The 57671-nt window shown below is 45.5% G+C and carries 41 protein-coding genes and 1 CRISPR repeat array (1 of these 42 only partly in view); of the genes, 4 read left to right on the top strand and 37 right to left on the bottom strand.

Annotated elements, in window-relative coordinates; all coding sequences use genetic code 11:
• Window positions 1-143: 143 nt before the first annotated feature.
• Together A4V09_RS03360 and A4V09_RS03355 are read right to left on the bottom strand one after the other, a co-directional pair.
• Window positions 144-1076, bottom strand: a complete 933-nt coding sequence (locus A4V09_RS03360; protein ID WP_065541100.1) for a helix-turn-helix transcriptional regulator — start codon at window positions 1074-1076, stop codon at window positions 144-146.
• Window positions 1077-1099: 23 nt separating this feature from the next.
• Complete coding sequence (locus A4V09_RS03355; protein ID WP_065541099.1) at window positions 1100-1891, bottom strand: nitroreductase family protein; 792 nt, start codon at window positions 1889-1891, stop codon at window positions 1100-1102.
• Window positions 1892-2092: 201 nt separating this feature from the next.
• Between A4V09_RS03355 and A4V09_RS03350 the strand changes: the two genes are divergently transcribed.
• Window positions 2093-2761 carry an MgtC/SapB family protein gene (locus A4V09_RS03350; RefSeq protein WP_065544612.1) on the top strand — a complete coding sequence of 223 codons (669 nt, stop codon included), beginning with the start codon at window positions 2093-2095 and terminating at the stop codon, window positions 2759-2761.
• A 12-nt stretch (window positions 2762-2773) separates the two neighbouring features.
• Here the strand turns inward: A4V09_RS03350 and A4V09_RS03345 are convergent, their stop codons facing one another.
• The 17 genes from A4V09_RS03345 to A4V09_RS03270 all read right to left on the bottom strand — a co-directional run bounded on the left by A4V09_RS03345 (window position 2774) and on the right by A4V09_RS03270 (window position 29625).
• The gene (locus A4V09_RS03345) at window positions 2774-3586 is read right to left on the bottom strand and encodes a DNA-3-methyladenine glycosylase family protein (protein ID WP_065541098.1); all 813 of its coding nucleotides are present in this window, start codon (window positions 3584-3586) and stop codon (window positions 2774-2776) included.
• Entirely contained in the window at window positions 3583-4455 is an 873-nt protein-coding gene (locus A4V09_RS03340; protein WP_065541097.1) for a phosphatidylserine decarboxylase, read from the bottom strand. The genes A4V09_RS03345 and A4V09_RS03340 overlap by 4 nt, the downstream gene beginning before the upstream one ends.
• A 19-nt stretch (window positions 4456-4474) precedes the next feature.
• Window positions 4475-5152, bottom strand: a complete 678-nt coding sequence (locus A4V09_RS03335) for a CDP-alcohol phosphatidyltransferase family protein (protein WP_065541096.1) — start codon at window positions 5150-5152, stop codon at window positions 4475-4477.
• Window positions 5153-5382: 230 nt separating this feature from the next.
• Window positions 5383-6420, bottom strand: coding sequence for a lysylphosphatidylglycerol synthase transmembrane domain-containing protein (locus A4V09_RS03330; RefSeq protein ID WP_065541095.1), 1038 nt, complete (start codon window positions 6418-6420; stop codon window positions 5383-5385).
• On the bottom strand, window positions 6417-7130 hold the full coding sequence (locus A4V09_RS03325; protein ID WP_065541094.1) for a phosphatase PAP2 family protein: 714 nt from the start codon (window positions 7128-7130) through the stop codon (window positions 6417-6419). Before A4V09_RS03325 ends, A4V09_RS03330 begins: the two co-directional genes overlap by 4 nt.
• Window positions 7131-7343: 213 nt before the next feature.
• Window positions 7344-8249: a CRISPR direct-repeat array (repeat unit 33 nt; unit sequence ATTTCAATCCACACTCTCCTCGCAGAGAGTGAC).
• A gap of 334 nt (window positions 8250-8583) precedes the next feature.
• Window positions 8584-16155 carry an Ig-like domain-containing protein gene (locus tag A4V09_RS03320; protein WP_065541093.1) on the bottom strand — a complete coding sequence of 2524 codons (7572 nt, stop codon included), beginning with the start codon at window positions 16153-16155 and terminating at the stop codon, window positions 8584-8586.
• Window positions 16156-16301: 146 nt separating this feature from the next.
• Entirely contained in the window at window positions 16302-17543 is a 1242-nt protein-coding gene (locus tag A4V09_RS03315; protein ID WP_065541092.1) for a helix-turn-helix domain-containing protein, read from the bottom strand.
• Between the two features lie 87 nt (window positions 17544-17630).
• Window positions 17631-20255 (bottom strand): pyruvate, phosphate dikinase, encoded by a 2625-nt coding sequence (gene ppdK, locus A4V09_RS03310; protein ID WP_065541091.1) that lies wholly within the window; start codon window positions 20253-20255, stop codon window positions 17631-17633.
• Window positions 20256-20496: 241 nt separating this feature from the next.
• On the bottom strand, window positions 20497-21414 hold the full coding sequence (locus tag A4V09_RS03305) for an aldo/keto reductase (RefSeq protein ID WP_065541090.1): 918 nt from the start codon (window positions 21412-21414) through the stop codon (window positions 20497-20499).
• An 87-nt stretch (window positions 21415-21501) separates the two neighbouring features.
• A complete protein-coding gene (locus A4V09_RS26665) occupies window positions 21502-22251 on the bottom strand; it encodes a M20/M25/M40 family metallo-hydrolase (protein WP_065541089.1) in 750 nt (249 codons plus the stop codon).
• A 7-nt stretch (window positions 22252-22258) separates the two neighbouring features.
• Window positions 22259-22687, bottom strand: coding sequence for a hypothetical protein (locus tag A4V09_RS25120; RefSeq protein WP_065541088.1), 429 nt, complete (start codon window positions 22685-22687; stop codon window positions 22259-22261).
• Between the two features lie 10 nt (window positions 22688-22697).
• Entirely contained in the window at window positions 22698-23993 is a 1296-nt protein-coding gene (locus tag A4V09_RS03295; protein ID WP_065541087.1) for an L-cysteine desulfidase family protein, read from the bottom strand.
• A gap of 13 nt (window positions 23994-24006) precedes the next feature.
• A complete protein-coding gene (locus A4V09_RS03290) occupies window positions 24007-25506 on the bottom strand; it encodes a response regulator (RefSeq protein ID WP_065541086.1) in 1500 nt (499 codons plus the stop codon).
• A gap of 28 nt (window positions 25507-25534) precedes the next feature.
• Window positions 25535-26374: a carbohydrate ABC transporter permease gene (locus A4V09_RS03285; RefSeq protein WP_065541085.1), complete on the bottom strand. Its 840-nt coding sequence runs from the start codon at window positions 26372-26374 to the stop codon at window positions 25535-25537.
• Window positions 26371-27258 carry a carbohydrate ABC transporter permease gene (locus A4V09_RS03280; protein ID WP_065541084.1) on the bottom strand — a complete coding sequence of 296 codons (888 nt, stop codon included), beginning with the start codon at window positions 27256-27258 and terminating at the stop codon, window positions 26371-26373. The genes A4V09_RS03285 and A4V09_RS03280 overlap by 4 nt, the downstream gene beginning before the upstream one ends.
• Window positions 27259-27346: 88 nt before the next feature.
• Window positions 27347-28666, bottom strand: coding sequence for an ABC transporter substrate-binding protein (locus A4V09_RS03275; RefSeq protein ID WP_065541083.1), 1320 nt, complete (start codon window positions 28664-28666; stop codon window positions 27347-27349).
• Between the two features lie 2 nt (window positions 28667-28668).
• Window positions 28669-29625 carry a uroporphyrinogen decarboxylase family protein gene (locus A4V09_RS03270; RefSeq protein ID WP_065541082.1) on the bottom strand — a complete coding sequence of 319 codons (957 nt, stop codon included), beginning with the start codon at window positions 29623-29625 and terminating at the stop codon, window positions 28669-28671.
• A 194-nt stretch (window positions 29626-29819) separates the two neighbouring features.
• On the opposite strand from A4V09_RS03270, the gene A4V09_RS03265 reads away from it, so the two are divergent.
• The gene (locus tag A4V09_RS03265; RefSeq protein ID WP_065541081.1) at window positions 29820-31658 is read left to right on the top strand and encodes a sensor histidine kinase; all 1839 of its coding nucleotides are present in this window, start codon (window positions 29820-29822) and stop codon (window positions 31656-31658) included.
• 128 nt (window positions 31659-31786) lie between these two features.
• Here the strand turns inward: A4V09_RS03265 and A4V09_RS03260 are convergent, their stop codons facing one another.
• From A4V09_RS03260 to A4V09_RS03180, 17 genes are all read right to left on the bottom strand, one after another.
• A complete protein-coding gene (locus A4V09_RS03260) occupies window positions 31787-33034 on the bottom strand; it encodes a 6-phosphofructokinase (RefSeq protein ID WP_065541080.1) in 1248 nt (415 codons plus the stop codon).
• Window positions 33035-33301: 267 nt separating this feature from the next.
• On the bottom strand, window positions 33302-33760 hold the full coding sequence (locus tag A4V09_RS03255; protein WP_065541079.1) for a CapA family protein: 459 nt from the start codon (window positions 33758-33760) through the stop codon (window positions 33302-33304).
• Between the two features lie 235 nt (window positions 33761-33995).
• Window positions 33996-34838, bottom strand: coding sequence for a carbohydrate ABC transporter permease (locus tag A4V09_RS03250; RefSeq protein ID WP_065541078.1), 843 nt, complete (start codon window positions 34836-34838; stop codon window positions 33996-33998).
• A 16-nt stretch (window positions 34839-34854) separates the two neighbouring features.
• Window positions 34855-35739, bottom strand: a complete 885-nt coding sequence (locus tag A4V09_RS03245) for a carbohydrate ABC transporter permease (protein WP_065541077.1) — start codon at window positions 35737-35739, stop codon at window positions 34855-34857.
• A 20-nt stretch (window positions 35740-35759) separates the two neighbouring features.
• Window positions 35760-37055: an extracellular solute-binding protein gene (locus A4V09_RS03240; protein ID WP_065541076.1), complete on the bottom strand. Its 1296-nt coding sequence runs from the start codon at window positions 37053-37055 to the stop codon at window positions 35760-35762.
• 25 nt (window positions 37056-37080) lie between these two features.
• Window positions 37081-38745 (bottom strand): glycoside hydrolase family 32 protein, encoded by a 1665-nt coding sequence (locus A4V09_RS03235; protein ID WP_065541075.1) that lies wholly within the window; start codon window positions 38743-38745, stop codon window positions 37081-37083.
• A 312-nt stretch (window positions 38746-39057) separates the two neighbouring features.
• Window positions 39058-40035 carry a LacI family DNA-binding transcriptional regulator gene (locus A4V09_RS03230; protein ID WP_065541074.1) on the bottom strand — a complete coding sequence of 326 codons (978 nt, stop codon included), beginning with the start codon at window positions 40033-40035 and terminating at the stop codon, window positions 39058-39060.
• A 97-nt stretch (window positions 40036-40132) separates the two neighbouring features.
• Window positions 40133-41527 carry a glycine--tRNA ligase gene (locus tag A4V09_RS03225; protein WP_065541073.1) on the bottom strand — a complete coding sequence of 465 codons (1395 nt, stop codon included), beginning with the start codon at window positions 41525-41527 and terminating at the stop codon, window positions 40133-40135.
• 347 nt (window positions 41528-41874) lie between these two features.
• Window positions 41875-42630, bottom strand: a complete 756-nt coding sequence (recO, locus tag A4V09_RS03220; protein WP_065541072.1) for a DNA repair protein RecO — start codon at window positions 42628-42630, stop codon at window positions 41875-41877.
• On the bottom strand, window positions 42627-43532 hold the full coding sequence (gene era / locus A4V09_RS03215; RefSeq protein WP_065541071.1) for a GTPase Era: 906 nt from the start codon (window positions 43530-43532) through the stop codon (window positions 42627-42629). Before era ends, recO begins: the two co-directional genes overlap by 4 nt.
• Window positions 43533-43545: 13 nt before the next feature.
• Window positions 43546-46464 carry an insulinase family protein gene (locus A4V09_RS03210; RefSeq protein ID WP_065541070.1) on the bottom strand — a complete coding sequence of 973 codons (2919 nt, stop codon included), beginning with the start codon at window positions 46462-46464 and terminating at the stop codon, window positions 43546-43548.
• 186 nt (window positions 46465-46650) lie between these two features.
• The gene (locus A4V09_RS03205) at window positions 46651-47538 is read right to left on the bottom strand and encodes a hypothetical protein (protein WP_065541069.1); all 888 of its coding nucleotides are present in this window, start codon (window positions 47536-47538) and stop codon (window positions 46651-46653) included.
• Window positions 47539-47550: 12 nt separating this feature from the next.
• Window positions 47551-48192 (bottom strand): phosphoribosyltransferase, encoded by a 642-nt coding sequence (locus A4V09_RS03200; protein ID WP_065544611.1) that lies wholly within the window; start codon window positions 48190-48192, stop codon window positions 47551-47553.
• Between the two features lie 428 nt (window positions 48193-48620).
• Window positions 48621-49337: a glycerophosphodiester phosphodiesterase gene (locus tag A4V09_RS03195; RefSeq protein WP_065541068.1), complete on the bottom strand. Its 717-nt coding sequence runs from the start codon at window positions 49335-49337 to the stop codon at window positions 48621-48623.
• A gap of 22 nt (window positions 49338-49359) precedes the next feature.
• Window positions 49360-49752 (bottom strand): PH domain-containing protein, encoded by a 393-nt coding sequence (locus tag A4V09_RS03190; protein ID WP_065541067.1) that lies wholly within the window; start codon window positions 49750-49752, stop codon window positions 49360-49362.
• A 327-nt stretch (window positions 49753-50079) separates the two neighbouring features.
• The gene (gene nifJ / locus A4V09_RS03185) at window positions 50080-53610 is read right to left on the bottom strand and encodes a pyruvate:ferredoxin (flavodoxin) oxidoreductase (RefSeq protein ID WP_065541066.1); all 3531 of its coding nucleotides are present in this window, start codon (window positions 53608-53610) and stop codon (window positions 50080-50082) included.
• A 144-nt stretch (window positions 53611-53754) separates the two neighbouring features.
• Window positions 53755-54159, bottom strand: a complete 405-nt coding sequence (locus A4V09_RS03180; RefSeq protein WP_065541065.1) for an RrF2 family transcriptional regulator — start codon at window positions 54157-54159, stop codon at window positions 53755-53757.
• A gap of 196 nt (window positions 54160-54355) precedes the next feature.
• Here A4V09_RS03180 and A4V09_RS03175 point away from each other — a divergent pair, with 196 nt between their 5' ends.
• Window positions 54356-55987, top strand: a complete 1632-nt coding sequence (locus A4V09_RS03175; RefSeq protein ID WP_065541064.1) for an ABC-F family ATP-binding cassette domain-containing protein — start codon at window positions 54356-54358, stop codon at window positions 55985-55987.
• A 71-nt stretch (window positions 55988-56058) separates the two neighbouring features.
• Here A4V09_RS03175 and lysA read toward each other — a convergent pair whose 3' ends face one another.
• A complete protein-coding gene (gene lysA, locus A4V09_RS03170; RefSeq protein ID WP_084043415.1) occupies window positions 56059-57309 on the bottom strand; it encodes a diaminopimelate decarboxylase in 1251 nt (416 codons plus the stop codon).
• A 125-nt stretch (window positions 57310-57434) separates the two neighbouring features.
• Between lysA and A4V09_RS03165 the strand changes: the two genes are divergently transcribed.
• Window positions 57435-57671: the 5' end (the start) of a LysR family transcriptional regulator gene (locus A4V09_RS03165; RefSeq protein WP_065541062.1), read on the top strand. Its footprint extends 603 nt past the window's final position; 237 of the gene's 840 nt are visible here — the first part of the coding sequence; it begins with the start codon at window positions 57435-57437; its stop codon lies off the right edge, out of view.

The raw sequence follows: 57671 nt of genomic DNA, 5'->3' as shown, positions 1-57671 counted from the left end.
TCAAAACCATTTACATCCCGGAGCCGTTTCAGGATTTTGCCGCGTACCTGGCAGCCGCCGCCATAAAAAACATTCCGGGGCAATGGCTGTGAATCCGTCACGGGTTAAGGCTACTATAACAAAGGAATCATGACAACTGCCTGTCATGATTCCTCCGGCATATGAATCTCTTTTTTATAACGTCTCTGCATTCTGTCCAGCATCCCGGCCAATTCCTCCCGTATCTGTTGGGGTTCCAGAAGCTCTATCTGTTCTCCAAAACTCAGAAGCCACCCAAATAAACTGTTCCTGTCTGCAAAATCCCATTCAAACAGCAGATATCCGTCCTTCTGCTCTCTTAGGCATGCAATCCCGTATTCCTCGATCAAACGCCATTTCGACTGCGGAGCACAGCGGACCTTCACATGGATGGAAGCGGTATACATGCGCCTTGGGGAACAGTCACAGTCCGGAATCTGCCTTTTTTCAAACTTCACACCCGTATCACAAAGTTTGTCCATACGGTTTAATTTGAACAATCGATAGTCCCCTCTCTGCCCGCAGTATCCCCATACATACCAGGAGGACCACTGGAATATCAGCAGATAGGGTTCTATCTCCCGCTCCCCCTCCCCTTTGGGAGAATAATAGCGGAAGGTTATCAGACGGCAGGCCTCAATGGCATTTTGAATCAGTTCTATCTTGGGCGCCAGGGAAGATTTATACCAGGAGGACAGATCAATTCTGATATGGTCATTGCTGGTCAACACCTCCCGGCTTCCCACAGACAGCTTTTCCATGAGAAGCTGGTACCGGTTAGTCCCCGCCACACTGTCCAGGCTTCTGAGCCCCGCCAGAATAGACTGCATGTCCCTGGAGGTGAGCAGCGTTTTATCCAGACGGTATCCCTCCATAATGGAAATCCCGCCGTTTTGTCCCTGTGTGGTGACAAGAGGGATTCCTGCTTTGCAGATATCCTCCACATCACGGTTGATGGTCCGTCTAGAGACCTCAAATTTTTCTGCCAGATAAGGCGCTGTCACTTTATCCTGCTGCAGCAGAATGGAGAGTATGCCGATCAGCCTGTCTATTTTCATCCCTTTACCTCAGTTCCAACTTTTTATTTCCACAAAATATCTGCCTTTTTCCTGGGGGCAGTGCGTCTGTACTTCACGTCCGGGTATCCCAGCAGCATACAGCAGGAGACTGTCTTTTCTCCTATCCCCAGCCATTCCTGTAAAACAGGGTTTTCCCTGATGACACGCATCATATAACCACTGTAGAGGGCTCCCAGGCCTTTTGCTGCTGCCATGTTCTCTATATTGGCTGCCGCAAGCCCTCCGTCCAGGGGATTTTCGGAGGCAATGACTAAGAATACAGGGGTGTTGAAAAAGAATGTATCCTTCTCCTTATCTCTTTGCCATAATTTATAGAAATAGGAAAATGCCCTGGCATAGTCGGGTCCCGTCTCTCTCAGCGACTGGATGATCCCCGGCATTTCCTGCCAGACAAGATCCTTGAATTCCGAAAGCTGCTTCCTGACCACCACGAAGGTACAGTCCTGCATGTTTTTGGCTGTGGCTGTGTACCGTCCTGCTTCCAAAATTTTTCCTATCACGTCCCTGTCCGGAATCTCCTTCTTAAAGTTACGGACACTTCTGCGAAACTTTACAGCCCTCAAAAAATGCTCCGGACAGACAGAAAACTCTCCTTCCCGGTACGCCTCCACATCCTCCATGTCAAATTCTGGTATAGATACTGCATCTACCGGACAGACTGCAACACAGTGCCCGCACTGGATACAGGAACGGAAAACCTCTGCCTTTCCCTCCTCCAAACGGATGGCACTGCCTGGACAGTCCTTTACACATGCCCCACATCCCACACAAATCTCCTGATCAATAATTACCATAGCGCAATCCTCCTTATCTTTTTGCTTTTTTATACATACCTTCATTTGCGGTCTATCCGGCCAGAAACCCACTGTTAATGCTGTTTTTTTGAAAACCTGCAAGGTAAGAAAGAAGATGGGGTGTTTTCTGGCCGGATGGAGCACTAGCTATTGAAATGATATTCTGTTATAATGGGTGAAAACAGAAACGGAGGGATTTTTATGGAATTCGTTCTACTTTACTTAAAATACCCACTCCGCATGATGGGTGCCATTCTCTGCGGTGCCCTCATCGGATATGAACGGGAAAATCAGATGAAAATGGCCGGTATCCGCACACACTCCATTGTGTCCCTTGCCTCTGCACTCATGATGATCGTATCAAAATACGGTTTTTTCGATGTCCTGTCCTCCCATATCAACCTGGACCCTTCCCGAATCGCCGCCGGTGTGGTCACTGCTATCGGCTTTCTGGGTGCAGGGGTCATCTTCACCCACAAAATGAACATCAGCGGCCTCACCACCTCTGCGGGTTTGTGGGCAACCGTAGGCGTAGGTATGGCTCTCGGTGCAGGCATGTATGTTCCCGGCATCACTGCTACGGTCATGATACTGCTTCTGCAGTTTTTCTTTCACCGGAATTTCCGATGGCTGAAATCCTCCAGCATTGAACAGGTAACTCTTGTCATGGAACAGGAGGATGACCTGCGCAGTATTCTGACCGATACCTTTCAGATGGATGAAGTAAAGATCACCAGTATGAAAGTAAAACGCCTGAAAGAAAACCAGGTGGAAGTGAAGCTCTTCGTTAAATTTCCGGACAGCTATGATATCTTCCATACCCTGGAGCTGCTCCGGAAAAATCCCAAAATCACTTCCATTGATCTATAGACAGATTTCCTTTTACGCGGCAGCTTTTAAATCATAATAAAACATGTACTGCTGCAGTATTCCTCCGCACCCTTTATATCGGTCATGGGGGAACCCTTTTGGATAGTGCGTTTCCAGAATTTTCTTCATGTGGGTATCCACAGGAAAGGCCTCTATATGATAAAGCCCGAAGAGACAGATACAGTCTGCCACTTTTCTGCCGATCCCATACTGCTTTACCAGTTCTCTGTGGGCAGTCTCATAATCTGCTGCCCGCAGCATTTCCAGGTCAAGGCTGCCATCTAAAACGGCCTGTGCTGTACGGAAAATGTATTTGTCCCTGTATCCAAGCCCCAGGGTGGAGAGCGCCTCCATACCGGCACGCACAACTGCTTCCGGTTTGGGAAAAGCATAATATTTCACGCCCTCCCCAGTGTACAGTTCTTCCCCCATGGTATGACACAACAATTCAATACTTTTTCTGATTCGTGATATATTGTTGTTCTGGGACACCAGAAAGGTCACAATCATTTCCCACAGATCCTGCCGCAGGATCCGTATACCCCATCCTTCCCGTACAGCCTCCTGAAGATAGGCATCCTCTTCATCCACAGATTTTTTGATCGCCCCATAGTCTGTGTGCAGATCCAGATAATCTTCCCAAATCTCCTCAAATTCTTTCTCTGCACAGGAAAAGAAAAACAGATCCCCCTTCTGTTCTATTTCCAGGTATTTTTCAAATGCCGAAACAGTATACACCCCTTCACTTTTTTGGGTCATACGGAAACACTGCCCGGACTCTGCGATCTGTCTTAAATCCAGGTCTGCTATTTTTCTCTTTATCATCTGTTGTCTGCTGCCTCCCCCAGCCTCTCTCCCATTTTTACAATTGTCTCATAACCGTTTTGTGTATTCACAAGCAGCCTCCTGTCAAACGCCACTGCATCCTTCTGAAACAACAGAATCACGGTGGAGCCGCCGAATTCAAAGCGTCCCTTCTCCTCCCCTTTTTTCACCTGGCATTCCTCGTGATAATTGGTGATCCGCCCCACCATGAGTGCCCCCACCTCCATCATAAGTACCACCTGAAAATGCCTGCTCTTAAGCAGAGAAAATTCCCTTGTATTCTCTTTATAGACAGGGCACACAGCATTAGCCGCCGGGTTCACCGTGTGAAAGATACCGGGTATTCTGATATTGATGGATTTTAAGCCGTCATCCACATAGCAATAGCGGTGATAGTCATCCACGGTCAGACGGAAGATGCATGCATATCCCCCCTGATACCTTCTTGCAATACGCCCTGAACGCAGCAGGGAATCCACAGTGTACTCTGTCCCCTTAATAGAAAAGCGTCTTTTCCCGTCAATGGGATAGACGCTCAGCTTTCCGTCACAGGGGCTAATCAGGGTATCTGCCTCTCCCTCTATTGGCCGATATTCTTTTTTAATCTGTCTTGTGAAAAAATCATTGTAGGAAGCATAATCTTTATTCTCATACCGTTCAAGATTGATACCCTGCTGTTTCACAAATGGTCTTATGAAAATTTTAGAACACCTTCTGTCCAGCAGCCAGCCCCCGGCCTTGGAAACCACAGGCTGGACCAGCACCTTTAAAGCCAGACGCCCTGCTCTTTTGGTATACATCCAATTTAAAAGTTTGTCCTGCCCGGAATCCCCTGTTGTAATACTGCCCTCTCTGTCTATGTACTTCATCCTGTCATCCTCCTATATATTACAGCTTCCGCAGCCACGGAAGCCACGGCCATCCATGTCTGAATTCAATGCGGTATCTGGTTCTGAGCAGCATAATACACAGGGCTGACGCCACCACTGCCACCAGCACCGCCAGTGTGGAATTCTTAGGCTTTTTAAACCGGAAATTTACCACAAAAAGGGTGCCTACCACCAACAGTGCCAGATGCAGACATATGACGAACACAAAATCTGACACAAAAAACTGGATCATAAACACCAAAGGCAATACCACAGCCATAGACGTAATGGGAAGGCCTTTGTAATATTTCTCCCCCTCCTCACTGACCAATGCCCCTTTCATTTCCATAACATTAAAGTAGGCAAGACGTATGACCGAGTTCACACAGTACAGGGCAATGATGACAAGTCCCACAGGTCCCCTCACACCCAGAAGATAACAAATCATAGCCGGAAACACGCCAAAACAGACCACGTCACACAGGGAATCAATCTGGATACCAAAAGATTTCTCATCCTCTGTCCTGTTTTTCATGGACCTTGCTATTTTTCCGTCAAACATGTCACAAAGTCCTGACAAAGCCAGGCAGAATACTGCTATTTTAAATCTGCCGTGTATCGCCTGCGTCATTCCGAATACGGAAGAAATCAAGCTTAAATAAGTCAAGATCACTGAATAATTATAAAATCCTATCATCTTTTTCTGTTCCTCTTTTCTTTATCCTTTCCGGTACACCAACCAGTCAGTCACTACACTGCCGATGCCGGATGTTTTTACCATACTGCAAGGCCTTATAAGGCTTATAACAGCGCAGCAGATGGACAAACGGGCCGTTCTGGAAGTGTAAAGTGTAATTCCGGCGGGATGGAGCATTTGTACAAAATGTGTAGGTATTGGCGCACAGAAGACATTCTGTCCACCGGAATTTATACACCGATGTCCAGAGCTTTTCGGCCAATGGTAAAATGCGCAGCCGCAGTCATACATGCGCTGAAAAGTAACTGCACGTAAAAAGCGATCCCCCTGCTCAAAACCATGCCGGGCAGCAGCAGGCTGCCCACAAAAACAGTTTTGAATATGATCAAAAACAGATTTTCACTGATTCCCATGCCTCCCGGCAATGGCAGCATATCCACAGAAACAGACACCACCGCCTGAAGCATGACCACATCGTAAATACTCGCTCCGTGAAGGCCAAAAGCCCTGTAAACGAACCATGTCACAAAAAACAAGGCAAATCTCTGCAGAAATGTGAGCAGCAGCACATGGACTATAACTTTTCCATGTCCTTTCAGGTAATCGGAAGTAACAGTATAATGATTCATGGACTCCTCCAATTTCCTGGTCCTCTCCTCCTTTTTCCTGAAAATCCGCACGCGTTCCAGAATCACCAGACCCTTCATCATAATAAATTTGGCAAGGGAAGGGCACAAAACCAGAACTGACATGGCAATACAGCAGAATACATTCAAGATCACCCCCAGATAAAATACGGGAAGAATTCCTTCCAGGTATTTATGTACAAAACCTCTCTGGAAAAATGCAACGAATAGGCCAATAAACACCAGCACAGATTTATAGGTGATGGTAACAATCATCAAAACAATGGTTGCCACTGGAATGGGGATTTTATTCTTCCTCATATAATAAATCTGCATGGGCTGGCCGCCGCTGGCGGACGGCGTGATGCAGCTGAAAAAGAACCCGATGCAGGAATATTGGAAACAAGTCCTCTTCTTTGTCATGATATTCAATGTGCCCAGCATGTAATGAATAATGATGGATTCGCCCCATATAAAAATGATCACACCCGATACAGCAGGGAGAAGATACCAGGGATTTACCCTTACAATGGCTTTCAGCACAGCATGCAGGTCTTCTCCGTGGAAGACACTGTAAATAGTTAAAATGAAAACAGCTGCCAGAAACAGACCGTTTCCGATTTTTTTCTTCTTACTTGTCAAACTTCACTCTCTTTCCCGCAGGTACTTTTTCTCCTGCTAAAAAACATTTCATATAATCTGTTAAACACCCTTTTAAAGAGTCTGTAAATATTCGTATGGAATGCAATGTAATAGGTGATTTCCGCTATGGCGATCCCTCCGAACACATCCACAATATAGTGCTGTTTGGTCACTTGGGTGGATACGCATACAAGAATGGCAAACAGGCAGGAAAAAAACCTGTACGCTTTGGGAACAGACTTCCTTCCGCGAATACCGATAAAACTAAACCAGCTTACCAGACAGTGGATGGACGGAAAAAGATTCGTCGGTGCATCCATCTTATATACAGCCTGCAATAAGCTCACCCAAATGCCGTCCCCGTTCAGTACAGGCCTCACATTGGTTGTGGGCAGCAATAAAAAAAACACACAGCAGACCAGTCTTGACATAATATCTGCCGCGGCAAAACGGACACAGTGTTCTTCACCCTGTTTCGCGATCAATATGTAATTGATAATCCAAAAAAGATAGCACCCCAGATAAACCGATACGAATCCGGGAATCAGAGGCACTGCCCTGTCAACAGGCAGCGTCAGGTCATAATGCTTCCATTCATCGGCGATCCTGGAAATCCCAAAATATACAATACAATTTACCGTCACACAGGAAAGCAGCGGAAATACTGCGTATGAAGGTATCCATGCATTCTTTTTTTGTTTGTTGTGCATAGTTTTCCTCCTTAATACATCTAAAAGGTATTATAACAGATTTCAGCAAATAGTCTAATAAAATTATCTTAATAACAATATTTTACTGTTTTATGCAAATAAAGATAACAGAGCACCTGCCGTCTTTGTCTTCGGCAGATGCTCTGGTAGAATGTTATTCTGTTCTTGTGAAGAGTGACCAGTTTGGAGGAACACTATCATATAATATGTAAAAATTCATTCAATACTCTCCTTGCAGAGAGTGACGTTTGCCCGAGTACAGATATTTACCTATTTACAAGAATTACAATCTACACTCTCCTTGCAGAGAGTAACGACATTACACTATGTTCCGCCTGCAGCCAGAACGATTTTAATCCACACTCTCCTCGCAGAGAGTGACCCTAGTACATGAAGCTGTACTTGCAATAGCGCAAATTTCAATCCACACTCTCCTCACAGAGAGTGACGAATGGGATTCGCTCTACGGTTACGAATGTATGATTTCAATCCACACTCTCCTCGCAGAGAGTGACGTTGGCTATTTGAACATGGCTTTATACACGAAACATTTCAATCCACACTCTCCTCGCAGAGAGTGACAAATAAAGCAGAGGCGAATGCTACAAAAGCAGGTATTTCAATCCACACTCTCCTCGCAGAGAGTGACTTCCTGATCAGGCTGCACTCTTCCCACTTCACCGATTTCAATCCACACTCTCCTCGCAGAGAGTGACCATGGGTATCTAACACATGGTGGACAGATATACCAATTTCAATCCACACTCTCCTCGCAGAGAGTGACGGTATCTTACACATTACTTGTGCAGGTATGCCTGAATTTCAATCCACACTCTCCTCGCAGAGAGTGACAAAGATTCAACTGGGCTATTGTATAGCATTATCTATTTCAATCCACACTCTCCTCGCAGAGAGTGACTTTACCGCCAGAAATACAGGCGGCAATGATAGAATTTCAATCCACACTCTCCTCGCAGAGAGTGACGCCGCTTTGGCTCGTCGCAGTACACTTCTCTTGATTTCAATCCACACTCTCCTCGCAGAGAGTGACAGGCAGACAAAGACAAGCCTGACAGCATATCTGACATTTCAATCCACACTCTCCTCGCAGAGAGTGACAGCAACATTTCACAAAAACCATAAGCCATTTTTGTGAATTTCACATAAATATTATAAGTTTTGTATATCTATTATTTTATTTTACCACAAATACTCCACTTTTTCCATCAAAATATAGGTGCGAATCCCCCCTGAATTTTATGTTCACTAGGCATTCGCACCTGATATCTACATTGAAAAATCCCCTGTATCTATATACAGAGGATTCTTCCTGTTATACAAAACTTTTTCGTGGAAGATATAAAGGCATTCTCCCTTTTGCCCGGCAGTTGTGAACGTAATCAACTGCCAGAATGTTTTAACATAATAGCGTAGTTTCTATTTTTGTTCCCGATTATGCCCTTTTTCTCTTCTTTAAAATGCTGATCACACACGCTAATATAGCAATCAGTGCAAGTGCTCCAACTCCCGCAAACATGCCAATTGGCGTTTCGTCTCCGGTTTTTGCAGAAGAGGTTCCTTTTGGGCTTCCTCCACGGGTGGATGGTTGTTTTCCATTATTGCCAGTGCCATTGTTTGTGTTACCTGACGGTGCTCTCGGTTTTTCCTTTGGTCCGGCAGTGACTTTTTCCAGCTGGCCCATTGCTGCTTCCAAAGCTGCTGCTGCTGTATCAATCTGCTCCTGTGTAGCTTTGGTGCTCTCATAGATGTTTGATGCATCGTCAAATGCTTTCTGGAATTTCTCCCATGTTATTCCTGTGTAATCATCTTTCTTCAACTGGGAAGCCTTATCTAAAAGTGTTTTTAAAGCAGATTTATCAGTCTTTTCTTCTGTTTCGGCCGGATGTTTTTTCAGCTCTGCCATTGCCTCCGCAAGCGCGGTAACCTCTTTATTTACCTCCTCCTGAGATGCATCTTTGTTGTCGTAAACAGTCTTGGCTTTGTTGAGTGAATCTGTAAATGCAGCCCATGCTTGTTCAGTGTAATCCTCTTTTTCCAGCTGCTCTGCCTGCCCAAGAACCACTTTCAGCGCGTCCTTATCCACTGTGTTCACTTCTTTCCGTGTAAGACCTTCATATGCATCCGATAAAGCCAGCTCTGCTGCGTCTATTTCTTCCTCTGTAAGACCTTCTTTGCCCTGCAGGCCCTTTGCTGCTGCAAGTGCGTTTGCATAGGCTGTCCAGCTTTCTTCTGTATAAGTTTCCTGAGAAGAGATATCTGCTTCATACTTTTCAATCATTTCTGCCAGTTTCGTTTCTAATGTCACCAGTTTTCCCAGCGCAAGTTTCAATGCCGCCAATGCACTGTCAACATCCAGCTGTGACGCCTCATCCTTGTCACGAACACTTATAGCTTCTGCCAATGCTGCTGCGTAAGGCGTCCAGGAATCGAAAGTATACAGCCCGGCTTCTTCTTCTGAAGGTGCATTCTCAATTCCCTCAATAAGTTCTGCCTTGTTAGCAGCATGGTCTGGTTTTTCTGTCAGCCCTGTCCTCGCTGCTACAAGATCAGCAATAACTGCATTCACAGCGTCCTCATCGTTAGAACCGATCAATGCTTTCGCTGCTGATAAAGCTTCCTCATATTCTGCCCAGCTCTCTTCTGTATAACTATCCTTGCTGCTCTCCGGAATCTCATTTTCTGCAATACCGGATTCCAGCACAGACTGGATAGTCACTAATTTTTCTTTTCCGGATGTAAATGCCGATTGCAACGCTTTCAGTACCTTATCAACATCCTCTTTTAATGCCGCTTTATTATCCAGCACTCCCTGTGCCTCTTCTTTAGCCTGCGCTGTTTCTGCCTCGTATTCACTCCAGGATGCAGCCGTATATATGGAATTCTGGAATTCGTTTACTTCGTCAACCAGTTCCTGAAGTTCTTTCTTGTCAACTGTGCTTTCCAGGGCCTCTATTGCAGTCATCAAAGCTTTAACAGCCTTGTCTATGGCTTTCTGGTCTGCTTCTTCCGTTCCCTGCGCATTCTTTGCTTCTTCCAGCGCTATTGAAAGAGCTTCCCAGGTTTCCGCTGAATAGTTCTCTTCCTTCAAAACACTGGCTGCCGCGATCAATGTGTCCAGCTTATCTGTATTTACCGCAGCATCGTCATGTGTCACTGCGATCCAGCTGAGCACAGGATCAGGATTTCCGGTTTTGCTGATGGTAACTGTGATCTTACCTGCATTTTCTTCTGTCACGGTAAATGTCCGGTTAACCTGAAGGTCTGTACTTGAATTATAAACAGTAAAGTCCTTTTCAGCTATTTTCTCGTCTCCTGAGGTGACCGTCATCCTTGACGGCCTGCTTGTATTCCACCATTCCTGGAATCCGGCAGATACCGTGTAGGTACCCGGTTCAAGATTAAACGCATATTCAATATTTTTTCCGGAGCCTGCCCACCAGCCATTTGAGAGATAGTCATCGCCGGAGTGATGTCCCAGATCATAGTTATCCTCATCCTGGGACTGCAAAACACCGGTATATCCGGCACCGTTTTCAACCGTGTAAGCGCTGTCCGGTACACTGTTCTTTAGTCTGCCAAACAGATTTGCGTTTACTGTATCAAAGTATTCGGATGTATCTGCACCGCTGTCAAAGAAGTAGATCAATTTAGGATTCACGATGCTGATATTATGTGTAAATTCCCTGTTTCCGTCAGTCAGGATTCCGGTCACTGTGGCAGCACCCAGTTTATCCTCAGCCAAATTACCCAAATCCCATGTCACATCTTTCTCAGCAGTAGCGCTTCCAAAATCTACTGTGACTGTACTTGGCAGGGATTCTGCAATTTCAGACACAGAGCTTACAACAGTGGGAAGGTCACTGACGATCTCAAAACTAGCCTTATTTTCCAGTTCATCCAATGTCCAGTCCGCATAGTCTTTTAACTGGATCTGATCGCCCGGAAGGAATTCAACCGGCAGCCATACATATCTGGAATCACTTAAATCTCCGCCTGTGTCCGGATTATACCAGCGGTCACCCATGTAAATAAATTTGCCGTTCTCTGCATCGACAGGGAATACGCAAGTGCTCTGGGTGTCAAAAGTCGTTCCCTTTGTATCGCCTACACATGGATCACCCATCACGGTCCATGGTCCCAGAGGATGGTCTGCTACGGCATACTGGGCCTTATTTGGTGCCCATCCCGTACATCCTGAGTTGACAATATAATATTTTCCTTTGTACTTAAACATTGCCGGTGCTTCTCTTGAAGCATTGATAAAGTTTCTCGTATAGTCGGATGCTGTCAGTTCTTCTACATCTTTGCCTGTACCCTCCACAGCCTCTTTAGGGTCTGCGATCAGGCCTGTATAAGACTCATTTAATTTTGCAATATACGTTGTCAGGTTTCCATCTGATGAATAAATAACATATCCCTGTCCTTCGTCATCTTTAAACAGGTTCATATCACGTACTGCACCGCCCGCATTATCCCAACTGTGATCAGCATCTTTACTGTCATGCAGCTTATAGGTTCCCAGCAGTTTAAATGGTCCTGCAGGATCGTCACTGATGGCAATGCCGGCCCTTGCTTTGCCGTAATCAGCATCACTGGCAGGGGTACGTCCATCTGCATGGAACCACATTACATATTTTCCGGTTACATCATTGTATAAAACTTTTGGCCGCTCAATAACAGTTCTGTCTTCAGCCAGATTCCAGTAAACCTCTTCCAGCTTACTGTTGTAGTTGTCTGTATCATCCGGGTCCTGGCCTTCATATTCACCATATAGTTTTTTGAAATATTCATCTGTCTCAAAGATAGAAAGGTCTGCTTTATACCCTTCTGTCTGATCTTTATCATAGTCTTCCTCAGATACAGGAATACTTCTCAGCACAACACCTTCGTCTGTCCAGTTGTACAAATCTGAAGAAGTATACAAATGTACCCCTACAACCGGGCGGTAACCATTTGTTTTATCTTCCCCGTACCAATAGTACTTGGTTTCCCCGTTGATCGTGAACTGCTGAATCTGTCCGCCGTGCGCCTGGATCTTATTGCCGTTGTTGTCAAAAAGCTGTGCTCCGTTTGTACCTGTAATAGAAGAATATGTATGAACTTCCTTCAGAGCATTGAATGCTTCTTCCAATTTGTTCAAAGCATCTTTGACCGCCTTTTGATCGGTTGAATTGTTCTCAACTAACGTCTGGGCTTCCTGCACTGCTTTATCAAAAGCTCCCTGGGTTGATTCGGAATAGTTGTGACCGTCCATAGCTGACTGATAGGATGCGATCACTTCTGTGATTCTGTCCGTTGTATATGCCGCAACGGCTTTGACAATAATATAACTGAGTATTGGGTCCCCATATTGGTTTGTACGTTTTGGACTGTGGACCATCACGTTCAGTTCTCCGTCTGTAACCTCTGTTTTGTATGTTTTTTCAATCAACTGTGATTTGGTCAGGGTTAGATCGCTTTCAACGGTGCCCCCTTCCAGCTTGATATCTACATTTCTTGTATCCCATGGATTTTTAAATCCTAATGTCACTGCATAATCGCTGTTTGCTCTGTCCGGGAGTTCAAATTTATATTTGAATCCACTGACATCTTTGACAAATGTGATGCCTGTATCTGCCATATAAATATAGCTGCCTGTAATATCCGCTGCGCTGCTGCCGCCGTTGACGATCCTTGAATTCTCATCATTTGGCTCGTAGCCCCAGCTTAAACCTGTATCGGCATCTGCTGCATACTGCTGGTCAACATTGGACTGATATAAGCCACGGATATAGCTGTCCGGTATAACAGATGCATCAGGAGTACCACAGTTTACCAAATACAGTACATAATCATTTGCCGCGATCTCTTCTTCTGTATATCCTGTGCCTAGTGCTTCCATAGCTTTTGTGATTACTTTTGCACTGTCATCAATCTGCTCCTGTGTTGCGGAAGACTTCAGAGCAAGGACTTTTCCTGCTTCTACTGCCTCATCCAGAACAGCCAGTTTTGATGCAGGGTACTGTCCTCTGTTCACTTCAGATGCTGCTTTCAGCGCTGCTTTTAATTCATCTAAATCCAAGATTTTCTGAATCTGGATAAAAGAAAGGGCCGGGTCCGGCTGTCCGGATTGTTTTTCAATACTGAACGTTACATTTCCGGTATCCTCACAGACCAAGTCAAACGTATCGGTATTCCACCAGTTGCCACCGTTCCATGTATTGGACGATCCAAGTTCTTTTGTCCCGTTGTTTTGTGTTGCGGATATTGTCATCTTACGAGATTTATTACTATCCCGCCACCATTCTTTAAAGCCAAAGGTAACTTTATAGGTTCCTGCATCAAGGGGGACTGTGTACTTGATGGACTGACCGGATTTTGCATACCAGCCGGTATCATATTCATCGTTCACATCACCATTGTACTTCCCGTACTCATCCAGATATCCCCATGAATCTTCTGTATATTCCTGATCCGCCTTTTCATTAAGAAGGTCCGCATACTGATCCATGGCTGCATATTTAGGTGATTCCGGGCTGTTGCAGTCAATAAAATAAATCATATTGGGTGCCACAACCTGTACCTTTGCTTTAGCTGTCAATGTTGTGCCTTCCACTGTACCTGTAACTTCTCCACTCTGGGTCAAGTCCACACCCTCAAGATTCCATGTTACTTTCTTTTCTGCGGTATTGTTTTTATTTGTAACAGTCTCCACTGTTTTTGGCAGTACAGCCGGAATACCTTCTATGGTGTATACGTTTACATCCTCGATCTTAGTAATCTCTTCTGCTGTACTATCATAAGTGACACCATCAACAATATATGTAGTAATGGAATTTGCTTTCAGTGTGGCAGTGATACTCTTTTTAGCCGTATCTGCGGTAATATCACCGTCTGAGGAAACGTCTGCCCAGTTTTCCCCATCTGCCAGAGAACCGCTGGTGCGAATGGCAGTCACATGGCCACCCATGGTACTGAAGCTGGATAGATCAAATTTCCATGTCTTGTCCTCGCCTGAAGTATTCACTGCTGCGACTATGACTTTTCCGCCTTCCGGGTCATATGCTGCCAGTGTATCGTCACTGGAACCAATGATCGTATAGCCCGGACGGATATATCTGGAAAGCTGTCCGTATGCATAATACTTTTTGGTAAGCAGGATATCTTTATTGTCGTGGTCACCTATGGCAATGCCCCAGTAACCGCTGTTCATATTAACTCTCTTATACAGCTCCTCCAAACTTGCATAATCAGCATCACTGCTGGTTTGAATCTCCTTGTCCACATGCATATCAATGGCATTCCAGAGAATCCATGCATTTGCGTTCAGTCCGTTTACATCCTTCATCATGGCTTTTGCCAGGCCAAGGGCCGCACTCATTTCACCTGCATTCGTTCCTTCTGTGTAGGCGCCGTCCACTTCTGACATCCACAGATTCTTTTCCTGGTCTTCTGCCAGGGCTTTCAACTCGGAACGTTTGGAACCTCCGTATGAATGGGTATCAATTCTTTGGATAATATTCTTTGCCTCATCAGAGAGCGCATTGTAGGAACTGATGGCTGTATCAATGCTTGTCTCATCTGTTCCTGAGATTATAATGTCAATCCCTTTTTTCTCCAGTTCTTCATTTAATGCCTCTATGATCTTTGACTGGGATTCTCCCTGGTCAAAATGGCATCCTTCCTGTTTGTTGCTGTACGCTCCCCAATAGTTTGTATATGGCTCATTCATAGGCGTTGCACTCTGGAATGTAATAACACCCTCATTATTCCAATGTTCGATCACATCTGCCATATAAACCGCAAACGCATGATAGGAATCCGTACGCAGGTTATCCTTGCTGGAATCCACTGCTCCTGAACTGCAGCCGCTGTTTGTCATAAAATACGGCGGGGAGTTGGAGAAGGCTTCTGCTATGAAATCTTCACCGCTGGCTTCTGCTGCCGCTTTTAAAATGTTTAGCTGGTTTACATCTGCATCCCAGTCATAATTCCACGCATAGCCGCACGCCTCATCAGCTCTGTCATATTCAGTCTCATACCATGATAACTCATGCTTGCTGGTATCAATCTTTGTCACATCTGCCGCATATCCCGGAACTGCGGAATCAGAACGGGTAATATGTGGGCTGTGAAGATATTCTTCCCCCTCCGGCAATGTACCTTCCTCACCGGATTTGATCACTGCCATCTTTACAAAATCCAGTGTCCAGTCATTTTTTCCTGCAATATTTATGGTGTTCTCTCCCGCTATCAAAACCACATCCGGAATTGTCACAAGAAACAGCAGATTATTGTTTCCTGACGCGATCAGATTACTGTTGATGGTATCCGCGTCAATTATATGATCCTCACTGTCATTCACCCGGATAGCCACGTCCCTTTTATTGCTGCCTGTCAGGGTCAATAACAGTTTTACCGTATATCTGCCTTCCTCTTTTGCATTGACTGTGTAGCGAAGATTATCCCCGTCACCCGGGTTATCTCCCAGCTTATTGATCCAGCCAATCGACTTAAAAGTCCCAACCTTATTTCCCTTTGTAATACCAAAATCAGCATCCGACACTGTATACTGCAGGTCCTTCATTGCTGAATTCTCACCAACTGCCATTTTACTTCCCGAATACTCCGGCGTATACCCTTCTGTTTCCAGATCGTAAAACTGTGCCTTTTCATTTACCGGCACTTCCGTGGGCACTCCCACATGGTCACCGCCGCCCACATTATAACGGCCAATGTTCATGTCCAGTCCCTTATCACTGAAGAACACTTCTGCCGCTTTATCTGTCATTGCATCGCTGTAGCCAATGCGGTTTGCCCACCAGCAGAGCGATGTTCCCCATCCTTCAAATTCACCGAGACCGTCTTCATTGGTGTCATGGAAGGTGGATGCGAGACTGGGCTGAAGCTTAACTGTCCTGTCCAGTTCTGCCGCAGACACCAGGTAAAGCCCGTTCATCGGTATGGACGTCAGGCAGAGTGCCACTGTGGATACCGCAGCAATTCCTCTCTTAAAACCTTTCATTTTCTTTCCTCCTAATCTCCTTTTCGGTACTTTCCCAAACACGGTTGAGAAGCATGACCTAATCACAGCCATGCTGTTACCTTTTATAATTATAAAGAAAAAAACAGCCAAGATATATCACATATCTTAGCTGTTAGTCACAATTCTTATTTCATTTTCCATTTTTTCCTATTTCCAAATTTCTTGCGGTATTCATTTGGACTTATACCCACAATCTGCTGAAACACTCTGGCAAAATGGCTCTGAGAACAGAAACCCAGATAAAATGCAATTTCCTGAACCCGGTAATCTGAATATTTCAGAAGATTCTCCCCTCTTCTGACCTTCTCCTGACGGATATAACTGGTGATAGTCATTTTTTCCTGGGAACTGAACAGATGGGAGAGGTAATCCGGATTCACCTGCATGTGCGCTGCGATGTCTGACACCTGTATGGTATCATGCAGGTGGTTGAAAATATAATCCTTGACCTGTCCAATCAGCGGATTCTTTCTAACATTCTGCTTTTCTCCTCCCCGGGTATTTTCCTCGTTTACAAGTCTGGCATAAAAATACTGGGACTCCCGCTTAAATGCCTCCACTTCCGGCACATTGTCAATTTCCTCCACCTGCTGTATAAAACTGTCCGCCATGGAAAATGATTTCTCTACACTGATCCCTCCCCGGATCGCAGCTCTTGAGGCCAATGTAATATTACCTACCGCCACATTTTTATGGGAGCGGAGAGGATCTTTTGCAAGGATTCCGATCTCACCCTCATAGGTCTCTGAGATACTTCGTTTCAAAGCCTCTGTATCTCCTCTCTCAATGCTGTCCAGCTCTCTTAGCTCCTGCTCATAGGGATTGTGCAGCCCTGCATTCTCCTGCCTCATGAAAATATCCTGAGATATACGGTTCTGGATATTTACGGTTGCTGAATAGTATCGCTGATTCTTCTGCCAAAGTTCAGCGGATGTCAGTTTCTGTCCCGTCAGATGCCAGTGCAGCAGCAAAATCCCTGAGACAAATTTATCCAGCGGGCACACGGGAGGGGTATATCCGCTCTTTCTTCCCAGTTTATATTCCCTGCGGAGCTGGAGCAGCGTTTCCTGACTCAGACGTCCTATGGTTACAGGCCCGGCAATCATTATGGCCCCCTCTGCCATGCCGCTGTCAAACACTGCGAATACCAGAACCTTGTCTGTTAAAATAACCGGATACTCTTTATTCTTCTTGGAAAATGCATTCTGCACCAATTCCGGATTTTTTTCAAAAAGAATTGTCTCTATCTCTCTGCCGCCAAATTTTTGTATCATTTCTTTCTGGTCAGCAAAGATGTAAAATGGCGCATGCATCATATTTACCATTTGTTCCAGAAAATACGGCTGAAACATTTTTTCTTCCCCCATTAAAACACCCCCGCACTTACATGCGGGGGTGCTTTCTGCTTGGACACAATACGCTTTCGCGCACATTTATTCTATTGGCAAAATAGATTATTTATTATTCAGCGCTGCCTGTGCTGCTGCAAGTCTTGCGATCGGCACACGGAACGGTGAGCAGGAAACGTAGTTCAGACCAACTTTGTGGCAGAATTCTACGGAAGACGGATCTCCGCCGTGCTCGCCGCAGATACCCATTTTCAGAGTGGGGTTAGTCTTACGTCCTTTTTCTGCAGCCATCTGTACTAACTGGCCTACACCTGTCTGATCCAGTTTTGCAAATGGATCAGATTCGTAGATCTTGCTGCTGTAGTAGGAGCCTAAGAACTTACCAGCATCATCACGGGAGAAACCGAATGTCATCTGTGTTAAGTCATTGGTACCGAAGGAGAAGAATTCTGCTTCTTCAGCGATCTCATCTGCTGTCAGAGCTGCACGAGGAATCTCGATCATGGTTCCTACATGGTAGTTGATGTATTCGCCTTTCTCTTTCATAACTTCCTCTGCTGTTGCAACAACAACATCTTTAACGAATTTCAGCTCTTTCTTCTCGCCTACTAACGGGATCATGATCTCCGGAACGATATCATATCCCATCTCTTCTTTTACTTCGATCGCAGCTTCGATCACGGCTCTTGTCTGCATTTTAGCAATTTCCGGATAGGTAACTGCCAGACGGCATCCACGATGTCCCATCATTGGGTTGAACTCATGCAGGTCATCACATTTAGCCTGTACTTCTTCTGCTGTCAGACCCATATCTGCTGCCAGTGCTTTGATGTCTTCCGGATCTGTAGGAACGAACTCATGAAGCGGCGGATCTAAATAACGAACTGTCATCGGGCGTCCTCTCAGGGCTTTGTACATAGCCTTGAAGTCTGCTTTCTGGAAAGGAATCAGCTCATTCAGCGCTGCTTCTCTTGCTTCCACATTGTCGGACAGGATCATCTTACGGATCTTCGGAATACGGTCCGGCTCAAAGAACATATGCTCTGTACGGCAAAGACCGATACCTTCTGCGCCCAGTTTTACTGCATTTTCTGTATCAATCGGTGTATCTGCATTGGTACGAACCTGCAATTTACGGAACTGGTCAGCCCATCTCATGATACGGCCGAAGTTTCCGCCTACAGAAGCTTCCTCTGTCAGAATATCACCTTTGTAGATTTTACCGGATGTACCATCCAGAGAGATGTAATCTCCTTCTTTGAATGTATATCCGCCTAATGTAAACCATTTCTCTTCTTCGTTGATCTTGATCTCTCCGCATCCGGATACACAGCATGTTCCCATACCACGTGCAACAACGGCTGCATGAGATGTCATACCGCCACGAACTGTCAGGATACCCTGAGCAGCGTGCATACCCTCGATATCTTCCGGAGATGTCTCCAGACGAACCAGGATAACTCTCTCGCCAGCTTCGTGAGCAGCTTTTGCTTCGTCGGCTGTGAAGTAAACTTTACCTGCTGCAGCACCGGGAGATGCCGGCAGAGCGGAACCGATCACTTCACCTGCTTTTAATGCTTCTGCATTGAAGGTAGGATGCAGCAACTGATCTAAGGATTTTGCTTCGATACGGCAAACAGCTTCTTCCGGTGTGATCATGCCTTCGTCAACCAGGTCGCAGGCAATCTGGATGGCTGCCGGAGCAGTTCTCTTACCGTTACGTGTCTGCAGGAAGTACAGTTTTCCTTCCTGGATGGTGAATTCCATATCCTGCATATCACGGTAATGGTTTTCCAGTTTCATAGCCAGCTCCATGAACTGTCTGTAGCATTTCGGCATGTCTTCTGCCAGTTTGCTGATTGGCTGCGGTGTACGAACACCGGCAACAACGTCCTCACCCTGGGCATTGATCAGGTATTCACCATAGATACCTTTTTCACCTGTGGATGGGTTACGTGTAAATGCAACACCTGTACCAGATGTCTCACCCATGTTACCGAATACCATTGCCTGTACGTTAACGGCTGTTCCCCAGTCTCCCGGAATGTCGTTCATACGGCGGTATACAATAGCACGCGGGTTGTCCCAGGAACGGAATACAGCTTTTACTGCTCCCAGTAACTGCTCTTTCGGATCCTGCGGGAATTCTTCGCCATTCATCTCCTCAGAGTAGATAGCTTTGAATCTCTGAACCAGCTCTTTTAAATCATCTACAGTTAATTCCGTATCATACTGAACACCCTTTGCTTCTTTTACTTCATCAATGATTTTTTCAAAGAAGGACTTGGGCACTTCCATAACTACGTCAGAATACATCTGGATGAAACGTCTGTAGGAATCGTATGCGAATCTAGCGTTTCCGGTTTTCTTAGCAAAACCTTCCACTGCGATATCGTTCAGACCCAGGTTCAGGATAGTATCCATCATACCGGGCATAGATGCTCTCGCACCTGAACGAACAGATACCAGTAACGGATCTTCATTATCTCCAAATTTCTTTCCCTGAATTTTTTCCAGTTCTGTCAGAGACTCGAAAATCTGACCCTGGATTTCTTCAGAGATTTTTTTGCCATTGTCGTAATAGTTTGTACAAGCTTCAGTTGTAACAGTGAAGCCCTGCGGAATCGGCATGCCTAAGTTGGTCATTTCTGCAAGGTTGGCACCTTTACCACCGAGCAGGTTTCTCATGTTGGCGTTTCCTTCACTAAATAAGTAAACCCATTTTGCCATTTTGAACATTCCTCCTAAAAGTAGTTGTATGACTTGTACAGAGAAGCGTATCCCCCTCTGCCGTATCACGCTGGCGGGCAGAGCCCGCACACAACCTATTTTAATCATTTTGGGAATATTAGTCAAGTAAGAATGGTGAAAATCATGAAAATTGGGGGTTTCTCATGTTTTTAAGGAAAAAGCAGCCCGAAATTCGTCATTTCGGACTGCTGCTATTGATGGTCCCCGGATTCTTCCTTTTTCATGGAAGCTGCTTTCCCGCAGCCATATATAAGGCATACCATTCTTCCCTGGTGAGGTGTACATCAGATGCCCCGCAGATTCCGCGCAGACGTTCTTTGCTGGTGCTGCCCACAATGGTCTGGATCCTGGCCGGATGGCGAAGGATCCAGGCAACGGCTATGGCATTATTGGTCACCTGGTATTTCCGGGCAAGCTGGCCGATCAGGCAGTTTAACTCCGGAAATTTCTCATTGTCCAGGAAAACACCCTCAAACATCCCGTATTGGAACGGAGACCAGGCCTGAATGGTGATTCCCTTCAGGCGGCAGTATTCCAGCACACTGCCGTCTCTGCTGGCTCCTGCATCATTGTGGACATTCACATTGATTCCGGAATCAATGATATCACAGTGTGCAATACTGAACTGAAGCTGGTCCACGAGGATCTTGCCTCCGCAGTAGTGGTTCAGCAGTTCTATCTGCATGGCATTCTGGTTGCTGACCCCAAAGCAGCGCACCTTTCCTGATCTCTCCAAAATCTCAAATGCCTCTGCCACCTCTTCCGGCTCCATCAAGGTATCCGGACGGTGCAAAAGCAGGATATCTATATAATCCGTATTCAGACGTGCCAGACTTTTATCCACAGATTCCAGGATATGTTTTTTGGAAAAATCATAGCAGATCCCGGGACGGATGGCACATTTTGTCTGCAGGATCATCTTCTCTCTGATGCCGGTATCTATCGCCTGCCCAAAAATCTGCTCTGCCTCCCCTCCGGCATAAATATCCGCATGATCGAAAAAATCAATCCCACAGTCCATGGCTGTATCAATAAGACTTCTGACCTCTTTTACCGAGGACAGGCCCGTAATCCTCATACAGCCCAGCCCTATCTCTGATGCATTTATCTTCCCTTTTCCAATCTCTATTCTCTTCATTGTTATTCCTCTTTCTCTCTTTTCCTCTGACTGCACCTGTTATTTTGAAATTAGCTGCATTATTTCATTGGCTGCTGATACTTGGTATCACAGCGCATTCAGTTTCTGTAATGCTTGCACGTAGATTTTCACTGCTGTTTTCAGATTGCTGACCGACTGGGCCTCGTCCGCACTGTGGCAGTTTCCGTGTCCCATGGGCAGCCCTGTTTCCTTCCGGTCAAACTCCAGGCCAGGGCCAAATCCCACTGCGTTTGGTATCTTTCTGGCATAGGTCCCTCCTCCCATGACATAGGGCTTCTTCCCGTCTTTCATGACTTCCTCATAAGCCCGGCTAATACAGGTGACAAAAGGAGTATTTTTATCCATGTAAGAGGGTGCGTTGTCCTCAAAACTGCGGATGGAAAAACCGTATTTCCCGGCTTCGTTTTCCAGTTGTCTCCAAATTTCTTCTGCTTTTGCAGTGACAGGATAGCGGATATCCATCTCCAGAACGGCCTTTTCTCCCTCCATTCTCACCACAGTACCCGATGCTGTCAGCACACCGGAGATTTCATCCTCACAGTCTATGTTCAGTCCTTTTCCATATCCATTCCCGCAGGCTTCTTTCAGGAATTTCAGCACCCTTTTCTCCTTATCTGAGAGTATATTTTCTTCCTGGTTTCTGCAAAGTATCCTCTCTGCCAGAATGCCCAGGGCATTTTTTGCCCCCTGGGGAAACGCTGCATGACCGGAAATCCCCTCTGCCTGTACCTTCTTCCACTTTCCTTCCGGGGACCGGATTTTTGCGCACGCATATGCCGGGATGCTGTTAACTGCACTTCCCCCCCATAGGACCATATTTCCGTCAAGTTTCTCCGATACGATTTCCGCTCTGCAGATTCCTTTTTCCCCATAACACACCGGAAATGCGCAGTCCGTCACAAAAGAGACTTCCGGAGCCGGGTTTTCCTTTAAATATGAAGCAACATCCTCCATATCCTGTCCCCTCCGGCACCACATCCAAATGCCCCCAGATCCCTATTTTTTTTGTGCCGTCTCCATACCGGATCACCGCACATTTATCCCGAAATGAGTGGCATGAAAATCCATATCCTCCGGCAATTTCCAGCATCCTGTGCAGAACAGCTCTGCACGTTTTTCCGTAAGGCGCACTTCCCTCCTGTTCCCCCGAAACACTGGGAATCTTCACCAGGGAAGTGATGTCCTCCACCATGGCATCTTCTTTCTCCGAAAGCCATGCTTCCAGTTCACTGTCTGCTGCCCCACCTCCCATCACATCCTCCTTATATTTTCTGCTTTTCCAGCATCAGATCAAGTATGATACGGTTTGCATCCTTCATACCCCAATTGCCCAGAATCCCCAGATTTTCCAATGTCTTTTCCGCGTTTATGTGGACGATTCCGTCATGGCTGTCCGCTCCGCTTCCGTTCAGTGCCATATTGGCCGCTCGCACGGCAGACTGGACGGCAGTGGCTATTTTCAGGGCACAGCCCGGTTTTGCCCCGTCACAGACAACACCGGAAATATCGGCCACCATGCTGTTGACTGCCCAGGTCATCTGCGCATAAGTGCCGCCCAGCATAAAGACAATGCCGCATGCCACGCCCATGGCAGAGGAGATAGAACAGCCGCAGAGAACGGAAAGCCGTCCCAGATAATGTTTGGTATGTACCGTAAGTAAAATACTCAGGGCTAAAGCACGCAGGATTTTCTCCTCCTCCATCCCCAGTTTTTCTCCAATAGCTGCAATGGGAATGGTTGCTGTCAATCCCTGGTTGCCGCTTCCGGCTGCACTCATCACAGGCTTCTCGCATCCCGCCATCCGGGCGTCCGCCGCAGCTGCTGTCATGGCTGCCGCATAGTTGGCTGCATCCTGACCTACGAGTCCGTTCTCTGTTCCATCCATGAGATTTTTCCCCACCTGAAGACCATATCTGCGGTTGATCCCTTCCAGGGCGATCTCCCGGTTCATCCGGATAACCTCCCTTAAAAATTCCAGGTTTTCCAATTTGACGCGTTCTGAAAAATCAAGGATTTCCTCCAATGTGACCGTATAAGGCTCCTTTGCGGACTCTCCTTCTTTCTTCTTTTTCCGCTCCTTCTGATAGAAGATCATGCCGTTTTTTTCCACATAGATAATATTCTTATGTGTTTCCGCTGTGACTGCTTTTGCTGTCTCACCGCCTGCCTGCACCCGTACTTCTATGTAGACTTTTTCCTCTGTGGGAGCAAGTTCTATCCGTACTTTTCCCTGCTCTGTCAGAGACTTTGCCATCCTTTTTTCCTCGGCACTGATCTGGCTTAAAATCATCAGTTCCTTCTTAGGGCTGGCGGATAATGCCCCCAGAGCCACTGCAATATCCAGCCCTGTCATACCTATTCCCGGAATTCCCACATTCATGGCATTCTTTAAGATATACTGGCTTGTCCTTACAGTGATCTCCTCCGGTATCTGCCCCAGGCATGCTGCCGCGCAGGCCGCTGTCAGGGCGGCTGCTGCAGGCTCTGTACATCCAAGCGCCGGAGCTATCTCCCGGTGAAGCAGACTTTGATAAAATGCCCTTCTGCTCTCCTCCATATTCTGTCCTCCGCTAATTTCCATCTGTTTTTTGACACCTGTATTTCTTTGGTGTCATCCCTATCTCCTGTTTAAATATCCGTATAAACTGGGACGTGTCATTATACCCAACCATAGACGCGATATCCGTGATCGAGTAAGTATCTTTCCCCAAAAATTCTCTCGCTTTTTCCACGCGCAGCCGGCGGATATACGCGGAATAACTGATACCTGTTTTCTCTGTAAAGAGATGACTTAAATACGCAGCATTCATAAAAAACACCTTTTCCGCCAGCATCCGGATGGATATATCCAGGTGGTAATTTTTCCGGGCATATTCCTTCATGCCCTGGATAATGTCTTCTCCTTTTAAAGTTTGTCCGTTAGGACCGCAGGTGCAGTATTCCTCTGCAGCCTCTAAAAGCCTCTGTTTCATCTCCTCCATATGGGAGAAATCTATGAGCCGCAGTCTGGGGATGGGCCTGCCAGCCGCCTGATGGATCAGCACGGCTGCCTGTGCAAGAAATATCTCCAGACTGTCCACATGGATTCTTCCTTTTTCCTCCATATGTCGGAATATCTCACACAACGCAGACTGTATCTTATCCCTGCTCTTTTTCTCCAGGGAAATCTGCAGATAGTTCTTCTGTTCCTCTGACATTTCATACTTCACTGCTTTTATTCCGGCGATCACACTGTACTCCAAAAGATGTTCATCACTGTAAATCTTATTCTCCACTGCCGCAGTGGCCTGGGTAAGTGCGCTTTTCAGTTCCCCTGGCGCCTTACATTCCGCGCTTATACCCAGATAGCAGTCATACTTCTCCTCCAGAAGTTTCTGTATGATACGTTTCTGCCGGAACCGGCTCTGTCCGTCAGCCTCCATAACAAGCATCCAGATATCCTTCTCAAGCTCTATCAGACGAAAAGCTGTCCATACTTCCTGTCCGTATATGTTGTGGAGCCAAAGCATGAATTCCTCCCGGTCAGGATATCTTCTCCCGGCAAACCAAAGAACCAGCACCTGATATTTCCAAAAGACTTTGCCAAACATCCGCTCTGCCAGCAAATCTTTTCCTGTTTCCTCCTCCTGCACACTCTGGGCAATGAATCTGGTTACCATATCCTTTCCCGAGAACATAGCCTGCTCTTTTTTTCTTGTATTCTGCTGCCTGAATTTCACTATAAATTCTTTCAGCTCGGCGTCCTCTATGGGCTTCAGCAGATATCCCTCCGCCCCAAATTTTATGGCGGATTTGGCATAGGCAAAGTCTGCATAGGCGCTGACCATGATAACTTTTGCTTCCGGGTTCTCTTTCTTTATCTCTTTGAGCAGTTCCAGGCCATCCATCTTAGGCATACGGATATCCGTGAATACCAGATCCGGTTCTTCCTGTCTGAAAAGCTCCATGCCCTGCTCCCCGTTCTGAGCTTCCAGAATGTGGAATTCCCGCCCGAAATCCAGCTCCAAAATCTGCTTTTTCATAGACTTTCTGGCGTAAATTTCGTCCTCTGCAATCAGTATTTTCATCATCTGCGCATACCTTCTTTCTGAAAAAAGTTTACCCCTTCACAGAACCGGCTGTCAAACCTTTTATAATATGTTTTTGTCCCATACAGTACACGATCAGCATGGGCAGCATGGACATCAGATAAGCGGTAAAGGCCATGGTATAATTAAAGGAATATTCCGTTTTGAAATTATACTGGAACAGCGGAAGCGTCCAGATTTCCTTGGAGCGGTTCAGTATCAGCAGCGGAAGCATAAAGTCATTCCAAATCCACAGAAGATCCATGATCAGCAGCGTGGCCAGCATAGGCTTCACCAGGGGAAGGACAATGCGAACGTAGGTCTGAAACACATTGCATCCATCCATATAGGCTGATTCCTCAATCTCAAAAGGCAGCCCTCTGATGTAGTTTACAAACAAGAATACGCCCTGGGTCAGACTGTATGCCGCGTAGAGAAGAATCAGCCCCTGACGGTTCAGCATGTTGAGATTTGTCATCAGTTTCGTAACCGGAAGCATGATGACCTGGGAGGGGATAAAGAGTCCCATAAGCAGATAATAATACACCCCTTTGTAATACTTCCTGTTAAAATTTCTGGCTATAGCATAGGATACTGAGGGAACCAGGATAAGAATAAGCCCCACGGATACAGCGGAAATGATCAGCGAGTTTTTCGCAAATACCCAGTAATTATTGTTCTGGAAGAGTTCCTTAAAATTGTGCAGATTCAGCCCTGACGGTAGGGCAAAAAAGTCTTTTCCGGCCTCCTCCAGCGTTTTAAAGGAGTTAATAACAACCAGATACAAGGGAAACAGAATAAGAAAAAGTCCCATAAGAATTAGGAGATTTCTGAGAATGATCCATCCCATACCTTCTTTTTTTACTTTCATTCCTGGACTCCTCCTTTACTGGTAAGCTTTAACTGCGTCAGGGAAAAGACAGCCACTACTAAAAAGAGTACACATGCCTCTGCATTTGCCATGGAAAAACGCATATTTTTAAACGCATCATTATAAATCAGGATACCGATCACTTCTGTGGACCGCACCGGGCCTCCTCCTGTCAACGCAAAAGGAAAGTCAAAGGACGTAAATCCCTGTTTGATCATCAGCACCAGATTTACGGTCAGCGTTGGCACCAAATACGGAAATGTCACGAACCGAAACCTCTGTAAAGGGGTGGCTCCATCCATTTTGGCTGATTCATACTGTTCATCCGGAATCTGCTGCAGACCTGCCACAAAAATAACCGTGGGAAGCGCCACAGCCTGCCAGATATGTACAAACACCACAGCCGGAAGGGCGGTCTTTCCTGTCATAAGAAGACTCTGGGACAGCCATCCAATGCCCAGCCCCTGGCCAAGCAAGGGCACCACTCTGTAAAAAAGCTGGTCCCAGATGAGGGCAATGGTGATTCCTCCGATCATTGCGGGAACAAAAAATACAGATTTGGTAAAGGTCTTAAATTTTTTCAGTGAATTCAGTGATAAAGACAGTGCCAGGGAAAGGGTTACAACCCCCGTCACCAAAAGAATACTGTAACACACTGTTGTTTTTAAAGAACCCCAGAAATTAGGATTTTTGAACAGGGATATATAGTTCTTAAACCCTACAATATGAAATGTGGTGGACATCCCATCCCAGTCTGTAAAACTGTAGCGGATACCATTTATTACGGAATATACATAAAAGAAGCTGTATAGGACCACCGGTATCAGCGTAAAGCCAAAATAAATCCATTTCCCGGAGCCTTTTTTCTTCCATTTTGTCTCCATTCTTCCAACCCCCTTATAAAATACTCAATTTTTTGTAAAGGAAACGGCAGGCCCATGCAGGCACTGCCGTTTCTCTGCATATTCCGTCCTATTCCGCAGATGTGATAGCAATGGATTCATCCATCTGCTTCAGATAATTATCCACGTTTTTCTCACTCCAGAAGCCTTGGGTCACATTATAAAGGTCTGTCACCACGTTGTTGTCAATGGTGGAGGCCATCCAGTCATGCACCTGTCCGTCAGAGATCAGCTCCAGCATCGGCTGTACCCCCTCATCTTTATGCACCACACCGGTAATACAGGAAGGCGCGCCCTCCGCGTCACAGAAAAGCTGTGCATTTTCCGGCTGTGCCAAAAATTCCAGGAATTTGTAAGCACCGGCTTTTTCTTCCTCGGAGGCTTTGGCTGAAATGCAGACAGCTGCGTCAATGCCGGACAATGTATTTGTAGTCTCTCTTGTGTCATTTGGAAGAGGGAAGACTCCCAGCTTCAAATCCGGATTGGCGATCATAATGGTGCCGCGGGCATAGGAACCGGTGATACACATAGCGTACTGCCCGTTGGCAAAGTTCTCATAGCACTGCATGTCTGAAAGTGCCAGTGCATCCTCATTACTGTGGTCCAGAAGGGTAAGCATTTTCTCCGCAGCTTTTTTGAATCCTTCATCTCCTTCAATCTTCCCTTCCCCTGCTACTGCTTTCTCGATGGTCTCCACACCTTCCGGGTCAAAAGCAACCGTACAGCACTGGAATGTGTGCCCGACACGTCCGGGATCTTTTCCGTGAAGCCCAAGAGGTGTCACCCCTTTTTCCTCCAGGGCATTGCATACACTTACAAATTCTTCCCATGTTTCCGGCACTTCCAGATTGTTTTCTTCAAAGATTTCCATGTTGTACCAAACACCCATATAGTTGCGGCTGAATGGAAGCGCATAATATTTTCCGTCCTCCTGCTTTGTCATATCCAAAGCTGACTGCTCCACATTTTCCAGAAAATCTTGTTCTGACAAATCCTGCACATACCCATTAGCCACCTTCTGATGAAACTGGAGCTGTGTGGGGAAGTCCGTGAAAATCACCGGTATATCACCGGATGCCACACGGGATGTAAGAACTGTGGGCGCATCGGGAACGGTATTCATCTCAATCTTAATATCAGGATTCTGTTCATTGAATTTGTCTATAATATTCTGGTATCCTACCTGGGCGGCTTCCTCTGATTTCTGCTGGAAAAACTCCAGTGTCAATACATCCCCGCTGCCTTTCTCCTTGCTCTCTGCCTTGTCCTTGGCCTCTTCTTTTTTGCTTTCCCCCTGTGTGTCACTGGCCTCTTTTGCGCCGCTGCTGCAGCCTGCCAGACTGGAAACCGCCATTGCTGCACACAATAAAACCGCTAATTTCTTTCTCATGATCACTCTTCTCCTTTTTTATATGTATGGGCTGCCTTCACTGCCTCCCGGATATAGTCAAGGCGGATGCCTTCCCCCTGTATGGTACAGTCTGCCCCAATCATGATCCCTTCGGTTCCGAAACTTTCAAGCACTGCCTGTACCTCTTTTCGTATCTCCTCTTTTGGGCCGTGAAGAATATTCCCCTTGTTGTTCAGTCCGCCCAGAATAGCACAGGAAAAGTGCTCTCTGCCCTCTTCCAAGCTGTACCCATTGTCTTTTACAGACCAGTTTGCCAGGTCTGCCGGGTAATCGTAGAACCAGTCCACATGTGTTTTGAAAGCATATTCCGGTTCCCCGCAGATATGAAGAATATTATACTTATCTTTCCTTTGCTCTGCCACTTGTAAAATCTGTAAATCAAAGGGACGAACCAGCTGCTCCCACTCTTCTTTTGAAAATCTGCCTTCCTCACCAAACTGTGCGGAATAATAAATACCGTCCGCGCCTGCATCCAGATATGCCTCTGCCCATGCTTCAAGCCCGTCCGCCAGATTTTTGATCCCCGCCATAACTGCTTCAGGGGCCTCTTTACTGTACTTCATAAGCACATCATCCCCAAAGGCTGTGGATGCCGCCTTGAAAGGACCGAACATGGTCTGGAAAATCAGTACCTCTTCCCCTGCACGCTCTCTTATGCCCCTGATCACGGCCGTCATTTTTTCCATCTCCCGGCTGTCTGTCCCTTTTATGCCAATATGATACCAGTCCTTGGCGCAGTGTATTTCACCTGTGACCGGATACGCATAATCCTGCATGATCTTAATGACATCCATATCTGTTTCCCGGTAAAGTTTTAAGTGCTCCTCAATCATCTCCTCCACTGTAAGATCCGGCTTGTAATGGAACCAGAAACCAGCCGGTACAAAGTCTGCTTCTTTCCGCTCCATAACTGCTTTTACACGCTGTGCCTTGTTCATTTTTCATTTCCCCCTGTTGTATTTGATGAATTCATTATACCTAAGGGAAGGTCTGTAAAATAGGATTTTTCTTAGGTAAAATATATAATTATTTTTAGTTTTTATCATATTTTTTATCCATTTCTTCTCCGCTCCTTGTAATCATTTCGCTTTCATTTTATAATTTCAACATATCAAACCACAGGAGACAAGAAATGAAACTACAGGATTTTTCTTACAGAACCCAGATATTTTTTTCCTCACTTCTGCTTGTCATTATGCCCACCATTATCCTGGGCATTGCCACAGCAAACAGGACCTCCAATGAGGTGCAGGAGGATTTCAGCCGCTCTATGGACACGATCACCACACAGGCCAATCTGACACTGGACACACTCCTTCAGGATGCCACCAAGGTTGCTGACCTGCATATACTGAATAAGGATATCCGGAAAATTATGATCACCAATTATGAGGATGATGTCCTTGGCTATTCCCAGGACAGTTACCTCCTCTCCTCCCAATTAATACAGGCAAACCGGCTGAATTCCAATGTCACTACCTGTATGTTCAAAAACCGGTATGACTACACTTTTGAGTACAATATTCCAAGTGTAAAAGACCAGAACACGATTCTGGATCACATGGATGAATGGGCCGGAACAGCAAGAAATTCTGATTACTATACCTATTTTGCCCCGGTACAGCAGTCCTCCTCAGTGAAAAAAAGCATTCTTCCCATGGTGAAAGTCCTTTATGACAGTTTTACTTTTAAGGAAATTGGAATCTGTTATGTGGGCATTAATTTTTCTGCTGTTGAGAATATCGCCAACTCTGCCCAGACCCAGAATAATGTAATGCTCATTTACAATGCGGACGGCGGGCTTGCCTATGCTTCTGATAAGGATTTTATAGGGAAGGATGCCTCTCCTGACTTAAAAAAAGCCATACAGGACTTTAATCAGAAGATAACAAAGGAAAGCTCTGTGCGGACAGAAAAGCTGAATATAGGCTCTGACTCTTATCTGATCAATGGATGCTACAATAAAACCACAGGCTGGCATATTGTACATTTTATGAATAACTCTCTGATCACCCAGGCTTACCGGAATAATTTATATCACTATGCGGGTATTTTTTTACTGGCAATCTTTCTGGGGCTGATACTGGCCGCGCTTCTTTCCAGGGGGCTGACCCGCTCCATACGGCAGCTCTGTGAAAAGATAGATTCCAGGGATACCTCCAATTACAGCGATATAACCGTGGAAGGCCGTATTTCCAATCAGGAGCTACAGAAGGTGGTACACAGTTTTAACCGGCTGAACAGCCGCCTGACCCAGAGTATACAGCAGAATTACCAAAGCCGGCTGAATGAACAGCAGATGCATATTCAGGTTCTTCAGGCACAGATCAACCATCATTTTCTGTACAATACCCTGAACGTGATAAAATCCCTGGCTGATATCCATAATGTTCCGGAAATCAAGACTATTGCCATGTGCATGTCCGAACTGCTGCGCTATAATCTGAAAAAGGTTCCTATTGTACTTCTGAAAGAGGAGCTTTTGCAGATTCAGCGCTATATGACCATACAGAACATCCGGTTCCCGGGGAAGTTTTCATTTGATTATGACGTTCCCGACGAATTTCTGGGATTGGAAATTCCTGCTTTCATTTTGCAGCCCTTTGTGGAAAATGCCATTGGCCATGGTTTTTCCGAAAAAGAAGAAAACTGTTACATCAGTATAAGTGCCAATCTGGAAGGAAATACCCTGCATTTTTTGATCGCGGATAATGGACAGGGCATGAAAAAAGCGGAACTGGAAGAACTGATAGATTCTCTTGATAAAGAGATTGATTTCCCTGCTGACACTTCCTCACATCATTCCATAGGTATCCGGAATGTACAGCAGAGGATTCAGAGCTATTACGGAAAAGAATACGGACTCACCATTGAGAGCTTTCCCGGACAGGGCACTCTGATTGATATTGCGCTTCCTTATGGAAAAAAGCCCGTGCTTCCCTGTACGGAACAAAAAAGTGCAAAACAATAGAAAGCCCGCTCTGCGAACTTTCTGTTGTCATGAATAAAACACCGGATGCACCAACGCTTCCCCAAGCGCTGATACATCCGGTTTCTATATGGATATACCTTCTCTTTTCCCCAAAATCTACTGCCGGTTTATTTCCGTTTCATTTTTAATACAAGATGTCTTGGCAGACCATTTACCATGATTGGCTGGTAGTCGCCCTGGATCAATGGTTTTACATAGTCCACAAAATCCTTTGTCACATATGTAGCATCTTTGTTCATCCAGGTTCTCGGAACCAATTTTTCTTCATTTGCGATTCTGTGCACATCATAGATTCCTGTAGCACTCATATACGGATCATCCGATACACGGTCGATAACTACCATCTTGCCGGTATCCCCTTCATCTGCAGCCTTGACTGCAGCACCACCTACCATGAAGGCCTCATCAATATCCACACGGGATGCCATATGGGAAGCACTTCTCTGAAGTGTAGAAAGCTCAACAGCCCTTGTCTTGCATCCGCACTCTGCTGCCAGGAAATTTGCCAGATATGTAGCGGTTCCCTGAAGCTGTTTGTGACCGAACGCGTCCACATAATCGCCCACACTGCCCAGTTCACACACATACCGTCCGTCAGCCAGCTTGATTCCCTCTGAGACAGCGATCACAATGGATGACTTTTTCTTCAGCAGTTCTTTTACTTTATGTAAGAACCGCTCAATATCAAAGGCAGCCTCCGGAAGATAAATCAAATCCGGGCCATCGCAGTCCTCCGTTTTGGCTAGGGCCGTGGCACCGGTCAGCCATCCGGCATTACGTCCCATGATTTCCATGATGGTGATCATATTTTTCTTATAAGTAAGACCCTGTGCGTCACGGATGACCTCTTTCGTAGATGCACCTATGTATTTTGCTGCGCTTCCGAAACCAGGTGTATGGTCTGTCAGGGCCAAATCATTATCAATTGTCTTCGGCACACCTAAAAATTTCTGTGTCTGCCCTGTCAGGATCGCATAATCGGATAACTTTTTAATGGTATCCATGGAATCATTGCCGCCGATATAAATAAATGCATAAATTTCCAGCTTGTTCAGTATTGCAAATATTTTTTCATAGATTGCCTTATCTTCATGTATCTCCGGCATTTTAAACCGGCAGGAACCTAAGAATGCGGATGGTGTTCTTTTCAACAGCTCTATATCCAGTTCGGAATGAATCTGTGTGGAAAGGTCTACATACTGTTCGTCTAAAAGTCCCTGAATTCCGTGAAGCATGCCGTATACCTTGTCGAAGCCTCTCTCAATTGCGTTTTTATATACGCCTGCAAGACTGGAGTTGATAACGGATGTGGGTCCACCTGACTGTCCTACAATGATATTTCTTTTTTTTGCCATTTTGCCTCGTCCTCCTTGTATTTCATTACCACTGACGATTATTATAGCAAAAAAATCCGGAAGTAGCAAGGCCATTCCGGATTTTTTGCATATTAATTTACATTATGTTCTTGTTTTTTTGTACTTTTTGCACAATACCTTAAATTCCGTCATCATTCCCCTTTGCTTTTATCTGTTCAAAGAGATCTTTATAATACTGAATAGAAAATTCGCCGGGGTTTCTCTCATTGGCCGTATGCTGGTCTGCCAGCTCTTGGGTATACTCATTCAGTTTGTAAATGCCATAAGTACGGCTGTCATGATTATAATGCATGAGCAGCGGAATGAATTCATGTTCCGGAATCTGGTCGCATGGGCCACCACATCAAATCCGGTATCCACCAGCGCGTCTCCGAATTCCGGCGGTGTTCCGAAGGATGGATATCCTGATATGTCCTCACGGTTCTCCACAAATACCGTCTCCTGTGTCACCAGCGCCAGATCCGCTGCCTCCACATCCTCCTTTACCGGCTCATAAATGGCATCATAGTTCCAGCCTCCTGAATCTGTCATTCCGGATTCCCGCATCCCTAGATGCGCAATGTTATCTCCCACAGCCAGAAAATCAATGATATTTTCTTCCTGCTCTTTTTCAAGGGCTGCCTCCTGCTGCTTTTTCTTTTCTGCCGCGGCTGCCGCTGCTTTTGTCTTTGAATATCGGACCGCGGAAACTACTCCCAGTATCACGCACAAAACTATGGCTGTTATGACTGCCCCTGTGCGTGTTTTTCCGCAAGTTGTTCCTGGGTCAAATGATTCTGTTTCCGGAGATGCTGCAGTTTCTCATTAAATTCCATTTTACATACCTCCTGTCCGTATTTCTTCCCATATTATATACGGACAGGAGAAAAATAGCAAATAAAACAGGGGCATGACGAAACATGTACCGGAGGCGGGGTGAACAGCAGCTCCGCTTCTTCTCTTATCCCTTGATACCTGTGGAAGCGATTCCCTCCACATAATACTTCTGCAGTACAATAAACATAATGAGCATTGGGATCGCTGAAATAGTCAGTGATGCCATAATAGGTCCGTAGTTGATCGGTTTGGAACCAAAGAAAGTCTGTATGGCAAGCTGAATGGTTCTCTTCTCCTCCCCTGTCACCACAAGCAGAGGCCACATAAAGTCATTCCAGTGGGCCACAAAATCCAGGATCAGAACTGTAGCATACACCGTTCCTGATATAGGCATCACAATCCTGAAAAATGTTTTTATCGGCCCGCATCCGTCAATGGCTGCCGCTTCCAGAAGATCGTTTGGCACATCCAGAAAGAACTGGCGGAACATGTAAATACTAAAACATTTTGCCACAAAAGGAACAACAAGCGCTGCCCACTGGTTAATCCATCCCAGATCAGCCATCTCCCTGTACATAGGAAGCATAATGGCTTCCGGCGGAAATACCATAAGGCTGATCACTAATGTGAGAAGAATACTTTTTCCCTTAAATTCAAATTTTGCCAGTGCATAACCACAGATGGAATTCACAAATAAATCCAGCACCACAATGACAAATACATAAAACAAGCTGTTGCAAATGAATTTCCACATATCAATTCTCTGGAACACCTCCAGATAATTACTAAGAGACGCCCCTGTGGGAATAAATGTACTCAGGGAATTCAAGCCCTTAAAAATGCCTGCTTCCGGTTTCAGGGATGAAGAGATCATCCAGATAAGAGGGGATACGAAAATCAGTGCAACCAGCGTATTCCCTATATAAAATGCTGCATGTCCCAGACGTTTTCTCTGTTTCTGTGTCATAGTTCTCCACTCCTTCCTAATCCGCTTTGATCAGTTTCTTCATACCCAGGGACAAAATGACTACAATAACGAAGAAAACCGCAGCCACTGCACAGGCATATCCAAAGTTACGTTTCTGAAAGCCCTGTTCATACACATAATACACCATGGTCCTGGTGGAATTCTGAGGACCGCCTTTTGTCATAACATAAGGCTGTGTAAAAAGTTTCATTGCCTGGATGACCGTGATCATGATCACGTATTTTATTACATTTTTTAGCCCCGGCAAAGTGACATAGAGAAAACTTTTTAATCTTCCGGCACCATCAATAGATGCGGCTTCGTACTGCTCTTTCGGAATCCCCTGCAGTCCTGCCAGAAAAATCATCATCTGATAGCCCGCCCCCTGCCATGCCGACATGAAAATAATGGAGTTCATAGAGGTCTTGGGGTCATTTAAAAATCCGCAGGGTTCCATTCCCAGCTTTACCAGCAGCGCATTTAAAAGTCCGCTGTCAGGATTGGAGTTGTAAAGTACCGTCCAGAGGATGGCCACTACAACCATGGAGGTAACCTGGGGGCTGAAATATGCAGCCCTGAAAATAGAGACTCCTTTTCTCTTGGATGATATGAGCATTGCCAGCGCCAAGGCAAGAACCGTCTGAAAAGGCACCACCAGCACGGTAAAGTGCAGTGTATTCGTCACCGCCTTCCAGAAATCGCTGTCCTGGAACAATTCCACAAAGTTGTTAAACCCGCAGAACTTAATATGGTCCGGCCTCATAATATTGTAATCGGTAAATGCATATCTGACAGTCTGCAGTGCCGGATATATCAGAAATGCTGCCAGCAGAATCACTGCCGGTATGACAAACAGGTATGCTGCTTTCTTTTCACTGCGTTTGTTTATGGCTTTTTCCATCTTTCTCCTCCTCCCCGGAATCAGTCTTCCTGCGCGTAATACTTGTTATAATCCTTATCAGTATCTTCTGCTACCTTATCAAGTGCTTCCTTGGGATCCACCCCTGTAAAAATATTCACCATGGCTTCCGAAAATCCTGCGGAGAGCACGCTGTAGGATGGTGTCCTCGGTCTTGGATGTCCGGTCTCCATGAGCTGTTCTTTGAACAGGGAGCGGGGATACTCATTATATTCCGTAAGTACATCATAGCTGGACTGCCTTGTGGGCGGCTTAGAAATCGCCTTGGCATATGTAGTCACATTGTCCGCGGAAAACAGATAATTCATTACTTCCTTCACCGCGTCCTTGTCCTGCGTATCCCTGGTCACAGCTGCGGCCCAGTCTCCAGTGGGTGAAGTGGGAATTCCCCCGTTGTCTGCAACAGGAAAGTAGGTAACGCCCCAGTTTAAGTCAGGGTAATCTTTTTCCAGTGTGGCAACCTCCCAGGAACCGCCCAGCATTGTGGCTGCCCTTTTATTGTGAAACTCTTTCTGGATAGGGTCCAGATTGGCATATCCGTTCTGAATCAGCCCGTTTAAAAATGTGGCGGCCTCCACACCGGCCTCACTGTTGATATAACCATCCGCTTTGCTGCCATCCTCACTGACCAAATCTGTGCCGCCTGAAATCCAGAACTGTTCCAGCACATAGGGAATGCCTTCCCCTTTATCCATAATGATGTTCGTTCCCATCACACCGTCTTTTGTAAGCTTTTCTGCCACCTCCGCAAATTCGGACCAGGTCCAGGCATCCTCCAGTTTATCCGGCGCCTTTATGCCTGCTTCATCCAGCATATCCTGGTTATAAAAGAGGGCTACCGAACTTTCCGTTGCCCCGATCGCATAGATTTTCCCGTCATACGTCCCCTGGTTCTTGGTAGAATCCAAAAAGTCATTCCAGTCTGCCTCTGTAAACATATCATCCAAAGGCTGAATAATGTCATTTGCCGCATATACGGAAACCGTAGGCCCGTCCACGTACAAAATATCCGGCAGGTCCTTGGAGGTGATCGCTGCGTTCACCTTATCCTCGTACGCATAAGAATCCGCCCGCACTATAGCTTCCCTTTTCAGATGGATCTCTCCCCTGTGCTCCTCATTAAATGCAGCGATCTTTTCCTCCCACCACTCTTCAATGGCCGGTTCGTCGCTTGGACTCCAGATCGTGATGACAGATTCCCCGTCCTTGTTCACCCGTTCTTTTGTACTTCCGCATCCGGATATCATGGATGACATTACCGCTGCTGCAAGAAGTATGGCAACTGCCCGTTTTCTCATTTCCCTCTCTCCCTTCTCATTGCTGTTACTGCCAAATAGACTGCATCTTTGAAACCTCGGCCTGTTTTACTGCCCAAGGCTTTGCCGCCTCCAGGACAAAACATCCGTCTGCAGCGGAGTTGTAGAACAGTTTGGTACCTGCTGCCTCCCCTCCGTTTAAATAGATTTCCACGACTCTTCTGTCTACAAAAATCTCCATTTCAGTTACGGTATCCACATCTGCGGGAAATACAGCACACTCACTTTTTACACCGGATGTGCGGATTCCCGTAAATCCCTTCTCCTTTATAAAACGTATCTCTTTCTCCCCGTCCCTGCCCAGCAGAAGGTTAAAATCCGTATTTTCCGAAAAGGTGATTCCCGCGTAAAAACTGTTTCCCGGTATGTGTTCCAGGTTTATATTTTCTTTCTCACCGGTATAGAGATTGTGGCCTTTCAATGTATAGATTTCCTCCACAGGGGACATATAAAGCTTATTCTTCTTCACATGCAGCACTCTTGGTATCGTTGTGCTTCCATAGGCACCGTTCTCCACTTCCACATGTTCCCCATAGAAATCGGAGATCCATCCAATAGCGATTCTTTTTCCCTCGTGTTCAAAGCTCTGCATGGCATAACAGTTACTTCCAAAATCATACCATCCCGTACTTTTCACAGAGAATTCCTCGTCTTTGAATTCCCCTATGTAATAACGGGACATCTGATACCTTCCGCTGGCATCCCTGTGGCACATAAGCGCGCCCCAGGCAGCAAAACTGCCATCCAAAGGGAAAAAGTCCGGGCATTCAAAACAGCGGACGCCCTCCTCTGCCTCTGTGAGCAGAGGTTTCACATAACTCCAATGTTCCATATCCCGGGACTTATACAACAGGATGGCTGCCTGCCCGTTCATGGTACTGGCAAGAACCAAGTACCACATATGGCCAATTTTTACAACTTTAGGGTCCCTGAAATCAAACGATGCACCCTTTGGCCGCTCCTCAATTACCAGCTTCTCCGGTTCAAATTCCAGCATATCATGGCTTCTTGTCATCCATTGCTGCTGCACGGTCTCCTCACCGTCCTCCACAGGCCCCAGATGCCTGGTCAGATAAAAAACCGTCTCGTTTTCCAGTGCTATGGCACTTCCGGAAAATGCTCCGCCTTTCACCATATCCGCCTGTTCCAACACCTCTTTCTGAGGCTCCAGGACAATGGGGAGATGGGTCCAGTGCACCAGATCCGGGCTTACCGCATGTCCCCAGTACATATTATTCCACTCCTGCCCATGGGGGTTATACTGATAATACATATGATAATATCCCTGATACCAGCAAAGGCCATTTGGGTCATTCATCCAGTTCTTCCAGGGCGCAAAGTGATATTGTTCCCGGTACGGGGTGTCATAGTATTCTGCCGCTTCCCGGCTGCTCAGACATTGTCCTCCATCCACAGGATCTATGTAGCGGATTCCTTCTTCCAGAATCTTTTCGCAGCCGCTTAAATATGCCAGCGATATTACCGCCTCCCGGCTGATGATCTCATAACAACTCTGCCTTTTTACCGGAAGCTTCAGCCACCGGTAATATTTCTGACCTGCATCATATCTGCACTCCCTGCCCTCTGTGTCTCTCAATATCACATATCCTTTTTTTCCCTCCGCTGTTCTGAGCAGAATTTCCAGACATGTATACTCGCCTGTTTGTATCATATTTTCGCCTCCCGAATCACTTATTGTAAAACCGGTTCTATAATTATTTCCCTTTAAGTATAGCATTTAATTAGATATATTGAGTAAATACGAAACATTTTCATGGAACCCGTTCCATATAAATGAGTATAGGATGCTTTGACGGTTTTGTCAAGACCTTTTCCGTATGAATCCATAAGGCATGAAACAAGGCCTGTGTTTTTCTTGTGCATTTTGCACAAACACAGGCCATTACTCATTTTTTATATGAATTTTATCCAAATTTGATTGTCGGTTTTTATAAGTTATCCGCAACACTAATTTACTTTTCTCTCAAAGAGTTGTTCCTCCAAACTGCATTTCCACATCTAAAATCTGTCTATGAGGCACACCTTTCCTCTCCTCCACCAAATCCAGAAGGGTATTTACACAGAGTTCTGCCAATAATTGTACATTCTGCCGAACCGCCGTCAGCCTGGGGTAAACCATACGGGTCACATCCATACCGTCAAATCCTATGATCTTTACCTCCTCCGGCACCCGGATGCCCTTCTGCAGCACTGCATTCATACAGGCGATCGCAGCCATATCCCCGCCAAACACCCCGTCAATGTCCGGGTGCCGGCCAAGGAACTTCTCCATGCCTTCATAGTGGGCATTCCAGTCAAATACATTCCAGTCCATAACCATGTCCAACAACTCTACCCCCTGTTCCTGCATGACCTGCTTAAAGACACTGTGGCGTTCCTGGGCGGCAACGCCGGGCGCAACACCTGATACCTGCAGCACCTTCCTGCAGCCATTCTTCACCAGCAGTTCTGCTGCCATGCGTCCTCCCATAGCGTGGTCACTTCCTATGAGAGGAATGCCGGGACCGAATTCCCTGTCTATGGAAACAATAGGTTTCTTCCGTTTCAGATACTCCTCCCCGTCCAGTGAGTGAGCCCCTGTAATAATACCGTCCACCATATTTCTGTCCAGCATATCCAGATAATCCTTCTCCCTGTCACTGATGCCTATAGTATTACAGATCATGGTTTTATAGCCCTGGCGGTAAAGCTCCATCTCAATATGCTTTGCCAGACAGGAAAAAAAGGGATGGTCCAGGTCCGGCACCATAACCCCAACAATGCCGGTCCTGTTTCTGTAGAGATTTCTGGCAAGCTCATTAGGCGTATATCCCAGCTTCCGGGCTGCTTTTTCAATCTTCTTTTTCGTGTCCGTTGACACGTAACCGGTTCCATTCAAAGCCCGCGAAACAGTTCCCACACCTACACCGGCTTGTTTCGCCACATCTCTGATACTGGCCATTCATACTGCACCTCTCTTCATGTAATATAACAGAAGCTGCTGTACCGCCCATGCTTGGCCGGATACAGCAGCATAATATTATTTCTTACAGCAATGATCAGAAGGCCATTTTCTCCTCAAAATAAGCTTTCAAATCCTGGATTTTTACTCTCTCCTGCTCCATTGTGTCACGGTCACGCACAGTAACCGCTCCGTCTGTCTCAGATTCAAAGTCATAAGTCACACAGAATGGAGTACCGATCTCGTCCTGACGACGGTAACGTTTTCCGATATTTCCCCTGTCGTCATATTCACAGTTGTACAATTTGGACAGCTCCTGGTAAATCTTTTCTGCGCCTTCATTCAGTTTTTTGGACAGCGGCAGAATACCGATTTTTACAGGTGCCAGTGCAGGATGGAAATGCAGTACCGTACGCACATCATTTCTCTCTGCATCCAGAACTTCCTCATCATACGCACTGCACAAAAATGCCAGCACCATACGGTCAGCTCCCAAGGACGGCTCAATAACATAAGGAATATATTTTTCATTGGTCTCATCATCAAAATATGTCATATCCTGGCCGGATACATTCTGATGCTGTGTCAGGTCATAGTCCGTTCTGTCTGCGATCCCCCACAGTTCGCCCCATCCGAATGGGAACAGGAATTCCACATCTGTGGTTGCCTTGCTGTAGAAACTCAGCTCTTCTTTGTCATGGTCACGGTAACGAACTTCCTCGTCCTTCAGACCCAGGCTGTGCAGCCAGTCAAGACAGAACTGTTTCCAGTAAGCAAACCATTCCAGGTCTGTGTCAGGCTTACAGAAAAATTCCAGCTCCATCTGCTCGAATTCGCGGGTACGGAACGTAAAGTTACCGGGAGTGATCTCATTACGGAAGGATTTTCCCACCTGTCCGATACCAAAGGGAAGTTTCTTCCTGGATGTTCTCTGTACATTTTTAAAGTTTACAAAAATACCCTGTGCAGTCTCAGGTCTTAAATAAACCGTATTCTTTGCATCCTCAGTCACACCCTGGAAGGTCTTAAACATCAGATTAAACTGGCGGATATCTGTAAAATTGTGTTTGCCGCAGGTGGGACATGGAATCTTATGTTCTTCAATGAACTCCATCATGTTCTCCTGGCTCCAGGCATCCACACTGCCCTCAATGGCAATTCCTTTTTCTGCGCAGAAATCCTCAATGATCTTATCAGCGCGGAAACGCTCATGGCACTCTTTACAATCCATCAGCGGATCGGAAAAACCGCCCAGATGGCCGGATGCCACCCATGTCTGGGGGTTCATCAAAATTGCACAGTCCACACCTACATTGTATGGGCTTTCCATGATGAATTTTTTCCACCATGCCCTTTTCACATTATTTTTCAGCTCCACGCCAAGGTTGCCGTAATCCCAGGTATTGGCAAGTCCTCCGTAAATCTCAGAACCCGGATATACAAATCCTCTGGATTTGGCAAGTGCTACGATTTTTTCCATGGTCTTTTCCATCGTGTTTTCTCCTCGACTTTCATCTATTTCTTTATTCCCGCAGGCAACGAGCCAAGTGGGCATACTTGTATGCACATTTAGCGGCTGCCGCGAGGCTCAACAACCCCGTTGCTTGCAGAGGGACTGTTGACTTTTCAAGGCTGCCGGTACATGATCACTGACTGCCTGTCACAGCCTTATATACTGTTTTTTATGCTGCACACCACAGCTTAGTCCCGCAAACGATTCCACTTAACTGATAGAATTGTCAAAGACACTGCTGCGAATAGTAACATTATAACCGCTATATGTCTTCTTTTCAACCTCTATCTGCCTGAAAATGTTCAAATCTATAGGTTAACCTCTCCCTATTCCCCCTCCATCATCTCCAGAACCTGAAGGCTCTTCATCTTTTTATCTATGTACTTTCCTGTATATTCCCTCATAACTTTCTGCATGATCCCCAGCACCTCCGGTCTGACCGTAAAAGTGTAGAGCCTGGAAATCTCTGATGCCGCAGTATACTGAAGCGCATACAAGGAGGAAGCATCCAAGCGGATACTTTTATACCTTTCCTTCTGGTCCACACAGCTATCACAAAAAACACCTGATCTTTCTGCCGAAAACCAGTAAATCTCCTCCTGCTTCCCGCATTTCATGCATTCAAACAGATTGGGATATTCCCCATTGATCACCATTGCCTTTAGCTCAAAGATACAGCGAATCAGCCTGTTGTCAATCTTTTCACTGACCAGCGCTTTCATGGTAACATAGAGCAGATTCAGCATATCCTTCTCATCCGTGAACTCCCTGGAATAATAATCCGCAAACTCCAGAAAATAAAATCCATAATAGACCCCCGGCAGTCTGGAGGCAAGTTCTGTGAAATAATTGAGCACAGAAGCTGATTTCATCTGATAGCTGCTTCTCCCCTCATAGACGGAGAAGGTACCGAACACAAAGGGATTTGCCACGGCAAGAAGGGAGCTGTTCTGCCGTCTCGCTCCCTTTGCAAATACCGTTATTTTACCGCGCTCTCTCGTGAGAAGCACCAGCCTTTTATCAAAATCCCCCACCGGCATAGAGGATAACACCATGCCGGTCACCTGTACTGTATCTGTCATATCTCTTTTTTATCGTATCCGAAATTCTTGATCAGATAGTCACTGTCTCTCCAGTCTTTTTTAACTTTTACCCAGAGTTTCAGGTTTACCTTCTGCTCCAGCATCCGTTCGATCTCAAACCGGGCCGCGCTTCCGATTTTCTTCAGCATGACCCCCTGCTTGCCAATAATGATCCCCTTGTGGGATTCACGTTCACAAATGATGGTGGCCTCAATATCTACAAGATTTCCTCCAGGACGTTCCTTCATAGTATCAATCGTTACAGCAATGCCGTGGGGAATCTCCTCCTCCAGGGTCCGCAGCGCCTTCTCCCGTATCATCTCAGCCACGATCTGGCGCTGAGGCTGGTCTGTCACGGTATCCTCATCGTAAAACTGAGGCCCATAAGGCAGGTATTTAAAAATGCTGGTGATCACGGTCTCCAGGTTCTGCCCTCTGAGCGCAGATGCGGGGATAATCTCCGCAAAGTCCATAATCTTCCGGTAGGCGTCAATAAAACTCAGAACTTCTTCCTTCTTCACAGTATCTACCTTGTTGATGACCAAAATCACCGGCAGTTTTCCGTTTTTCAGTTGTTCTGCAATGTGGCGTTCTCCCGCACCGATGAATGTGGTAGGCTCTACCAGCCAGAGGATCACATCCGCATCCTTAAAAGTTCTTTCCGCCGCATTTACCATATATTCACCCAGTTTGTTTTTTGCCTTGTGGATACCAGGTGTGTCTAAAAAGACAATCTGTCCCTCCTCACAGGTGTAAACCGTCTGAATTTTATTTCTGGTTGTCTGGGGCTTTCTGGATGTGATGGCGATTTTCTGTCCGATCAAATGATTCATTAATGTGGATTTTCCCACGTTTGGCCGACCGATGATCGCCGCAAATCCTGATTTGTAGTCTGTTTTCATATATTCTCCTTTGTTACAGCAGGTGCTTCACTTCCAAAAACAGTTCTTTTTCCTGCTGGATTTTCTCTTCACTTCCGATGACACAGATTCGGTTCTGGTCCAATACACACGCTACCACATCTCCCAGGGCACGGATATCTTGGGGCTGGGCATTTAAAATCTGCATCCGCTCTTTCTTCAACTCTTCCTCTGTGATACCGCTGAAATATGCCTCCAGGGACAATATTCCTTTTGCTGATGGTGTCATAGGTGTATCCAGCTCGCTGATCGTACCGATGATATATTTTGTCATCTCCCTCTCATCAGCTTCAAAACCACGGATAAAGTCCGGAGTATTACGGAACACTTCCAGCGTTTTTGATAGATTCGGATCCCGGTAAGAAACCAAATATCCGTCACCACTTCTCCTGAAATTACTCATGCAGCCATATGCCCCGCCTTTTACACGCACGTTCATCCAGAGATACTCATAGCTGAGGATCACTTTCAGAATCCGCAGACATCCTGTATATTCATATCCGCCTTCCCGGAAATTACCGGCTGCTGCCACGTACTGCACCTGGCCTGATGTTTTGAATCCCTCATTTTTTACCCGGTAATCAGGCTTATCGTGAGCCAGCTCCACATGTTCTGTATAAAGCACATCCTTCAGGCCGCGTACCTCTGTCTCCAGGGTTTTATATCCTTCACTGTCCGCAGTATAACTCACCGTCAGATTCTCAGGACGGAAGATCATCTTCATAAGAAGTTTGAGCTTCTCTATCACCGTTCCCTTCTCCTCCTGGAAATGGCTTTCAATCCTGTCAAGGAACTGATAAAACTCAATCCCTGCTATTTTCTCCTGGAAATATGCATTGCCGGAGAAATATGACGTAGCCCGCATAACCGCTGTGCTGTGACCCGAGCTGGCCATACTCATCTGTAACCTGGATTTCATCTTGGCAATGATCTCATAGAGACGTTTGGTGTCATCCATTTTCGAGGTGCAGATGATCTCTTTTATCATGGAAAACACAAATGGCAGCCCGCTGTACAGCGTCTTTGCCTTGATTCCCAACATCTGTCTCGTGTTTTGGTTATTTTTCGCATCCCCAAATACCTGGAGCCCAAATAAAATCCCGCCGCTGTTGGCGTTAATTTCATTAAACAAGTCTGCATAGCTGTAGTTCTCCGTGTCCACATAACCCAGAACAGACTTTAAGATCCCCATATAGGAAATCAGTTCTTCCGGAACTTTTTTCACATCAAAGAGCAGCGTTAAATAGCCAATCCCATTGGTGTACAAATCATGGTGCAGCACCAGTGTTTCATCCACATATTCTGGTTTATTGTGTATCTGAACCGTCTCCGTCCCGATATCAGAACGTTTCAGCATGGGAATACTCTGCAGTGCCTCCTCTGTCTCCGGTTCGTCCTGGTATTCTTTCAGATGCTTTGTGTCTGCTGCGATCTTCTCTATCGCTTCCGCTGGCAGAGATGCCTTATAGGCGGCAAGTTTATCTTCCAGTTCTTTTTCTCTCTGGGCTGCAAGTCCGCGTTTAGGATTGACCACCACAATAGATGCATGGAGGTTGTCCAGAAGATATTGTTCGATCAGTTTTTCAAAATATCCCTCTTTTGCCTTCTGTTTCAGGCTTTCAAAGATATCCAGTTTTTTCAGATGGTCAAAGGGTTTGCTGTCATCATACAGCCAGCTGTCAAACACATCAATGCCGTACATAAGCCCTTTGGGGAAGGAAGAAAAGTCAGCTTCCCTGAAACGGAATTCCAGAAAATTGATTCCTGCGGCAATGGCTTTTTTGTCAATTCCCTCTTTTGCAATTTTCTTGAGCGTCTCCTGAATCAAATTCACAAAGGTATCCTTGTTCTCCGGCTTTGCATTTTTTGCCACAATAGAGAAAAATGGCTGGAAAATGCCGTCATCATAGGATCCAAGGATATCTTTTCCCATTCCGGCATCCAAAAGTGCCTGCTTAAGCGGTGCCCCCGGAGCTGATAGCAGGGTATAATCCAGGATTTCAAAAGCAGTGCACTGTTCCACATCCAGGCTGTCACCCACTACAACGTTATACGAAAGGTATGAATTTTCCTCCAAAGGCTCATGTTCAGATATGGGATAATCCATGATGATTTCTTTCACCTGTTCAAAGGGCTTCTGTCTGGTAATTGCAGAGTTTACAGGAATCTCATCGTACTTCGACAAATATTCCCTGTCCATCCAGTTCATCCGCTCCTCCATATCCATATTCCCATACAAGTAGATATAACTGTTGACCGGATGGTAATAGCGGCTGTGAAAAGATAGAAACTCCGAATATTTCAGGTCAGGAATCACGGACGGGTCACCGCCTGACTCCACACCATAAGGTGTGTCGGGAAACAGGGAATTAAAAATCTCCCGGTCAAGCACTTCTTCCGGTGAGGAGAACGCGCCTTTCATTTCATTATAAACAACACCGTTTAATTTCAGCGGACCGTCCACATCCTCAAGCTCATAATGCCAGCCCTCCTGGCGGAAAATCTCTTCCCTCTCATAAATATTAGGAAAAAATACCGCATCCAGATATACATGCATCAGGTTTTTAAAATCCGTATCATTACAGCTCGCTACCGGATACATCGTCTTATCCGGATAGGTCATTGCGTTCAAAAATGTGTTCAGAGAACCTTTCACCAATTCTACGAAGGGATCTTTTAAGGGGAATTTCTGAGAACCGCACAGAACGCTGTGTTCCAGAATATGAGCCACACCGGTGCTGTCTGCCGGCGGCGTGCGGAATGTTATATTAAACACCTTGTTTTCATCATCATTTTCCAGCACCATAACTCTGGCACCGCTTTTTTTATGTCTCCACAGAGAACCTTTGGAGTGAATATCCGGAATGTCCTGACAGGAAACCAGTTCATATGCCGGCACATTTTCTTTCTTCATGTTCAGCCTCCTTGATTATTATATTTACTGACCGTTTTGGGACAGTGTACGCTCTATTGTTTATCTTACCACATTTGTTGGAATTATAAAACGGAAAAAGAACAAATATTCTTCCAATTATAGCAAGGCAGCAAAAAGAAGCTGCTGTCTATGCCTCTGCATTCTGACAACAGCTTCTGTCTTTTCTCAAAGTCCGGTGGCATCCAGCGCTTCCTGTGGTATTTCCACTTCCACTGCTTCGCCGCGCTCTTTTATAGTTACAGCCATCTCAAATCTGTCAATTTTCATTGTCTCACCAGACCCTGCTTCAGCGGCAAGGTCTGACATCATCTTTTCCATGAGCTGTTTCATATCAATTCTGGTCCGGACTATCTCTTTATTTTTCTGATCAATATACAGATCCACATGGACTTTTTCATCATCAATCCGGAAGCTGCCCAAAACATCTTCCTGCCCTTGCATCTGGCTTGCCATGCCAAACAGGCTGTTCAGTACCTCTCCGCCTATAGAAGAATGGATCGCATAACACTCAATGGAATTCTCATCGTCCAGCGCAACCGTTTCCTGGGTCATCGACAGGGAATCATCCTGGATTCCTTGGTACAGCTCCTGTCCGGCAAATACCAGAGCTCCCATATTGCCGCTGGATACATCCGTCTCAGACTTCTGCCACTCTTCCCCGTTTTTTGAATAGGTCACATATTTGTCATCATTCTTCACCGTATAGCTCTCAATGGGAACTGGTATGTTCATTGACATAAGCTGCATATTCAACTCACCGGCCATGCGCATCCGTTCCTCCTGAAACTGCATGTCTGCAACCATATCCATCTGAATGGCAGAATTCTGGACATCCTCCAGCAAATCCTGTGCCTCTTCCAAGGGCACTGCTGCCTTAAAATTCATGGTCATCTGCAGTTTTCCTGATTTGAGCTGTCTCTGGCTGCTAATCACTTCTTTCAGCAGTTCTTCCGGGTTCTGTTCCTTTGCCTGCTCTTTGCCCTGTCCACATCCGGCCAGAAGCAGCAGCGGTACCAGCACCGCCAGGCATAGTTTTCTCAATTTTCCCTTCAAATTCTCCCCCCTTTATAATTTAGAGTATCCATATCCATTTACAATGGCATCCAATTTTTCACCATTCCTGCACATAGGGCATTCACTTGCCTTGTGTGTCCGGTAATCCGGTACATCCTTTTTATAGAACACGGCATTGATATCCAGGCCTGCCACTTTGTTCACTGCACTGAATATAGCTGACACTCCCTGGATGGTACCGCCGTAGTAGAGTATGCTCTCCATACACTTCCGGAGCGTCTCGCCGGTTGTGATGGAGCCCATCAGGATCACCACATTTCGGTTCCGGACCATGTGCTGAATGTTGTCACGGAACATAAGCTGACCGTTACCGTTGAATTCCGGAGTAACAATATAAATAGTCTTATGTGCATTCATGGACAGAACCCCTGCCTTTGCCAGCTCCTCCGCCAAAAATGCTCCCACGACTTCCAGCCCGTCCAGACAGATAATAGAGTCCACAGGGGTAGACGTTTCATATTTGGCAGACAGATACCTGGCGATTCTGGAGGCCTCCGCACATCGGGTCTTCATGGTTGTCATCTCCAAATAATGACTGATATGAGACTGCGGCGTTGCAAAATGCCCCGGAATCACTTTTAACTGAATCTTTTCATCACCATCTGCATATACCTTAAACATTCTTTCTTCCATTTCCATAAATCATACCTCCTCTTTTTCATCCCCAATTCCTTATTTGTAACTATTGGGCACCTGCATCGTTATGGGCAAAAAGTCATGCAGAATCTCATTATTAACGAAATTTACACCTGATCGCTGCATACTTTTTCTAAAGGAACAGACATTCGGTCTGCTCAACAAATGTACAGGCCTGCTGAATAGTTACACTTATTTTTTTATATGCTTATTATACCATACTCCTTTTAAGGAAAAAAGAGAAGATTTCTGAAAATAGATATTTTTCAGCAAAATTGTTACTGTTCACTCCATGGGCAGTAACATGTGTCGTGATACACTGACCTGCACTTTTCTGACCAACCCGGGTTTTTGCTGTGCTTCGCACATCTTCTCCTTGAGGAAACCGCCACCCAGGATCATGACCTTTGAACAGTAACAGAAAATCACCGGTATTGGATATCCGGATAATTAGTAATCACTGCATCCACGCCAGCCTTCTGCATTTCCCGGAAACGTTCTTTGGTATTCACAGTCCATACATGCAGAGGTAGTTTCTCCTCTCTGCACTGTTTCAAAAAATCAGGATGCTGCAAATGCGCGTAAATAGGATGCAGGGCATCCACGCCCAAGCGCTTGGCATATATAGGCGCATCCACAATTCCATCCTCAAACAGCATACCTGTCCGTATACCGGGATTTTTCTGTTTCATCTCCAACAGCGTATAATGATTAAAAGAAGAATACAAGACCTTGTCTTCCATCCCCATACGGGCGGAAAGCTCCAGCGCTTTATCTGTCAGCCCTTCATAAAATATAATACTGGTTTTCAGCTCCACATTCACAAGCATCTCTTCTCTTCTCATAAGTTCATACACTTCTTTAAGGGTAGGAATTCTGGCAATTCCCTGTTCCGGAAATGTCTTGTTAAAATTCAGCTTTTTCAGTTCCTTCAGCGTATGGTCCTTTACCCAACCAGAACCATTACTGACTCTGCCCAGTTTCTCGTCATGAATGACCACAATCTCACCGTCTTTGGTAAGCTGTACATCCAATTCAATGCCATCTGCCTTACGGCGCACCGCTTCGGAAAAAGCGCCCATGGTATTTTCCGGTGCGTATCCGGATGCACCTCTATGAGCCCAAATTTTCATTTTCTTCATAGATTACCCCTTATAAATTTAGTCAATCATCATCTTCATAGGTATATTCTTCCTCTTCATACGAATGTTCCCCATAAAATTCTCTTCCCACTACATTCTTCCTCTGTCTGCAATCCTCCACCATCTCAGAAAGCATGGAACGAACTCTTTTGGGGGCAGAAATATTCTTCAGGACAATTTCCGGATTGCTGTCCACCTTTGTCTTAACGATCAAATCTCCGGTTCCAAAAATTTTACCAGCCAGTGTCTGTACCATGGTCACATCCACAATCCGATATAAAAGTGTCTCATCCAAAGTGGTTCTCAGCAGTCCTGCTTCTATCATCAGTCTCTCGTTCTCTATATAATACTTCGTAAATGACCAGGGAAACCACATAAAATGCTTCCGGTCTTCCCATATTAGATTGTCACTCATAGTAATAACCTCCTTATTATTAATACGTCAAAACTGTTAGTTACTTTCACAGTTACGAATAAAAACCCATACTAAACCGTACTTGGCAGCAGCATTTCCACCTGCCGGGAAATTTTTATGGTCAGCCTAGTGAATACGCTGACTTGTTAAGTTATTGCTATACGTTTCAGTATAATATGAATGCCTCAGAATAACAAGGGTTGTTTGAAATACATACTAGAAACAGAGGTATCATAGGAAAGGTTTCTGCTGCCTTACGCTCCACAAAAAAAGCAGGCACCACCCACCGGTGATGCCCGCAACTTATTTCACTCAAGAAACTAATAATTAATTTTCTGCATCTCCATACAGAGTAACCAGTTTCTTCAGATATTCATATCTTTCTTTAGCCTGTTTCTCGTTCAGAGCAAAGAGTTTAGCCGCCTTTTCAGGATTAGAACGTTTCAGAGAATTGTAACGAACCTCTCCATCCAGGAATGCCTGGTAATCTTCTGTCGGCTCTTTGGAATCCAGAGAGAATTTGCTTTCTGCTTCCGGATTGAAGCGGAAGTTATGCCAGTAGCCGGATTTAACAGCCAATTCTTCCTCTGTCTGAGCTTTGCTCATACCTTTTTTGATACCATGGTTGATACAAGGAGCATAAGCGATGATCAGGGATGGTCCCGGATATGCCTCAGCCTCAGCAATTGCTTTTACAGTCTGGTTGAAGTCCGCACCCATGGAAATCTGGGCAACATATACATAACCATAGCTCATAGCGATGGAAGCAAGGTCTTTCTTCTTAACTTCTTTACCGCCTGCAGCGAACTGTGCAATCGCACCTGTCGGAGTAGCCTTGGAAGACTGTCCGCCTGTGTTAGAGTAAACCTCTGTATCGAATACCATAATGTTGATGTCTTTTCCACTTGCTAATACGTGGTCAACACCGCCGAACCCGATATCGTAAGCCCATCCGTCACCACCGAATACCCACTGGGATTTTTTACCCAGGAAGTCTTTTTTCTTAACGATATCTTTGCAGGTATCGCAATCAATTCCTTCCATAGCAGCAACCAGTTTGTCAGTAGCCGCACCGTTGGCAGCACCACAATTGTAGGTATCTAACCACTCTTTGCATGCAGCTTTCACTTCTTCTGAAGCTTCTGCGCTTGCCATTACGGATTCTACTTTTTCTTTCAGGCCGCCGCGGATAGCGTTCTGAGCAAGTAACATACCATAACCGAACTCTGCATTATCCTCGAATAAGGAGTTATCCCATGCAGGACCCTGTCCTTTTGCGTTTACAGTGTACGGTGTAGACGGTGAGGAGTTACCCCAGATGGAGGAACAACCTGTTGCGTTTGCAATGTACATTCTATCACCGAACAGCTGAGTGATCAACTTTGCGTACGGTGTCTCACCACAACCTGCACAAGCACCTGAGAACTCAAGCAGAGGCTGTTTGAACTGAGAACCTTTTACAGTCGTCTCTTTGAATTTAGCAACAACATCTTCTTTAACCGGAAGAGATACAGCGTAATCAAAGAATTTCTGAGATTCAACATTTGCTTCCATGTTTTCCATAACAAGGGCTTTTGCACCTTTCTTTCCTGGGCAGACATTTGCACAGGAACCACATCCGGTACAGTCAAGAGCGGATACTGCGATAGCAAATTTATATTCTTTCATACCAGTCATATCAAGAGCTGCCGGAGCATTTGCTGCCTCAGCCTCTGTCATAGCAACCGGACGAATGGATGCATGCGGGCATACATACGCACAACGGTTACACTGGATACAGTTTTCAGGCTGCCATACCGGGATATTTACTGCAATACCACGTTTCTCGTAAGCAGATGTTCCGGATGGAGTTGTACCATCAACATATTCTGTGAATGCAGATACAGGCAGTGAGTTACCTTCCTGAGCTGTAACTTTAGCCTGAACGTTGTTAACGAAGTCTACCACTTCTTTTCTTCCGTTCTCTGCATGAGTCAGGTCAAGACCTTCGTCTGTAGCAGTTTTCCAGCTTTCCGGAACCTGAACTTCTACGATCTGTTTTGCACCTTCATCAATAGCTGCCCAGTTTTTCGCAACTACGTCATCACCTTTACGTCCGTATGTAGCTTTTGCTGCTGCTTTCATCAGATCAATAGCCTGCGCTTCCGGAATGATGTCAGCCAGTTTGAAGAATGCGGACTGCAGGATTGTGTTGATACGAGTCGGGCCCATGCCTGTCTCAATACCAATCTTAACACCATCGATCACATAGAATTTGATGTTGTGGTTAGCAATAAATTCTTTTACCTGTCCCGGTAAGTGTTTTTCCAGACCTTCCATGTCCCAAGGACAGTTCAGCAGGAATGTACCTCCGTCTACCAGTTCCTGAACCATGTTGTATTTTCTTACATAGGAAGGATTATGGCATGCAACGAAGTTTGCTTTCTTGATCAGGTATGTAGATTTAATCGGTTTTTTACCAAAACGCAGGTGAGACATAGTAACGCCGCCGGATTTCTTTGAGTCATAGTCAAAGTAAGCCTGAGCATACATATCTGTGTTGTCACCAATGATTTTGATGGAGTTCTTGTTAGCACCTACTGTACCGTCAGCGCCCAGACCCCAGAATTTACAGTTGATGGTTCCTTCCGGTGTTGTAACGATAGGAGTACCAACTTCCAGAGACAGATTTGTAACATCATCCACGATACCTACTGTGAATTTTTTCTTCTCTGTGTTCTCATATACAGCAACAACCTGAGCCGGTGTGGTATCTTTGGAACCTAAGCCGTAACGTCCTGTAAGAATCGGAACTGCATCGAATTTGCTTCCTTTTAATGCAGCAACAACGTCTAAGTATAACGGCTCACCCAGAGAGCCCGGTTCTTTTGTTCTGTCTAAAACAGTGATCTGTTTTACAGTTTCCGGAATAGCTTCGATCAATGCGTCAGCGCAGAATGGTCTGTACAGACGAACTTTTACAACGCCGACTTTCTTGCCGGCTGCCAGTAAATAGTCGATAGTCTCTTCAATGGTATCGTTTACAGAACCCATAGCAACGATTACGTGCTCAGCATCTGCTGCTCCGTAGTAGTTGAACAGTTTGTAGTCTGTACCGATTTTAGCGTTTACTTTATCCATGTATTCCTGAACGATCGCCGGTAAAGCATCGTAGTAAGGATTACATGCTTCTCTTGCCTGGAAGAAGATGTCAGGGTTCTGTGCAGAACCTCTCTGGCACGGATGGTTTGGATTCAGTGCGCGGGCGCGGAATTCATCAACAGCGTCCATGTCTACCATCTCTTTTAAGTCTTCGTAATCCCATGTCTCGATTTTCTGAATCTCATGAGAAGTACGGAAACCATCAAAGAAGTTGATGAACGGAACTTTACCTTTGATAGATGCCATATGAGCAACCGGTGTCAGGTCCATAACTTCCTGTACGGAAGATTCACAAAGCATAGCACATCCTGTCTGACGACATGCGTATACATCGGAATGGTCTCCGAAGATTGACAGTGCGTGGCTTGCAAGTGCACGGGCGGACACGTTGAATACACCCGGTAACTGCTCACCAGCGATTTTATAAAGATTAGGGATCATTAACAGAAGACCCTGTGATGCGGTATATGTAGTAGTCAGGGCACCTGCTGCCAGGGATCCATGCACAGCACCTGCTGCACCAGCCTCAGACTGCATCTCAGTAACCTGTACTTCTTGTCCGAAAATGTTCTTTCTTCCCTGTGTTGCCCATTCGTCTGTAGCCTCTGCCATTACAGATGACGGGGTAATCGGGTAAATCGCTGCAACATCGGAAAATGCGTAAGACGCATGAGCTGCTGCATGATTACCATCCATGGTTTTCATCTTTCTAGCCATTTGTTATTTTCCTCCTTGAAAATTGTTATAAACAATGTTCCACTTCGCTCCCCGAAGTCTATCGAAATTATATCACGATTCGCCAAGCATGTCCATTTTTTAACGTAAATAAGTAGAATGTTTTTTGAAAAAAACAAATCCCGGCTACTCTTCCTCCATAATTTCACGAATCGTCCTGGCACCAAGCTCTCTCAGCAGGCTTTTTTGTATTTTGTACAGCTCTTTATGGACCTTACATCCCTCTTCATCCTGGTTGCGCACACAGGGCTTGTCCGGATTCATACACTCAATCATGTAAAATTCCGGCTCCACTGCCAGGTAGATATCCAGCAGGGTAATCTGGCCAATATCTTTCTTCAGTGCATATCCTCCATTGCTACCGCGGAAGCTCTTCACCAAATCTCCTTTTTCCAGTTTTTTGAGTATTTTATATACAAACGCAGGAGTTAGTTCCTCCTTTTCGCATATCTGGTTCACGCAAAGTTTTTCTCCTCCAGCAAGTGCCCGGACAATCCGCACCGCGTAGTCGCATTCTCTCGTAATCAGCATTTTTCCTGTGCTCCTTTCCTGTACTCTCTGTGGTCTTCTCTCGTCCCTCTTTTTTCCTAATGGTGTCCATTATACCTTTGTATACTTAATTTATCAAGTATTTTAAAAGAAATGCTTGCAAATTCCACATTTTACTGTAAAATAAGAAGAGATTACGCAAAGAAAATTGTAAGTTTTTTATAAGTGAGGGATTAACATGATTGCAGCAAATAAGGTCACTTTACGAATCGGTAAAAAAGCACTGTTTGAAGACGTCAATATCAAGTTTACGGAGGGAAACTGTTATGGTTTGATCGGTGCTAACGGCGCCGGCAAATCTACTTTTTTAAAAATCCTTTCCGGTCAGCTTGAGACCACCAGCGGTGATATCACAATCACACCCGGACAGCGTCTCTCCTTTCTTCAGCAGGATCACTTCAAATATGATGCCTATTCGGTTCTTGACACAGTTATCATGGGCAACAAACGTCTGTATGATATTATGAAAGAAAAAGAAGCCATCTACGCAAAAGAAGATTTTTCTGATGAAGATGGAATCCGGGCCAGCGAACTGGAAGGTGAGTTTGCCGAGATGAACGGCTGGGAAGCTGAATCCGATGCAGCACAGCTCTTAAATGGTCTGGGAATTGAAACAGAACTACACTATTCCATAATGGGCGACCTGACAGGAAGCCAGAAAGTAAAGATCCTACTCGCACAGGCCCTGTTTGGAAACCCTGATATACTTCTTCTGGATGAGCCTACCAACCACTTGGATCTGGATGCGATTGAATGGCTGGAGGAATTCCTGATCAATTTTGAAAATACCGTCATTGTGGTGTCCCATGACCGTTACTTTTTAAATAAGGTATGTACACATACTGCGGATATTGACTACGGTAAAATCCAGCTCTATGCCGGAAACTATGATTTCTGGTACGAGTCCAGCCAGCTTCTGATCAAACAGATGAAAGAAGCTAACCGAAAAAAAGAAGAAAAGATCAAAGAGTTACAGGAGTTTATTTCCAGATTCTCCGCCAACGCTTCAAAATCAAAACAGGCCACATCCAGAAAACGTGCCCTGGAGAAAATCCAGCTGGATGATATGCGCCCTTCCAGCCGCAAATACCCATACATTGATTTCCGTCCAAACCGCGATATCGGAAACGAAGTGCTCATGGTAGAAGGTCTTTCAAAAACCATTGACGGTGTGAAAATATTGGACAACATTTCCTTTACTCTCGGTCATGATGATAAAGTTGCATTTGTGGGGGGAAATGAACAGGCCAAAACCGTACTCTTCAAGATCCTTGTTGGAGAAATAGAGCCGGATGAGGGAACCTACAAATGGGGTGTCACCACATCTCAGGCATATTTTCCCAAAGATAATACCGCGGAGTTTGACAATGACCTGACAATTGCAGACTGGCTGACTCAATACTCTGAAATTAAAGATGCTACCTATGTGCGGGGTTTTCTTGGACGTATGTTGTTCCCAGGCGAAGATGGTGTAAAAAAAGTCCGCATACTCTCCGGAGGAGAAAAGGTGAGATGTCTTTTATCTAAAATGATGATTTCAGGTGCCAATGTGCTGGTTTTTGATGAACCTACCAACCATTTGGATATGGAATCTATTACCGCACTGAACAACGGTATGATCAAATTCCCCGGTGTCATCCTGTTTGCGTCTCATGACCATCAGATTGTACAGACCACAGCGAACCGTATCATGGAAATACTTCCAAACGGTATACTGATTGATAAGATCACTACTTATGATGAATATCTGGCGAGCGATGAAATGGCAAGAAAACGCCAGGTATATACCATGACAGAGGAAGACAACTAAAAGTCAAGAAGGGAAAGGGAGCATTCCTCTCTGCCCGTCAGAGAAGAATGCTCCCTTCTGATACCAGCCTGTTATGGCAGCAATACATAGTTTTTCACCAAATCGTCCAGTGTATCACGTTTTCTGATGAGACAATTTTCTCCGTCTCTTTTTACCAGAACCTCTGCCGGCCTAAGTCTTCCATTATAATTAGAGCTCATGACATGTCCATAAGCACCTGCATCCAAAACTCCAATCATATCTTTTTCCTCTATATGGGGAAGTTCCCTGTCTTTTGCCAGAATGTCACCACTCTCGCAAATATTACCTACTATAGTGACTGTCTCTCTTTTTCCTGTCACCTTCCTATTTTTTTCATATACCTCAATCTCATGATATGAATCGTATAATACCGGGCGCATAAGTACGTTAAATCCAATATCTGTGCCAATATATTTTTTTCCATGATTGGTTTTCACCGTATTCACGGTTCCCAAAAGAACTGACGATTCTGCCGTCACATAGCGCCCTGGTTCTGCCCGGAAGGTAATTTCCTTGCCATATTCCTTCACAAAACGGTACATGATCTCATCCAGGGATTTTCCCAAATCTGCCAAATCCAGTCTCTGAATCTGATTCTCTTTATGATAGGCGATGCCAAATCCCCCACCAAAATCCACAAATTCCAAATCAGAAAATTCTTTTGCACATTCCAGAAGGGAATCCACACTCTTCAGGTATTGTTCTTTTTCTAAAAAAAGGGAGCCAATATGCTGGTTCACACCAACCAGTTTAAGGCTATAGCGGGCAAGAACAGCTTTCACTTCAGGGAGCATCTCCACATCAATTCCGAATTTTGTTTTCTTGCCTGCTGTGATGACTTTCTGATGATGTCCTGCACCATAGCCGGGATTCAGACGAACAGCTACTTTTCCTCCTGGATTCAGTCTTCCATACTGTTCCAGCTGAGAGAGGGAATCCACGCTGGTAGTCACGCCTGCCTCTATGGCATAGCGCATCTCCTGCTCAGATACATTATTACAGATATAGAATATTTCATTTGCCTCATAACCTGCCATTTTGGCTAGATATATTTCTCCTGGTGACATGACATCCACCTCAAGACCCTCCTCTTTGACGATCTGCAGAAGGGCAGGATTGAAATTCGCTTTAATTGAATAGTCAATAACAAAATGAGGATATCTCACCATTTTCTTCAATTCTCTGCATCGGGAGCGCAGCGTTTCTTCATTATATACATAAACCGGACTGCCGTACATTTCTGTAATTTGTTCCGGCTCCATATTACCATAGAAGCCCTCTTCTCTCAAATTGTACTCCATAATATTTATCTCTCCTTATAGCAATGTCTTTATACTTAATTCTTGACAAATTATATCTTATTCTTTATAATTTGTAAAATAAATTAATCGCATTGTTATAATTCGTTTTTTCGATAGGAGTTTGTATGAATACAACATCTTTGGAAACATTTTTAGCGCTCAGTAAAATTTTAAACTTTACCAAAGCTTCCGAGTCACTTTTTGTAGCACAGTCTACTGTTACAAACAGAATTGCCGAATTGGAAAAAGAACTCGGCCAGCCCTTGTTTGTCCGCAGTCCAAGAAGCCTGAAACTTACAGAAGCCGGTATAAAGTTTATTGATTATGCCAACCGTATACTTGCCTTGGAAAAATCAGCAGTT

The sequence above is a fragment of the Blautia pseudococcoides genome (assembly GCF_001689125.2).
GTDB classification, from domain to species: domain Bacteria; phylum Bacillota; class Clostridia; order Lachnospirales; family Lachnospiraceae; genus Blautia; species Blautia pseudococcoides.
Note: the sequence above shows the minus strand (reverse complement) of the source record. Positions and strands in the feature narration are given on the sequence as shown.

Bases quoted from the DNA above. Each gene is read 5' to 3' on its own strand.
- A4V09_RS03360 (WP_065541100.1), bottom strand. From the start codon at position 1,076: ATGAAAATAGACAGGCTGATCGGCATACTCTCCATTCTGCTGCAGCAG.
- A4V09_RS03355 (WP_065541099.1), bottom strand. From the start codon at position 1,891: ATGGTAATTATTGATCAGGAGATTTGTGTGGGATGTGGGGCATGTGTA.
- A4V09_RS03350 (WP_065544612.1), top strand. From the start codon at position 2,093: ATGGAATTCGTTCTACTTTACTTAAAATACCCACTCCGCATGATGGGT.
- A4V09_RS03345 (WP_065541098.1), bottom strand. From the start codon at position 3,586: ATGATAAAGAGAAAAATAGCAGACCTGGATTTAAGACAGATCGCAGAG.
- A4V09_RS03340 (WP_065541097.1), bottom strand. From the start codon at position 4,455: ATGAAGTACATAGACAGAGAGGGCAGTATTACAACAGGGGATTCCGGG.
- A4V09_RS03335 (WP_065541096.1), bottom strand. From the start codon at position 5,152: ATGATAGGATTTTATAATTATTCAGTGATCTTGACTTATTTAAGCTTG.
- A4V09_RS03325 (WP_065541094.1), bottom strand. From the start codon at position 7,130: ATGCACAACAAACAAAAAAAGAATGCATGGATACCTTCATACGCAGTA.
- A4V09_RS03320 (WP_065541093.1), bottom strand. From the start codon at position 16,155: ATGAAAGGTTTTAAGAGAGGAATTGCTGCGGTATCCACAGTGGCACTC.
- A4V09_RS03315 (WP_065541092.1), bottom strand. From the start codon at position 17,543: ATGGGGGAAGAAAAAATGTTTCAGCCGTATTTTCTGGAACAAATGGTA.
- ppdK (WP_065541091.1), bottom strand. From the start codon at position 20,255: ATGGCAAAATGGGTTTACTTATTTAGTGAAGGAAACGCCAACATGAGA.
- A4V09_RS03305 (WP_065541090.1), bottom strand. From the start codon at position 21,414: ATGAAGAGAATAGAGATTGGAAAAGGGAAGATAAATGCATCAGAGATA.
- A4V09_RS26665 (WP_065541089.1), bottom strand. From the start codon at position 22,251: ATGGTCCTATGGGGGGGAAGTGCAGTTAACAGCATCCCGGCATATGCG.
- A4V09_RS25120 (WP_065541088.1), bottom strand. From the start codon at position 22,687: ATGGGAGGTGGGGCAGCAGACAGTGAACTGGAAGCATGGCTTTCGGAG.
- A4V09_RS03295 (WP_065541087.1), bottom strand. From the start codon at position 23,993: ATGGAGGAGAGCAGAAGGGCATTTTATCAAAGTCTGCTTCACCGGGAG.
- A4V09_RS03290 (WP_065541086.1), bottom strand. From the start codon at position 25,506: ATGATGAAAATACTGATTGCAGAGGACGAAATTTACGCCAGAAAGTCT.
- A4V09_RS03285 (WP_065541085.1), bottom strand. From the start codon at position 26,374: ATGAAAGTAAAAAAAGAAGGTATGGGATGGATCATTCTCAGAAATCTC.
- A4V09_RS03280 (WP_065541084.1), bottom strand. From the start codon at position 27,258: ATGGAGACAAAATGGAAGAAAAAAGGCTCCGGGAAATGGATTTATTTT.
- A4V09_RS03275 (WP_065541083.1), bottom strand. From the start codon at position 28,666: ATGAGAAAGAAATTAGCGGTTTTATTGTGTGCAGCAATGGCGGTTTCC.
- A4V09_RS03270 (WP_065541082.1), bottom strand. From the start codon at position 29,625: ATGAACAAGGCACAGCGTGTAAAAGCAGTTATGGAGCGGAAAGAAGCA.
- A4V09_RS03265 (WP_065541081.1), top strand. From the start codon at position 29,820: ATGAAACTACAGGATTTTTCTTACAGAACCCAGATATTTTTTTCCTCA.
- A4V09_RS03260 (WP_065541080.1), bottom strand. From the start codon at position 33,034: ATGGCAAAAAAAAGAAATATCATTGTAGGACAGTCAGGTGGACCCACA.
- A4V09_RS03250 (WP_065541078.1), bottom strand. From the start codon at position 34,838: ATGACACAGAAACAGAGAAAACGTCTGGGACATGCAGCATTTTATATA.
- A4V09_RS03245 (WP_065541077.1), bottom strand. From the start codon at position 35,739: ATGGAAAAAGCCATAAACAAACGCAGTGAAAAGAAAGCAGCATACCTG.
- A4V09_RS03240 (WP_065541076.1), bottom strand. From the start codon at position 37,055: ATGAGAAAACGGGCAGTTGCCATACTTCTTGCAGCAGCGGTAATGTCA.
- A4V09_RS03235 (WP_065541075.1), bottom strand. From the start codon at position 38,745: ATGATACAAACAGGCGAGTATACATGTCTGGAAATTCTGCTCAGAACA.
- A4V09_RS03230 (WP_065541074.1), bottom strand. From the start codon at position 40,035: ATGGCCAGTATCAGAGATGTGGCGAAACAAGCCGGTGTAGGTGTGGGA.
- A4V09_RS03225 (WP_065541073.1), bottom strand. From the start codon at position 41,527: ATGGAAAAGACCATGGAAAAAATCGTAGCACTTGCCAAATCCAGAGGA.
- recO (WP_065541072.1), bottom strand. From the start codon at position 42,630: ATGACAGATACAGTACAGGTGACCGGCATGGTGTTATCCTCTATGCCG.
- era (WP_065541071.1), bottom strand. From the start codon at position 43,532: ATGAAAACAGACTACAAATCAGGATTTGCGGCGATCATCGGTCGGCCA.
- A4V09_RS03210 (WP_065541070.1), bottom strand. From the start codon at position 46,464: ATGAAGAAAGAAAATGTGCCGGCATATGAACTGGTTTCCTGTCAGGAC.
- A4V09_RS03200 (WP_065544611.1), bottom strand. From the start codon at position 48,192: ATGGAAGAAAGAATGTTTAAGGTATATGCAGATGGTGATGAAAAGATT.
- A4V09_RS03195 (WP_065541068.1), bottom strand. From the start codon at position 49,337: ATGAAGAAAATGAAAATTTGGGCTCATAGAGGTGCATCCGGATACGCA.
- A4V09_RS03190 (WP_065541067.1), bottom strand. From the start codon at position 49,752: ATGAGTGACAATCTAATATGGGAAGACCGGAAGCATTTTATGTGGTTT.
- nifJ (WP_065541066.1), bottom strand. From the start codon at position 53,610: ATGGCTAGAAAGATGAAAACCATGGATGGTAATCATGCAGCAGCTCAT.
- A4V09_RS03180 (WP_065541065.1), bottom strand. From the start codon at position 54,159: ATGCTGATTACGAGAGAATGCGACTACGCGGTGCGGATTGTCCGGGCA.
- A4V09_RS03175 (WP_065541064.1), top strand. From the start codon at position 54,356: ATGATTGCAGCAAATAAGGTCACTTTACGAATCGGTAAAAAAGCACTG.
- lysA (WP_084043415.1), bottom strand. From the start codon at position 57,309: ATGGAGTACAATTTGAGAGAAGAGGGCTTCTATGGTAATATGGAGCCG.